This window comes from Streptomyces argenteolus, assembly GCF_042902585.1.
GTDB lineage: Bacteria > Actinomycetota > Actinomycetes > Streptomycetales > Streptomycetaceae > Streptomyces > Streptomyces argenteolus.
Map to the genome: position 1 here is coordinate 908,960 of NZ_JBIBEG010000002.1, position 56,735 is coordinate 965,694.

The window sequence follows — 56,735 nt, forward strand, 5'->3', positions numbered from 1 at the left end:
GACGGCGCACCGCGAGATCGAAGACCCGGCCACGCACACGACTCGACGAACGACGAAAGAGGACGCAACGATGACGACGGTTCCCCAGCCGACGGACGGGACCCGCTGGCGCTGCACGCTCTGCGGCAACCTCACCCGTTTCGACGTGACGCGTTCCTCGAAGGTCGTGGAGTACGTCCATCTCGACCTGGCCGGGGAGTCGAGTGTCGAGGAGCGCGAGGTGGTCAGTGAGACCATCGAGTCGGTGCGCTGCCGTTGGTGCAACGCGGTGGACCAGATCGAGCTGGTCGCCAGGCCAGGCGCCGACTCCTGACGGAGTCGCGCGGACAGACATGTTGGGGTGATGGATGGTGGAGCAGCCGACAGGCGGCACCGGTCCGGCCGACGCGGCCGACGGCGCCGCGGAGTCGCTCGACCGTCCCCTGCCGGAGGGTGTGCGCCGCAAGGTGGTGGCGCTGGTCTCGGACGCCTTCGGCGGTCTGACCGTCGGCGAACTCCCCTCCCAGCTCCGTCAGTACGCCCGTTTCACCCCGAGCCGGCGGGCCAAGTTCGCGGGTAACGCGATGGCGGCGGCGCTGGAGAGCGACCCGGCGTTCCGCCGGCGCATCGCCGAACGGGTCACCCAGACCCAGCCGGAGCTGGCCGGCGCGCTGGGGGCGGGAGCGCCGCCCGCAGCCGCCGACCCCGTCGACGTGGCCGCCGCTGCCTACGTGCTGCGTCCGGCGGGCTGGGTCAAGCTGGTCGCCGCGGCCGGCGAGGAGGTCCAGCGGGCGCACGCCGAGCGCGCGGACGAGGAGACCCGGCGCGAGCTGGAGCGGCTGCGTGAGGAGCTCGACCACGCCCGCGGCCAGACCAGGGCCGACACCGAGCGGCTGCGGTCGGAGCTGGAGGCGTCCCGCAAGGAGACGGACTCCCTGCACCGCAAGCTGCGCAGCGCCCTCAGTGAGGTCAAGCGCGGCGAGGCCGCCCTGCGCAAGGCGGCCGCGGAGGCCGACGGCGTGCGGGCCGAGGCCGCGGCCCAGGTCTCCGCGGCCGAGAGCGAGACCCGCCGGCTCAAGGCGCGGCTCGCCGAGGCGGAGGCCTCCGTCGAGGCCGGGCGCCGCGCGGCCAGGGAGGGGCGCTCCGTCGAGGACATGCGGCTGAGACTGCTCCTGGACACCGTGCTCGACGCGGCTCAGGGGCTCCGTCGTGAACTCGCCCTGCCTCCCTCCTCGACCCGCCCCGCGGACAGCGTCGACGCGGTCGAGCCGGGCCGGATGTCGCCCAAGGACATTGCCGCCAGGGCGCTTTCGGAGACCGATCCGGCGCTGCTCGACCAGCTGCTCGCCCTGCCGCAGGCGCATCTCATCGTGGACGGCTACAACGTCACCAAGACCGGCTATCCGCAGATGCCCCTGGAGAAGCAGCGGTTGCGCCTGCTGGGCGGGCTCTCGGTCCTCGCGGCGCAGACCGGCGCCGAGATGACCTGCGTCTTCGACGGGGCCGAGCTGGCCGCGCCGGTCCTGCTCGCGCCGCCGCGCGGGGTGCGCGTGCTCTTCAGCAAGGCCGGCGTCACCGCCGACGAGCTGATCCGGCAGCTGGCCCGCGCCGAACCGCCTGGCAGGCCCGTCGTCGTGGTCTCCACGGACCGCGAAGTCGCCGACGGAGTCGCGAAGGCGGGCGCGAGACCCGTCGCGTCCGTCTTGCTCCTGAAGCGCCTTTCACGCGTCTGAGGCGTCTTGTGTGGCATGAGTGACTTGTCGGAATTCATGGAACGTACCGTCAACTTGCCGCTACACCCAGTGTGATGAAAGTAAAGAAGTGCCTGGTGTGGCGAGATTTTGCCCGTGAGGATTTGAACTGATCACAAGATGGTCACTAGGGTCAGGCCTCGAACCTTCGCACGGTTGATCGCCCACCCGGGGTGACGGCGAAGGAACCGCCGAGTCCGTGACGTGCACGGAGCCGGGGATCCCTCCGTGTCCCCCCACAACCCGGTAGGCGGCTCGAGGAAGAAGGAGCTCGCCTTCGTGGCGTCCCACCGTCGTCCCAAGCAGCCGAGCCGCACCCGCGTGACCGTGCTCACCGCGACCGCCGCCGCGGCAGTGGCCCTGACGTCCCAGGCCGCGCACGCCGACCCCAAGCCGACCAAGAGCGAGGTCAAGGCGAAGGTCGACAAGCTCTACCACGAGGCCGAGGCCGCCACCGAGAAGGCGAACGGGGCGAAGGAACAGCAGGACAAGCTCAAGAAGCAGGCCGACGCCCTCCAGGACAAGGTCGCCCGCGGTCAGGACGAGCTCAACACCCTGCGCGGCGAACTCGGTTCGCTCGCCACCGCGCAGTACCGCTCCGGTGGCCTCGACCCGTCCGTCCAGCTGCTGCTCTCCTCGGACCCGGACAGCTTCCTCGACCAGGCCTCCGCGCTCGACCAGCTGACGGCCAAGCAGGCCGAGTCGCTCCAGAAGATCCAGGCGAAGCAGCGGACCCTCGCGCAGCAGCGCAAGGAGGCGCAGGCCAAGCTCGCCGACCTCGCCGACGTCCGCAAGACTCTGAACGAGAACAAGAAGAAGTACCAGGGCAAGCTGGCCGACGCCCAGAAGCTGCTGAACACCCTCACCGCCGCCGAGCGGGCCAAGATGGCCGAGGAGGAGCAGCGCGCCAGCCGCGCCGCCGGTGAGCGGGTGCAGCTCGGCAACGAGGTCCCCGCTTCCGCCCGTGGCGCCGCGGCCCTCCAGGCCGCCTCCACGCAGCAGGGCAAGCCGTACGTCTCCGGCGGTACCGGCCCCAACTCCTTCGACTGCTCGGGCCTGACCCAGTGGGCCTACGCCCAGGCCGGTGTCCAGATCACCCGCACCACCTACACCCAGATCAACGACGGTGTCCGGATCGGCCGCAGCGCCCTCAAGCCGGGCGACCTGGTCTTCTTCAACAACACCTCGCACGTGGGCCTGTACGCGGGCAACAACCAGATCCTGCACGCCCCGAAGCCCGGCACCGTGGTCCGCTACGAGTCGATGGACTACATGGGCACCTTCCAGTTCGGCGTACGCGTCTGACGCCCGAACGGGCGAATCGCAGCACCCCGCGCTGACGCCCCGCCCCGCCGGAGACCCAGGTCACCGGCGGGGCGCCGCCGTATCGTGCCCCGTTCCCCTCCCGGCGTGGCCTTTGGCCGCTCCGTGTCCGCCCGGTTACTGTCTGCGCTGCCGTGCAGCTCCCGGTCGTCGGTCCGCCCTCCCGGGCGGCAGGGGCTGCGCACGTCTGCGTACAGCGGAAGGGAGTGCGGCTCCTGTGGTCTCTCATCGCCGCCCCACCCGGCCCGGCCTCAACCGTGGTGTCCGGGTGACCGTCCTGTCGGCCGCCGCGGCCACCGCGGCCGCCACCCTCAATGCCGCGCCGGCGAGTGCCGGTCCCGGGGACACCCCCGAGACGGCCAGGGCCGCGGTCGACCGGCTGTACGGGGAGGCCGAGCGGGCCACCGAGCGGTACAACGCGGCCCGGGAGAACATGGACCGGATGCGCGGCAAGGTCGCCAGGGCCCAGGACTCGGCGGCCCGCACCCAGCAGGACATCAACGAGACGCGCGCCCTGCTCGGTTCGATGGCCGGGGCGCAGTACCGCTCGGGTGGCATCGACCCCTCGGTGGCGCTGCTGCTCTCCTCGGACCCGGACACCTATCTGGACCGGGCGGCGGCCCTGGACCGGGCCGGTGAGCGACGGGCGCTGACGCTGCACAAGCTCCGCACGGCCCAGCGCAAGATCGCCCAGAGCCGTGCGGAGGCCGCGGGCGCCCTCGCCGCCCTGGAGCGCGACCGGGCGGCCGTGGCACGCCACAAGCGCACCGTCGAGGGCAAGCTCGCCGCCGCGCGGCACCTGCTGAGCTCCCTGCCCGCAGCGGACCGCGCCTCCTTCGGCCGTGCCTCGCGCTCCGGCCGCGAGGAGACGCCCCCCGAGGCCGGACCCGGTTCGGCACGCGGCCTGGCGGCCCTCAGGGCGGCCCGGCAGGCGCTGGGCAGGCCGTACGTGTGGGGAGCCGGCGGGCCCGCCGGATTCGACTGTTCGGGACTGATGCAGTGGGCGTACGCCCAGGCCGGGGTCGCCCTGCCCCGGACCTCGCAGGCCCAGCGGTACGCGGGCCGCATGGTGCCGCTCTCGCAGGCACAGCCGGGCGACCTGGTCGCCTACCGCGCGGACGCGAGCCACATCGGGATGTACGCGGGCGGCGGGCAGGTCATCCACGCTCCGTACCCCGGCGCGTCGGTGCGCTACGACCCCGTCGGCATGATGCCCGTCTCCTCGGTCACCCGCGTCTGACCGTACGATCGGCAGGATGGCTGTTCCGGCGCAGGACGCGCGGCGGGGGCGTACCCGCGGACGGCGCACGGCGGGTGCCGTGCTCGCCGCCCTGCTGCTCGCGCCCGCGTGCTCGGCCCCCGGGAACACCGCCACCGGCATCACCGCCCAGGAGGTGGACGCGGCCCTGGACCGCCGGGCCGCCGCGCTCCTGGAGCACGACACCGACGCGTACCTGGCCGCGCTCGACCCGCGCGCCACGGCGTTCCGCGCGGCCCAGCGCACCGAGCTCGGCAACCTCGCGGACGTACCGCTGGAGTCGTGGGCGTACAGGGTCGAGAGAGTCCGCGGCAAGGGGGCGGACCGGGTCACCGCCGAGGTCGAGCTGCGCTACCGGATCAAGGGCTACGACAAGGCCCCCATGTCCTCCGCCCGCACAGTGGAGCTGGTCCGCCGCGGGGACGCCAGGACCTGGTACATCGCCGCCGACCGGGCCGCCGACGACGGACCGGGCCAGCTCTGGCAGCAGGGCGACGTCGACGTCGTACGCGGCACGCACAGCCTGGTCCTGGGCGTCGGCCGCCCCGCAAACGAGCTCCGACGCATCGCCGCCACGGCCGACCGGGCGGTCCCGGCCGTCACCGGTGCCTGGCCGGAGCCCTGGGCGGAGCGCGTGGTGGTGCTCGTACCCGAGACCGTGGACGACATGGCGGGGCTCCTCGGCTCTCCGGCGGCCAGCTACCGGGGCATAGCCGCCGTCACCACCGGCGCGGTCGGCGGCGACGGCCGCGCCCCGGCGGACCGGGTGATCGTGAACCCGCAGGCGTACGGCACGCTCGGCGACTTCGGGCAGCGGGTCGTCCTCACCCACGAGACCACCCATGTGGCGACGCGCGCCCACACCTCGGCCGCCACCCCCGTCTGGCTCTCCGAGGGCTTCGCCGACCGGGCCGCCTACCTCGGGGAGAGCCGCACGGCCCAGGAGATCGCTCCCGAGCTCGCCGAGGCCGTGCGCGGCGGTGACCTGCCGGCGGACCTTCCCACGGACGAGGACTTCGGCTTCGGCGAGGACGCGGAGAAGCTCTCCCGCGCGTACGAGAGCGGCTGGCTCGCCTGCGAGCTGATCGCGCGGGACTGGGGCGAGGAGGCCCTGATCGCCTTCTACAAGGCCGTCGGGAGCCGTTCCGGGCGGGACGGGGCGGTGGAGCACGCCATGCAGTCGGTCCTCGGCACCACACCGCAGGACTTCACGGCGCGCTGGCGGGAGTATCTTCGCGACCGGCTCGGCTGATCCGCCCGGCCGCCGCGCGCCCCTGCCGCGCCCCCGGGACGGTGTCCCGCCACAGCCGTCGCGCGGCGATCAGCGTCGCGGCGACCAGCAGACCGTTGCGTACGGCCATGAGTGCCACGCCCTCCCCGTCACTGGCCACCACGTGCGCGAAGCCCAGCGGGAACTCCAGCAGGGTGACGCCGGTGGCCACCAGGACCAGGCAGGCGGGCAACGCCGTCCGGCTGCCCCGGAACACCAGGCACACCGCGGCGACCCCGAGCGGCCACACCATGTACTGGGGACTGATGACGCGGCTGGTCACCGTGAACAGCAGCACCGCCGTGAACGCGGCGTCCGCCGGCGTGTGCACCGCGAACGTCCTGGCCCGCAGCCGCCACAGCAGCAGCCAGCCGAAGGCGAGCACGCTCAGGGCCAGGGCCAGCGTGCTCACCAGTGCCACGTACGGACCGGCGAACTCCATCGAGCCGTACCGCAGCTCCACCCGGCCCTCCCAGCCGAACTGGCGCGCCCCGTGGAAGACCAGCGCGCCCAGCGACTCGATCTCCAGCCCGCGATCGCGCTGGAAGGTCAGGAACGCGAACGCCCCCGGCAGCGCCGCAGCGGACAACAGGACCAGCACGGCCCCCGTCACCCCCGCCGCCGACCACGACCGCCGTGTCTCCCGCCCCGGGGCCGTCCCCACCAGCAGGAGCACCGGCCACACCTTCATCAGCGTCCCGAAGGCGGCCAGCGCCCCCAGCAGCCTGGGGTGCCGCACGCCCGCCAGCAGCGCCGCCACCGCGACCGCCGTCACCATCAGGTCGTACCGGGCGTAGACCGTCGGCCCCAGCAGCGGCACACCCACCACCCACAGCCACGCGCCCGCGTTCCGCATGCCCGGCCGGCTTCCCGCGTACAGCAGCAGCCCGAGGACCAGCGCGTCACACAGCAGGGCGAGGACGAAGAAGGCGGAGGCGTACTCCAGGAACGGCAGCAGATCGGGCGACAGCACCGCCAGCGCGGCGGCCGGCGGGTACTGCCAGGTGACGTCGTCCAGGGGATACGTCCCGGCGCGGAGCACCTCGTACCAGCCGCGGTAGATCACCGAGACGTCGCTCGTGACGTCGGGACCCGGCACCGTGAACACCTTGAAGACGCAGAGCAGCAGCACCGCCCGCGTCAGGCCCCATACGGCGAGGGGCAGCCCTCGGCCCGCCCGGCCGCCCACACCCGTCCTGACCGTCATGCAGGCCATGATGCAGGCCGACGCTGTGCGGGAGCCGTCAGGCGGGGCCGTCGAGGGGCCCGGTACTGTCGGCGGCGATGGACAAGACCCTGATCGTGACGAACGACTTCCCGCCCCGCCCCGGAGGCATCCAGGCCTTCCTGCACAACATGGCGCTGCGTCTGGACCCCGAGCAGCTCGTCGTGTATGCGTCCACCTGGAAGCGTGGCGCGGAGGGCGCCGAGGCCACCGCCGCCTTCGACGCGGAGCAGCCCTTCACCGTCGTGCGCGACCGTACGACGATGCTCCTGCCCACCCCGAGGGTGACCCGGCAGGCGGTCCGGCTGCTGCGGGAGCACGGCTGCTCCTCCGTGTGGTTCGGCGCCGCCGCCCCGCTCGGGCTGATGGCACCCGCGCTGCGCAGGGCCGGGGCCCGCCGGATCGTGGCCACCACGCACGGCCACGAGGCGGGCTGGGCCCAGCTGCCGGCGTCCCGGCAGCTGCTGCGCCGCATCGGCGAGGGCACCGACACCCTCACCTACCTCGGTGAGTACACCCGGTCCCGGATCGCCGGTGCGCTCACCCCACGGGCCGCGGACCGCATGGTCCAGCTGCCGCCCGGGGTCGACGAGAAGACCTTCCACCCGGCCTCCGGCGGGGACCGCGTCAGGGCCCGGCTCGGTCTCGCTGACCGGCCCGTCATCGTGTGCGTGTCACGGCTCGTGCCGCGCAAGGGCCAGGACACGCTGATCCTCGCCATGCCGGCGATCCTGGCGCGGGTTCCGGACGCGGTGCTGCTCGTCGTCGGCGGCGGACCGTACGCCGGGCAGCTGGAGAAGCTGGCCGTCGACACCGGTGTCGAGGACTCCGTCCACTTCACCGGGCCGGTGCCCTGGGAGGAACTGCCCGCGCACTACGGCGCCGGCGACGTCTTCGCCATGCCCTGCCGCACCCGCCGCGGCGGCCTCGACGTGGAGGGCCTGGGCATCGTCTACCTGGAGGCGTCCGCGACCGGGCTGCCGGTCGTCGCGGGCGACTCGGGCGGCGCCCCCGACGCCGTCCTGGACGGCGAGACCGGCTGGGTGGTCCGGGGCGGCTCCGCCGAGGAGTCGGCCGACCGGATCGTCACCCTGCTCCAGGACCCCGAACTGCGGCGGCGCATGGGGGAGCGGGGCAGGGAGTGGGTCGAGGAGAAGTGGCGCTGGGACCTGCTCGCCGAGAAGCTCAGAGCGCTGCTCTGAACGCGCGGGACGAACCGTCGACGCCGCTGCGGCCCCCGCGGGCTGCTCCGTGCGCGGGGGAGGAACCGGGAGCCGGCGCCCCGTGCGCGGGGGAGGCGCCTCGACATCCGTCCGTATGCGCGGGAGCGCCACCCCGCACACCCGGGTGAAGCCGTACGCCGCCCAGGAGCCCGGGACGACGAGGAGGGGCCCGTACCTGGTCAGGTACGGGCCCCTCCTCGTCGGACGTGTCCGGCTCAGCCGCGGTAGATCGACTCGACCTCGTCCGCGAAGTCCTTCGCCACGACGTTGCGCTTGAGCTTCAGCGAGGGGGTGATGTGGCCCGCCTCCTCGGTGAACTGCGAGGCCAGGATGCGGAACTTGCGCACCGACTCCGCCTTGGAGACCGCGGCGTTGCCGTCGTCCACAGCCCGCTGGACCTCCGCCAGCAGGTCGGGGTCCTCGCGGAGCGACACCGCGGTCGACCCGGCCGGCTTGCCGTTCTCCTCGGCCCAGCGGGAGAGGAACTCCTCGTCCAGGGTGAGCAGCGCGCCGACGAACGGCCTTCCGTCCCCGACCACCATGCACTCGGCGACCAGGGCGTGGGCCCGGATACGGTCCTCGATCACCGCGGGGGCGACGTTCTTGCCGCCCGCCGTGACGATGATCTCCTTCTTGCGGCCCGTGATCGCGAGGTAGCCGTCCTCGTCGAGCGTGCCGATGTCACCCGTGTGGAACCAGCCGTCGGCCAGCGCCTCGGCCGTCGCCGTCTCGTTCTGCCAGTAACCGGTGAACAGGTGCTCGCCGTGCAGCAGCACCTCGCCGTCGTCCGCGATCCGTACGACCGACCCGGGCAGCGGCTGGCCGACCGTGCCGATCTTCTGCCGGTCCCACGGGTTGAAGGCCGTGGCGGCGCAGCTCTCCGTCAGGCCGTAGCCCTCCAGCACGGTGAAGCCGATGCCGCGGAAGAAGTGGCCGAGCCGCTCGCCGAGCGGGGCTCCGCCGGAGATGGCGTACTCGCCGCGACCGCCGAGCACGGCACGCAGCTTGCTGAACACCAGCTTGTCGAACACCTTGTGCTTGATCTTCAGACCCACCGAGGGGCCCTGGGGCGTGCCCAGCGCGCGGCTGTACGCGATCGCCGTGTCGGCCGCGCGGTCGAAGATCTTGCCCTTGCCGTCGGCCTGGGCCTTGGCCCGCGCCGAGTTGTAGACCTTCTCGAACACCCGGGGGACGCCGAGGATCAGCGTCGGCCGGAAGGAGGCCAGCTCATCGGTGAGGTTCTTGATGTCCGGCACACAGCCGAGCTTGATCGGCGCCATCACCGAGGCGATCTCGACCAGCCGGCCGAAGACGTGAGCGGTGGGGAGGAAGAGGAGGACGGAACACTCACCGGTACGGAAGAGGGGCTTCAGCCGCTCCACGATGTTGCCGCACTCCGCGAAGAAGCTGCGGTGCGTCAGCACACAGCCCTTGGGGCGGCCGGTCGTGCCCGAGGTGTAGACGATGGTCGCCGGGTCGTCCGCCTTGGCGCTGACCATGCGCATGTCCAGCGTCTCGTCGGAGACGCCGGCGCCGGCCGCCACGAGCTCGCCGACCGCACCCCGGTCGATCTCCCAGACGTGCCGGAGGCCGGGGAGCCGGTCCCGCACGGCGGTGACGGACTGCGCGTGGGTGCCGCTCTCCACGACGACCGCGACCGCGCCCGAGTCACCGAGTATCCACTGGACCTGCTCGGCGGAGCTGGTCTCGTAGACCGGCACGGTGACCGCGCCCGCGCTCCAGATGGCGAAGTCCAGCAGGACCCACTCGTAGCGGGTGCGGGACATCAGTGCCACCCGGTCGCCGGGCTGGATGCCCGAGGCGATGAGCCCTCTGGCGGTGTCTCTGACCTCAGCGAGGAACTGGGTGGCCGTGACGTCGGTCCAGACGCCGGCCACCTTCCGGCTCATCACCGCGACGTCGGGATGCTGAGCGGCGTTGCGGCGGATGAGATCCGTCAGGTTGCCGTCCGTAGGGACCTCGTACAGGGCCGGAAGGCTGAACTCGCGCAAGACTGCTGCTCCTCATCGGGCTCCGGTTCCACGGCTCTGTGCGACGTACCGGATCGGTCCAAGACTGGCAGATGCTCAGCGGGGTGAGCACGACTGGACTGGCCGGACGTTACCCACCGGTACCGGTTCCGGAAAGGGGGTTCCGGCCAGATGTCTTATGCATCACACATATCGGGGGTTCTTCGGCGCACATTAGTCCACCCGTGTCCCGATCAGGAAGTAATCGCAGGTCCGGCGGCCTCTACCCAGAGCCCCGCACGGAGACCTAGGGTGATCCGCATGCGAGCCGGCGCACCGCGCAATCCACACACAATCACCACTCGACGGACACGCGTGCACGTGGTCAGCGACGTGCACGGCAACACCGAGGCGCTGGCGCGCGCCGGGGACGGCGCCGACGCGCTGATCTGTCTCGGCGACCTGGTCCTCTTCCTCGACTACGCCGACCATTCGCGCGGGATCTTCCCCGACCTCTTCGGCAAGGAGAACGCCGACCGCATCGTCGAGCTGCGCACCGCGCGGCGCTTCGAGGAGGCGCGCGCGTTCGGCCGCGAGCTCTGGGCGGGCCGGGACCGTAATGCCGCGATCCTGTCAGCCGTACGCAAGCAGTACGCCGAGATGTTCGCCGTGATGCCCACCCCCACCTACGCCACCTACGGCAACGTCGACGTGCCCACGCTCTGGCCCGAGTACGCCCATGCCGGTACCACCGTGCTGGACGGCGAGCGGGCCGAGATCGGCGGCAGGGTCTTCGGCTTCGTCGGCGGAGGCCTCAGGACCCCGATGAACACCCCGTACGAGATCAGTGACGAGGAGTACGCGGCCAAGGTCGAGGCGCTCGGCCCGGTCGACGTCCTGTGCTCGCACATCCCGCCGGAGATCCCGGAGCTGACGTACGACACCGTGGCCCGGCGCTTCGAGAGAGGCAGCCGCGCCCTTCTGGAAGCCATCCGCCGCACCCGTCCCCGCTACGCGCTTTTCGGCCATGTCCATCAGCCCCTGGTGCGCAGGATGCGCGTCGGTGTCACGGAGTGCGTGAACGTCGGCCACTTCGCCTCGACCGGACGCCCCTGGGCCCTGGAGTGGTGAGCGACACGGCCGCCCGGCCCGGGCCGGGGCGCGGACGGAGGCGCCGCGCACACGCGATAGCCTGCACACGGCAGGCCTCTGCCGAACGCGACCGGTACACCGCACTGGAGGGCCACGGCGATGGCTGAACACACCAGCTCGAGCATCACGATCGAGGCGGCACCGGCCGACGTCATGGGAGTGATCGCCGACTTCGCCCGCTACCCGGAGTGGACCGGCGAGGTGAAGGAGGCCGAGATCCTGGCCACCGACGACCAGGGCCGCGCCGAGCAGGTGCGGCTCGTCCTGGACGCCGGAGCGATCAAGGACGACCACGTCCTCGCCTACACCTGGAACAGCCCGTACGAAGTCGGCTGGACCCTCGTCAAGTCGCAGATGCTGCGCGCCCTCGACGGCAGTTACGCGCTGGCGCCGCTGGGCGAGGGTGACCGCACCGAGGTCACCTACCGCCTCGCCGTGGACGTCAAGATCCCGCTGCTCGGCATGATCAAGCGCAAGGCGGAGAAGGTCATCATCGACCGGGCCCTCGCCGGGCTGAAGAAGCGCGTCGAGTCCGTCCCGAAGGCCTGACCACGTGCGTACGGTCCTCGTCACCGGCCCCGGCGGCGCGGGCCGTACCACCGTGGCGGCGGCCACCGCGCTCGCCTCGGCCCGCAGCGGCCGGCGCACGCTCCTCGTCTCCTCCGACGCGGTACCCGCCTTCGCGGACGGACCCGGGCCCGTCGAGGTGGCGGAGCGGCTCTTCCACGTCCGCGTCGACTCCGGCGCGCACTTCCGTGGCGAACTCCTCGAGCTGCAGGAACGCGCATCCGGCGTGCTCGACCTGCTCGGAGCCAACCGGCTCGACGGGGAGGAGCTCACTGAACTGCCCGGCGCGCCGCAGCTCGCGCTCCTGCACACCCTGCGCCGGGTGGCCGAGGGCGACTGGGCGCAGGAGGGCTACGAGACCCTCGTCGTCGACCTGCCCCCGCTGACCGAGGCGCTCGCCCTGCTCGCGCTGCCCGGCCAGCTGCGGCGCTATCTGCGGCGCCTCCTGCCCAGGGAACGCCAGGCCGCCAGGGCCCTGCGCCCGGTGCTCGCCCAGCTCGCCGGCGTCCCCATGCCGGCCCAGTGGCTGTACGAGGCCGCCGCCCGCAAGGACGCGGAACTGGCCGCCGTCGAGGCCCTGATCGGCGACGGCGCGACCACCGTGCGGCTGGCCGCCGAACCCGGGCGGGCCGCCGGCGACGCGCTGAGCGCCGCCCGTACCGGACTCGCCCTGCACGGACTGAGCGTCGACGCCGTCGTGGCCACCCGGGTCCTGCCCCGGCACTCCGCCGACCCGTGGTTCGCCGACCTCTCCGCCCGCCAGGACAAGTGCCTGGACCACTGGCGCCAGGAGTGGGCGCCCGCGACGCCCGTACACGAGAGCGCCCACCTCGGCCGGGAGCCGCGCACCGTCGAGGACCTGGCCGTACTGGCGGAGCACTGCGCACCCGGCGACCGTGCGGCGGGACACGCCGGCAGCCCCTGGTGGACCGAGGACGACGGGGACGGCGTCATCGCCTGGTGCCTGCCGCTCCCCGGGGCGGTCAAGGAAGACCTCAAGCTGGTCCGCCGAGGTGACGAACTGCTGCTCACGGCGGGTCCGTTCCACCGGATCGTGCGCCTGGAGTCCGCCCTGCGCCGCTGCACCGTGGCCGGCGCGGCGCTCACCGACGGCGTCCTGCGTGTCCGGTTCAGGCCTGACCCCGCGCTCTGGCCCCGGACACAATGAACGCGGTACCACCGTTCGGGTAACGTCGGTGGTACGTGGCCCGTACGGTCACGCAGGCAACCGCGTCGCAGGAGTCCGCCATGAGTGAAGCCACCGATCGTCCCGTCGACGACGACGCGTGGGCGGAGGCCTGCGCCGAGGACCTCGCAGCGGAGAAGGCCCGCCGTCGGGCCCACCACGGACAGCAGCCCGGTTCCGCCGCCGAAGAGCTGCGCAAGCTGATCGACGCGGTCGCCGACAAGGTCTCCTCGCTCCAGTCGCCGCTGCTCGGCATGGCCGCCCAGGGCACGGTCCAGCAGATGATCCGGCAGGCCAAGTCGGCGGTCGAACCCGTCATCGAGCGCAATCCGGATCTCTTCGACCATCTCGCCGCCGCGGGGAACGAACTGCTGGCCGCCTACCGCTCCGCGGTCGAGGGCCAGGAGGGCCGCTGGACCAAGGGCACCGAAGGCGCCGGAGGCACCTCCGGCGGCACCGGAAGCACCCCCGGTCCTGCGAAGAAGGCCGCCGAGGACCCCTCGGACCCGCGTGACGAGGGCACCGGCGGCAGCGAACACATCGACCTGGACTGACCCTGGACAGGAAATACCCGTCCCCGGCTCGGGTACGGTTGGCCGTAGCGGGGCTCGACCGAAACTGAGGGATTCATGGGACTCACCATCGGCGTCGATATCGGCGGCACGAAGATCGCGGCTGGAGTGGTCGACGAAGAGGGCCGGATCCTCTCGACGTTCAAGGTATCGACCCCGCCGACCGCCGAAGGCATCGTGGACGCGATCAGCTCCGCCGTGTCCGGAGCGAGCGAGGGTCACGACGTCGAGGCCGTAGGCATCGGCGCGGCCGGATACGTCGACGACAAGCGCGCCACCGTGCTCTTCGCCCCGAACATCAACTGGCGCCACGAGCCGCTCAAGGACAAGGTCGAACAGCGCGTCGGCCTCCCCGTCGTCGTCGAGAACGACGCCAACGCGGCGGCCTGGGGCGAATACCGCTTCGGAGCCGGCCAGGGGCACGACGACGTCATCTGCATCACGCTCGGCACCGGCCTCGGCGGCGGCATCATCATCGGCAACAAGCTGCGCCGGGGACGCTTCGGAGTGGCGGCGGAATTCGGACACATCCGCGTCGTCCCCGACGGGCTGCTGTGCGGCTGCGGCAGCCAGGGCTGCTGGGAGCAGTACGCCTCCGGGCGTGCGCTCGTGCGGTACGCCAAGCAGCGCGCCAACGCCACCCCGGAGAACGCCACGATCCTGCTGGGTCTCGGCGACGGCTCCGTGGAGGGCATCGAGGGCAAGCACATCAGCGAGGCGGCCCGCCAGGGCTGTCCCGTGGCCGTCGACTCCTTCCGTGAGCTGGCCCGCTGGGCCGGTGCGGGTCTGGCCGACCTCGCCTCGCTCTTCGACCCGTCGGCCTTCATCGTCGGCGGCGGCGTCTCGGACGAGGGTGAACTGGTCCTCGACCCGATCCGCAAGTCCTTCCGGCGCTGGCTGATCGGCGGCGAATGGCGCCCGCACGCGCAGGTCCTCGCGGCCCAACTGGGCGGCAAGGCCGGACTGGTGGGCGCGGCGGACCTGGCTCGCCAGGGCTGACCGCCACCACGGCATGCCCGACGCCCGTCGCGCCCTCCGGGGAGCGGCGGGCGTCCGTCGTATCGTGCGTTCCATGGTCACCACGCCGATGCCGCTGCCCGACTCCCGTACCGAGCCGGACGGTTCGGCCGTCATCCGGGTGCTCAGCTACAACGTCCGCTCGCTGCGGGACGACACCGAGGCCCTGGCCCGTGTCATCCGCGCCTGCGCCCCCGACCTCGTGTGCGTCCAGGAGGCCCCGCGCTTCTTCCGCTGGCGCAAGGCCGCGGCACGGCTGGCTGCCATGACCGACCTGGTGATGCTCAGCGGCGGCGCGACCGCGGCCGGGCCGATGCTGCTCTGCTCCCTGCGCGCCACGGTGGAACGCACCGAGGACGTCCTGCTGCCCCGCACCCCGGGGCTCCACCGCAGGGGTCTGGCCACGGCGGTCGTACGGTTCGCCGGAGCCAGGCTGGGTGTCGTCAGCTGCCATCTGAGCCTGCAACGCGAGGAACGGGACGCTCAGGCGGGGATGCTGCTGGACCGGGTCGGCGCGATGGGTGTCCGGCACGCGGTGGTGGCCGGTGATCTCAACGACGTACCCGACGGAGGCGCCTTCCGGCGGCTGTCCGGGCGGCTCCAGGACTGCCGGACCGTGCGGCCGTGGGGCGGCGAGAACACCTTCCCGCCGGGGGCGCCCCGCAAGCGGATCGACGCGGTGTTCGCGACGGACGGCATCGAGGTGCTCGGCTGCGGCGTCCCCGAGGAGCTGCCCGGCGTCACCGGCGAGGATCTGCGGGCCGCCACGGACCACCTGCCCGTCCTGGCCGCCCTCCGGGTGCCGGCCGGGGACTGACCGCCAGGGCCCGCGGCCCCTCGGGGCACCGGAGGCGGGCGGCCGGTCCTTCGTGCCCCGCCGCCGGCCGTCCGGTCTCTCGGATCCCGCTCAGACGACCGCGCCGCGTCCCGGGTCGTCGTCCTCCTCGTCGTCATGGGGCATGCGGGCCACCAGGGTGGCGAAACCACCCAGGAAGCCGCCGATGGAGAGGGTGGTGAGCCACCACGTCATCTCCCACTGCATCAGCACCGCGACCAGCATCAGCACCGGTCCGCCCACGACCGCGAGCCAGGCGAACTTCGCCGTCACGTCGGCCTCGGGGAGCGGCGGCGGCTCCGGCGGGACGAAGTGTCCCTCCTCGCTGTCGTCCGGGTCGTCGGTGTCCGGGTCCTGGGGCTCCGCCAGGCCGTAGTCGCGCGGACCGGCGACCCCGGGGGCGAAGACGACCGAACCGCCGAGCGGCTTCTTCTCCGGCGGAACCGCGGGGGCCTTCCCGCCCGTGCCCTTGTCCGTGTCCTCGCCGGCGCCGGGCTCCCGCGCCGGATCCAGGACGTTCAGCTGGTCGTCCTCGAGCAGGGCCAGGTCCTCGACGGACTTGAACGGCTTGGCTCCCGGCGGGTCCGGCGGTTCCTCGCCGTAACCCGCCACGATCGCCTCCCAGGCCGCGGCCTCGTCGAGCGGCCGTGCCGCCTCCGTGCCCTCGGGGACGGCCGTCCCCTCCGTGGGGCGCGGCTCGCGCTCCTCGTCACTGCCCGCGCGCTCCGCGTCGTGCTCAGCCACCGGACGTGCTCCCCTTCTTGCCGGCATCGGGTGCGAGGCGGCCGATGAACCGGAAGCTCTCGTCGAAGATCCGCTCCGCATCGTGGTCCAACGTCGCGACGTGGTAGCTCTGTTCCAGCAGGATCTCCTCGACGTCCCGGGAGGAGACCCGGCTGAGGATCCGCGCCGAGTCGGCCGGCGGGACGACGTGGTCCTGCGGACTGTGCAGCAGCACGAGCGGCTGGGTCACCTGGGGCAGGTCGGCGTCGACCAGCCGGAAGAAGGCCCGCACGGAGTGGGCGGCGTGCAGCGGCACCCGGTCGTAACCGACCTCCTCGGAGCCCTCCAGCGCGATGTCGCTCGTCAGCCCCTTCGTCGTCCGCACGAGGTGACGGGCGACCGGAAGGGCGTACGCCGAGAGGCCGTGGACCTTGTTCGCCGGGTTCACCAGGACCGGGCCCGCGATCTCGTCACCGTGCTTCGCGGCGAGGCGCAGCGCCAGGGCCCCGCCCATGGAGAGGCCGAAGACGAAGACCTGCGCGCACCGCTCCCGCAGCGCGCGCAGCTCGCGGTCGACCTCGGCGTACCAGTCCTGCCAGCCCGTGACGGCCATGTCCTCCCAGCGTGTGCCGTGCCCGGGCAGCAGGGGGAGGGACACGGTGAGCCCCCGCTCCGCCAGATAGTCGGCCCAGGGGCGCAACGACTGCGGCGAACCCGTGAATCCGTGACAGAGGAGGACGCCGACCTCTCCGCCCTCGTGGCGGAACGGCTCGGCTCCAGGGAGGACCGGCACCGGGGACTCCTGTTCATGAAGCGGGCGGGGGTGCGGGGGGTGTGCGAAAGGATGACTTCACCGTACGCGACCGGACCGACACCGACCAGGGCCGTCACCGCTCCAGCGGGCGCCGCCCGGCGGGGGCGCGTACCGGGCGCCTCCCCGCGGATCCGTGCGGTGGCCCCCGGGGCGGGCGCGGGGCGGCCTCCCTGCCGGGCGGGAGAGGGTGCGGCCCCACAGGTTAAGGTCTGTCGACAGCACACAGGAGGCACCCGAGTTGATCTACGGCGCAATGAAGTTCTCCATCGGCGGGCCTCTGAAGCTCGCCTTCAGGCCGTGGGTGGAGGGCCTGGAGAACATCCCCGCACACGGGCCGGCGATCCTTGCGAGCAACCACCTGTCGTTCTCCGACTCCTTCTTCCTGCCGGCCGTGCTCGACCGGCAGGTGACCTTCATCGCCAAGTCGGAGTACTTCACCTCACCCGGGGTGAAGGGGAAGCTCACAGCCGCCTTCTTCAAGGGCGTGGGGCAGCTCCCGGTGGACCGCTCGGGCGCCCGGGGCGCCGGGGACGCGGCCATCAGGGCCGGGATCCAGGTCATCGAGAGCGGCGGGCTCTTCGGCATCTATCCCGAAGGCACCCGTTCACCGGACGGACGGCTCTACCGGGGCAAGCCCGGCGGCCTCGCCCGGGTGGCCCTCGCCACCGGTGCGCCCGTCATCCCGGTGGCGATGATCGACACGGAGAAGATCCAGCCCCCCGGCCGGCTGGTGCCGAAACTGATGCGGCCGGGCATCAGGATCGGCGAACCGCTCGACTTCAGCCGCTACCACGGCATGGACGGCGACCGGTTCATCCTGCGCTCGGTGACCGACGAGGTCATGTACGAGATCATGAAGCTGTCCGGCCAGGAGTACGTGGACATCTACGCGACCGCCGCCAAGCGGCAGATCGCCGAGGACGCGAAGAACAAGGGAACGGAACGGCCGGGCGCGTGAGCGCCGCCGCCCTCCGGGGCGGGCAGCACGGCAGGGGCGGGAACGGGGGAGGGGACATGGCCGGGCGGGTACGGGTCGTACGGATGTCGGTGGAGCAGCCGCTGTGGCGGGCGCTGACCGCGTACCGGGTGCTGACCCTCGTGTACGCGGTGCTGCTCGCGGGCTTCGGCCGCGAGGACTTCGAGCGGCCCTGGGTGGTGGTCGCCTACCTGGCGTTCCTCGCCCTCTGGACGCTCGTCACGCTGCCCAGGGTGGCCAACGCGGCGAGCTGCACCAAGCGGTTCCTGGGCCTGGACCTCGTCGTCGCCCTCACCGGGATTCTGCTGACCCCCCTGGCGGACGTGGACGCCCAGCACTTCGACGGGCCGACGCTCCCCTCGATCTGGACCGCGGGCTCCGTGCTCGCCTTCGCGCTCAAGGGAGGCTGGCGCTGGGCCGCCTTCGCCTCCACGCTCGTGGCCGTCGCCAACATCATCGAGCGCGGTGAGCCCAGCGAGGACACCTTCCACAACGTCCTGCTCGTCTGGGTCGCCTCCATCGCCATCGGATACGTCGTCGAGGTCGCCCGCGCCAGTGAACGCACCCTGGCGCGCGCCCTCGAGATCGAGGCCACCACCCGTGAACGGGAGCGGCTGGCCCGCGACATCCACGACAGCGTCCTCCAGGTCCTGGCCATGGTCCAGCGACGGGGCACGGCCCTGGGCGGCGAGGCGGCGGAGCTCGGCCGGATGGCGGGGGAGCAGGAGGTCGCCCTGCGCACCCTGGTCTCCAGCGGGCTCGTGCCCGCGACCCGGCTCTCCGAGGACAGCGCCGACGGCGCGGTGGTCCGCGCGGTGGACACCGGGGAGCTGGAACGCGCCGAGGAGGAGGAGCACGCTCCGTGCGATCTGCGCGCCCTGCTGGCCGTGCACGCGGGCTCCCGGGTCGTCTTCGCCGAGCCCGGCGCCCCGGTGCTGCTCCCGGGAGCAGCGGCGCGTGAACTCGCCGCGGCGGTGAGCGCCGCGCTGGACAACGTCCGGGTCCACGCGGGCCCGGACGCGCAGGCCTGGATCCTGGTCGAGGACGAGCCGGACGCGGTGATCGTCACGGTCCGGGACGACGGCCCGGGTATCCCGGAAGGCAGGCTCGACCAGGCGGAGGAGGAGGGCAGACTCGGTGTCGCCCTCTCGATCCGCGGGAGACTGCGCGACCTGGGCGGCACGGCAGAGCTGATCTCGGTCCCCGGCCAGGGCACCGAGGTCGAGTTGAAGGTTCCGAAGGTTTCACGGGGGAAGGCAGGATCGGCCCGATGAGTACACCCGACACGCAGGCATCCGAGGAACGGACCATCAGGGTAATGGTGGTCGACGACCACCCGATGTGGCGCGACGCCGTCGCCCGCGACCTGACCGAGTCCGGTTTCGACGTGGTCGCCACGGCCGGGGACGGCCCCGGCGCGGTCCGCCGCGCCAGGGCGGTGTCCCCGGACGTCCTGGTGCTCGACCTGAATCTGCCGGGGATGCCCGGCGTCCAGGTGTGCAAGGAGCTCGTCGGCTCCAACCCCGGGCTGCGCGTGCTGGTGCTCAGCGCCAGTGGCGAGCACGCGGATGTCCTGGAGGCGGTGAAGTCGGGCGCCACCGGCTATCTGCTCAAGTCCGCCAGTACCCAGGAGCTGACCGACGCGGTGCGCGCCACCGCGGCAGGCGACCCGGTGTTCACACCGGGCCTCGCCGGACTGGTCCTCGGCGAATACCGCCGGCTCGCCTCCGACCCGGCCCCGGCAGCCCCCGACCAGCCGAAGGTCCCGCAGCTCACGGACCGTGAGACGGAGGTCCTGAGACTGGTCGCGAAGGGGCTCTCGTACAAGCAGATCGCCGAGCGCCTGGTCATCTCCCACCGCACGGTGCAGAACCACGTCCAGAACACCCTGGGCAAGCTCCAGCTGCACAACCGGGTGGAGCTGGTGCGCTATGCGATCGAGGCCGGCCTCGACGACGTGTGACGGGCAACGGCCGCACAGCGCGACGGAATCGACCGTCCCGCTCATCCCGGAGCGGCCTGGCCCGCCACGAGCCTGGCCCGCCATAAGCCTGCTCATCCCGGAGCGCTGAGCGGACGTCTTCTCCGGCCGGCGGACCCCTGGGCCCCTGAGCGCCCGCCCAGGGGCCCAGGGCCGGGTCCGGCAGGGCCCGGGCCCTGGGGCGGCCGGGGCTTCGGACCGGGCGGGCCTCCTCGGCCGGGGCTTCGGACCGGGCGGGCCTCCTCGGCCGGGTCTTCTCGGCCGGGCGGCGCGATCGGAACGTGGGCCGTATATTCGCGAGGACCGAGAACCGAGGACCGCCCTCACCCTCCACCCGGGAGACGCCGTGGAAATCCTGGCATTCGGCGTGCAGGCCGACGAGAAGCCACTGATCGAGGAGGCCTTCGCAGGCCTGCACGACGTCCGGTGCCTGGACGTGTTCCTGACCGCCGACACCGCCCCGATCGCGGCCGGCTACGAGATCATCTCCACCAGCGTCAACGCGGACCTCGGCGGTCCCGTCCTGCAGGCCCTCGCGGCAGGCGGTACGCAGATGATCGCCCAGCGTTCCACGGGGTTCAACAACATCGATCTCGACGTCGCCGAACGGCTCGCCCTGCGCGTCGCCCGCGTCTCGTACTACTCCCCCCACTCGGTCGCCGAATTCGCCTGGACCCTGGCCATGGCGGTCAACCGCCGCATCGTCCGCGCGGTGAGCAGGACCCGGGACTTCGACTTCCGGCTCGACGGGCTCCTCGGGCGGGACATGCACGGCCGCACGGCGGGTGTCGTCGGCACCGGGAAGATCGGCGAGGCGTTCACCCGGATCGCCCACGGCTTCGGCATGAATCTCCTCGGCTGGGACGTCGCCGAGAACCCCGCCTGCACCGCCCTCGGCATGACCTACGTGGACAAGGAGCAGCTCTTCGCCGAGGCCGACCTGATCAGCCTCCATGTGCCGTTGCTGCCCGCCACCCAGCACATCATCGGTGAGGAGGCCCTGGCCCTGATGAAGGACGACGCGATCCTGGTCAACTCCAGCCGTGGCGGCCTCATCGACACCCGCGCGCTCGTCACCGAGCTGCGGTCCGGCCGCTTCTCGGGTGTGGGGCTCGACGTGTACGAGGCGGAGGCCGGACTCTTCTACGTCGACAAGTCGCTGGAGGGCATCGACGACGACACCCTGGCCCGGCTCGTCACCTTCCCCAACGTCATCGTGACCTCGCACCAGGCCTACTACACGCGGGACGCCGTGGGGCAGATCATCGAGGCCACCGTGCAGAACGTGACCGACTACCTGGCGGGACGCCGCAGCGACAACTTCCTCGTCCCGGCGTCCCCCACGCGCTGAGGGCTGGACAGCTCTCAGCCGGCCGGGTCGCCCCTGTGGTCCTTCAGGAACGCGCCGGCATAGGCGGCCGCCTCCTCCTTGGTGCCGCAGTGCAGCGCCTCGTCGGCCGTGCCGCTCGTGCCGTCCGCCGCCCGCCCGGTCCACAGCCAGCGGCCCGAGGGCTGCTCCTGGAAGAGCTCGGCCGTTCCCCCGAACAGCTCGACCCTGGCCGGCTCCTCCACCGCAGCCGGTCTGCTGACCGCGTCGGGCCACTTCTTGCGTGCGCCCTGACGCGTTATGCCCCAGGCCGCCCCCAGCTGTTCGTAACTCGCGCCGTAGGAGCCGGCGGTCCGCGCGGCCTGTGCCGTCAGCCGCGCGACCGCCGAGTCCACCACCTTCCAGCTCTCCAGGACGGACAGCGACACCTCGACGGGGTCCGCCGCCCACATACGGTCCTCGGGGAGCCCGCTGCTCCGGGCGCGCAGGGCCGTCGCGAGCGGGTCCAGGGCCTCGCAGAGGGCCTTCTCCAGTGCGGTCAGTTCCGTGTGGGTGACTTCGGTCGATGCCATGCCGACAACTTTAGTTACCGTCATCCGGAATGGCAACCAAAGTTGTCAAGTGGCATGCGGCATTCCGCTAACGGGTCTCTCCGCTGTGCACCGGCAGCGCCGCCAGCAGCTCGGTCACGATCGTGGAGCCGCGCAGCGTCAGCACCGACTCGGGGTGGAACTGCACCGAGGCGAAGCCCGCGCCCCGCAGCGCGTGCAGTTCCCCGGACGCCCGATCCCGGCTCACCTCGATGCCGTGCGCGCCGAGCTCCGAGGCCGCCGCGTCGTCGCAGTGCGCCGTGAAGCTGTTGTAGAAGCCGACGGTCTCAGGCCTGCCGAACAGGTCGATCCGGGTCTGCGCCCCTTGGTGCGGCACGGCCTTCCGTGCGATCTCCAGTCCCAGTTCCGCCGCGATCAGCTCGTGGCCCAGGCAGACTCCCAGCAGTCCGTGCCGGTGCTCCCGCACCAGCTCCGCCGCCATCTCCCTCAGCAGCCGCATCTTCGGGTCGCCGGCGTCGCCCGGATCCCCGGGGCCGGGACCCAGAACGACGGGCCCTTCGTGCGCCCGCACCCGCTCCCGCAGTCCGGGCTCGTCGAAGCGGTGCACCGCGACGTCGAGGCCCGAGGAGCGCAGCAGATGCGCGAGCATCGCCGTGAAGGTGTCCTCGCCGTCCACCACCAGCGCCCGGCCGGACAGGTCGCCGGTGCGCTCCTGCATGCGCAGCCAGAACGGCGCGAGCCCACCGCGACGGTCGTCCAGGGCCGCCCGCACCCGCGGATCGGACGCCAGCCGCGGTCCGCCCGCCTCGGCCTCCGGCCTGCCGGGCCGGACGCCCAGCGCCGCGAGGACGCCCGCCGCCTTCGCGTGGGTCTCGGCGACCTCGCCCGCCGGGTCGGAGTGGCGAACGAGCGTGGCCCCCACCGGCACGCGCAGCCGGCCGCCGGCCGAGATGTCGGCGGTGCGGATCAGGATCGGCGAGTCCAGGGTCTGCGCCCCGCCGGGCTCCTGGCGCAGGAGGGCCAGCGCGCCGGCGTAGTAGCCGCGACCGCCCGGCTCGTACCGTTCGATCACCCGGCAGGCGTTCTGCACCGGGGAGCCGGTGACCGTCGCCGCGAACATGGTCTCCTTCAGCACCTCGCGCACATCCAGCGAGGAACGCCCGCGCAGCTCGTACTCGGTGTGCGCCAGGTGCGCCATCTCCTTCAGCCGGGGCCCGATCACCACGCCGCCCATGTCCCCGACCGTGCACATCATCTTGAGCTCCTCGTCGACCACCATGGAGAGCTCCTCCGTCTCCTTGCGGTCCCCGAGGAACGCCAGCAGGCTCTCGGCGTCCGGCCCCTCGTCCGGGTAGCGGTAGGTCCCGCTGATCGGGTTCATCACGACCGTGCTGCCGCTCATCCGCACATGCGCCTCGGGGCTGGCCCCGACCAGGGTCCGGCCGCCCTCCGTGTCTCCCGTGTGCACCACGAACGTCCAGTACGCGCCGCGCTCTCCGGCCAGCAGTCCGCGGAACAGGGCCAGCGCGTCGGCGCGGCCGAAGCCGGGGATCTCGCCGCCGAAGGTCCGCCGGATCACGAAGTTCGCGCCCTCGCCCCGGCCGATCTCGTCCTCGACGACCCGGCGGACGATCTCCTCGTACTCCTCGTCGGGAACGTCGAAGCCGCCGCCCTCGACCCGCACGGCGTGGCGGGGGAGCTGGGCGAGCACCTCGGTGAGCGGCAGCTCGTACGCCTCGGTGGCGACGAGCACGGACAGGGGGGTGCCGTCGTCGCGCACGTCGAAACCGCGCTCCCTGATCTGCCGGAACGGCACCAGGGCCAGCGAGGGCAGGGGGCCGACCGGCAGCTCGTCGAGCCGGTCCACCTCCCGCACCTCTCCGATCAGGACCTCGACGGTGTCGTGGTTCCTGCCGGGAGTGCGTCTGCGCAGCAGGGCGAAGGGCGGGGCGTCCTCCCCGAGCAGGGCGGACAGGAGATCTGCGGGGCGGTCGGGCATGGGTGTTCCTTCCTGATGGAGGAACGGCTCCCGGCTCCGAAACGCAGAGAAGGCCGCCCCTCGGGCGGCCTTCGCGAAGTCTGTACGCGCGATGAATCAGCGGGCCGCCGGATGAGCGGTCCACCACCAGTTCTGAGTCGTCTGCGCGAACATGGCACGAACCCTAGCGGATGCCGTGGACAAACGAGCGGGCGTCTCATTTGCTGAGCGCCCGGCTGGACGCGTCCCCGGACCCCGTAATGTTGGGAGCGTGACCGTGAACGCCAATACCTCCGTCGCCGGTGGCCACACCTGGCGAGACCTTCCCGCGGCGCAGCAGCCCGAGTACCCCGATGCCGAGGCCCTGCGCGAAGCACTCGCGGACCTCGAGTCGTATCCGCCGCTCGTCTTCGCGGGCGAGTGCGACCAGCTGCGCGCCCGCCTGGGAGCCGTCGCCAAGGGCGAGGCGTTCCTGCTCCAGGGTGGCGACTGCGCCGAGGCCTTCGACGCCGTGTCCGCCGAGCACATCCGGGCCAAGCTGAAGACGCTGCTCCAGATGAGCGCCGTCCTCACGTACGCCGCCTCCGTGCCGGTCGTGAAGATCGGCCGGATCGCGGGGCAGTACTCCAAGCCGCGCTCCAAGCCGACCGAGACGCGTGACGGCGTGACGCTGCCGACCTACCGCGGCGACTCCGTCAACGGCTTCGCATTCACCGAGGCCGCCCGTATCCCGGACCCCCAGCGGCTGAAGCAGATGTACCACGCATCCGCCTCCACGCTGAACCTGGTCCGCGCCTTCACCACCGGTGGCTACGCCGACCTGCGCCAGGTCCACGCCTGGAACCAGGACTTCGTGAAGTCCTCCCCGTCCGGTCAGCGTTACGAGGCGCTCGCCCGCGAGATCGACAACGCGCTGAACTTCATGAAGGCGTGCGGCACGGACCCGGCCGAGTTCAAGGCGGTCGAGTTCTACGCCTCGCACGAGGCGCTGCTGCTCGACTACGAGTCGTCGCTGACCCGCACCGACTCGCGCACCGGTCAGCTCTACGACACCTCGGGCCACATGGTCTGGATCGGTGAGCGCACCCGGCAGATGGACGGCGCGCACATCGAGTTCGCCTCGAAGATCCGCAACCCCATCGGGGTCAAGCTCGGCCCGACGACCACGGTCGACGAGGCGCTCGGCTACATCGACCGCCTCGACCCCGACCGCGAGCCCGGCCGGCTGACCTTCATCGTCCGCATGGGCGCCGACAAGGTCCGCGACAAGCTCCCCGAGCTCGTCGAGAAGGTCACCGCCTCCGGTGCCACGGTGGTGTGGGTGACCGACCCCATGCACGGGAACACCTTCGAGGCCGCCTCCGGCCACAAGACGCGTCGCTTCGACGACGTCCTGGACGAGGTCAAGGGCTTCTTCGAGGTGCACAAGCAGCTCGGGACGCACCCGGGCGGCATCCACGTGGAGCTCACCGGTGACGACGTCACCGAGTGCGTCGGCGGCGGCCACGAGATCTTCGTGGACGATCTCCACCAGCGCTACGAGACGGCCTGCGACCCGCGCCTCAACCGCAGCCAGTCCCTCGACCTGGCCTTCCTCGTCGCCGAGATGTACCGCGACCAGTAGGAATCACCCTGGGTGACACCCGTGGGGCACGGATCCATGTGATCCGTGCCCCACGGCCGTATCCGGGCTTTTGCCGGAGAGGGGTCCCGGGTAAGGTTAGGTTAGCCTCACCGAGGATTCGGGACGGCGCAGCGATCGACCCGTCGGGAGGTGAACCGCATGTACGTCTGCTCCTGCTTCGGCATCACGGAGGACCAGGTCAAGAAGCATGCGGACAGCGGAGCGTGCACGCCCCGCCAGATCGCTTCCGCCTGCAAGGCCGGTACCGACTGCGGTGGCTGCGTCCGCAGGATCCAGGCTCTGCTCGGCCGTGGGGACTGCCCGCGCCGCGAGCTCGTCGAGGGGCGTACGCCGCCGACAGGCGCCCCGGCCGGTGCGCCCGTCACCACCTTCGCCGCCGCGCCGGACGGCAGGCTCTCCGACGCCGCCTGAGGCCCTACGCGGCAGGCGCACGGGGTCCGGGCCGGCTCAGCTCTCGGGCTGCTCGATCAGCTGGGCGATGTAGAGCGGCTCACCGAGCTTCTCGACCAGCTCCAGCTGGGTGTCGAGGTAGTCGATGTGGTGTTCCTCGTCCTCGAGGATGGACTCGAAGATGTTGGCCGAGGTGATGTCCCCCTTGCCGCGCATGACCTCGATCCCCCGCTTCAGACGGTCGATCGCCTCGACCTCGACCTGGCGGTCGGCCTGGAACATCTCGGTGACCGTCTGGCCGACCCGCACGTGGAAGAGCCGCTGATAGTTGGGCAGCCCGTCGAGGAACAGGATCCGGTCGGTCAGGATCTCCGCGTGCTTCATCTCGTCGAACGATTCGGCCCGGGTGTACTTCGCGAGCTTCGTCCAGCCGAAGTTGTCCTGCATCTTCGCGTGCAGGAAGTACTGATTGATGGCAGTCAATTCGGCGGTCAGCTGTTCGTTCAGGAACTCGAGGACCTCGGGGTCGCCCTGCATCGCAGAGGCTCCTTCCACCGTGAACGGGGTACGTGTGCGCGCATCCTCGCATCGCGCCACGCGGCCGTCCAGTAAGTGCATGCTTAGTATGAGTTGCCCGAATCCGGTCTCCCCTGGTCATGACCACCCCTGCCTGTCTGTCACCATGGAGGCATGGGTCAGCCGGAAAGCCGGGAACGCGGCACAGCAGAGCAGTCCGGGCTTCCGCCGGGGCAGCGGCTGCAGCGTGGATGGCCGGTCACCCATTACGGGCCGGTTCCTAAATTCAAGCCCGACCGCTGGGAGTTCCGGGTCTTCGGAGCCACGGCCGACGGCGACAAGCACTGCTGGAATCATCAGGAATTCTCCGCGCTGCCGTTCTCGTCCGTCGAGGCGGATCTCCACTGCGTGACGAAATTCAGCATGCTCGGAGCCGAATGGGGCGGAATCCTGGCCAGGAAAATCGTGGAACTGGCCCCGCCCGCACCCCAGGTCACGCACGTCATGGTCTGGGCGGAATACGGATTCAGCTCGAATCTGCGGCTCGCCGACTTCACCTCGGACCGGACGCTGTTCGCCACCCACAAGGACGGTGAGCTGCTCACCGCGGAACACGGATTCCCGCTGCGCCTCGTCGTGCCGCACCTGTACGCCTGGAAGGGCCCCAAGTGGGTCAGGGGCATCGAGTACATGACCGCCGACCGCCGCGGTTTCTGGGAGGAGCGCGGCTACCACAACATCGGCGACCCGTGGAGCGAGCAGCGCTACTCCTACCAGGAGGAGCCCGGCGACGGCCCCGAGCTCTGACGCCCGCGCGACGGGTCTTCTGCGGCCCGGCCCGGCATTCCCGCCGGTCAGCGGGCGCCCCGGAGCTCCTTCAGCCGCGCCACGTCCGCCGCATGGCCTTCCTTGCCGCCGGGCGTCTCGATGATCAGGGGTACGCCCTCGGTCGCGGGGTGGGAGAACAGCTCACGGAACGGTTCGGCACCTATGTGGCCCGAGCCGATGTTCTCGTGCCGGTCCTTGTGCGCCCCCACCACGTCCTTGGAGTCGTTGGCGTGGATCAGCTTCAGCCGGCCCTCGCCGACCGTCTCCACCAGCAGATCCAGCGTCCGGCGCATACCGGCCGGACCGGCCAGGTCGTGGCCCGCCGCGTAGATGTGGCAGGTGTCCAGGCAGATCCCCAGCTTGGGATGGGAGTCCAGCGCCTCGAAGTACGGGCCGAAGTCCCACGTCCGCGAACAGAGCGACGAGCCCTGTCCTGCGGTCGACTCCAGCAGCAGGAAGGGATCGTCGTCGTGGGTCAGCTCGTCCAGCAGCGGGAGCATGCGCGCCCGCACCTGGGCGAGGGCGTCCGCACGCGGGCGCCCGCCCGTCGCCGACCCGGTGTGGACCACCACACCCAGGGCGCCGATCTCCCGGGCCCGCCGCAGCGAGTGGCGCAGCGACAGGACGGACCGCTCGACGGTGGCCTCGGTGTGCGAGCCGAAATTGATCAGGTACGGGGCGTGGACGTACGAGGGGATCGACTCGGCCGCGCACTCCGCGCGGAACAGCTCGTCCTGCGCCGGGTTCCCGGCAGGAGTGGCCCAGCCCCGTGGGTTGGCGACGAAGACCTGAACGGTCTCGGCCGCCAGGTCGCGTGCGTAGCCGAGGCCGACCTTGGCGAGTCCGCCGGCCACGGGTACATGACCGCCTACGGGGTTGCGCATGTGCTGTCCGTCCTCGGTCCGTGTCAGAGGGTCTTGGTCCTGATGGTGATCGTGGAGCCTTCGGCGGCCTTCTCCCCGCCCTCCACCGACTGGCTCCCGACCGTGTCGCTGAACGAGAGGAGCGGGCGGTCCACCGTGACCTCGAACCCCGCCTCCTCCAGTGTGCTCCTCGCCTCGTCGACGTCCTTGCCCGTGACGTCGGGGACCGCGAGCATGCGCGGGCCCTTGGAGACCGTCAGCTCCACGGTGTCGCCCTCGGCGGCCTCGGCGCCGCTGCCGGGCGTCTGCCGCGCGATCTCTCCCTCGGCCTCGGGGGAGTTGATCCGCTCGGACACCACCTTGGCCTCGAGTCCCGCCTCGTCCAGCGCGGCCGTGGCCTCCTCGACGTCGAGACCCCTGACGTCGGGCACGTCGACCGGGCTTCCCTTGCTGACCACCATCGCGACCGCGGAGTCGGGCCGCCGCTCCGTGCCGATCTTCGGGTCCGTGCGGATCACCTCGCCCCGGCCGATCTCCTCGCTGAACTCCCGGGTCACCATTCCGGGCGCGAGCCCCGCCTTCTTCAGCTCACGCCGGGCGTCACCGAGCGAGAGACCCTCCACGTCGGGCACCTTCACGATCTCCGGACCGCGCGAGATCACCAGCTTCACCGCGTCGTTGTTCCGGATCCGCTCGCCCGAGGCGGGGTCGCTGCTGATCACGGCGCCGCGCTCGACCGTGTCGCTGTAGGCGCGCTGCACCCCCTTGAGGTCCAGCCCCGCTTCCGAGAGCCGCTTCTCCGCCGCACCCTGGGTCTGGCCCAGGAGGGAGGGGACCCGGGTGAACTGCCCCGAGTTGATGTACCAGATGCCCGCCCCGGCCCCCAGCACCAGCAGCAGGGCGACGAGCGCGGCGAACACCCCGCGACGGCCACCACCGGCGAAGGGCCCGCGACGCAGGCCGCGCCCCTGGTCCGGCGGCAGGACGGGGGGCATCTCCAGCCGGCTGGTGTGGTGGGCGGTGCCCTGACCGGCAGGTATCACCCGGGGGATCACGCTCGTACGGTCCTCTGCCCCGTCGTGCGTCTGAGCGAGGGCCTGCGGGGGTACCGCGTCCAGTTGCTCCTCGGTGAGCGCGCCACGCATCTCGATGGACGTCGCGAGCAGGGCCACCGCGTCGTGCGGACGCACCTCCGGGTTGCGGGCGGTGGCGGTCGCCACCAGGTCGTCCAGTCCGGCGGCCAGGCCGGGGACGGCGGCCGACGGGGGCGGGACGTCCTCGTTGAGGTGCTGGTAGATGACCTGGGCGGCGGTGTCACCGGAGTGCGGCTTGCCGCCGGTCAGCATCTCGTACAGCACGACACCGCAGGCGTACACGTCGGAGCGGGTGTCGGCCGTGCCCTGCTCGATCTGCTCCGGCGCGAGGTAGGAGACCGTCCCCAGGAGCGAGCCCGTGGTGTCGGTCGCGGTGCCCACCGCGCGCACGAGGCCGAAGTCGGCGACCTTCACCCGGCCGTCGTCCCCTATCAGGACGTTCTCCGGCTTCATGTCGCGGTGCACGAAGCCCGCCCGGTGCGCGGCGCCGAGCGCCGCGAGCATCGGCTCCAGGATGTCCAGAGCCGCCCGGGGCTGCAGGGCTCCCCGCTCGCGCAGCACGTCGCGCAGGGTGCACCCGGCGACGTACTCCATCGCCAGGTAGACGTACGCGCCCTGGGCGCCCTGGTCGAAGACGCCCACCACGTTGGGATGGGCGAGCCGGGCGACGGACTTGGCCTCACGGATGAAGCGCTCCACGAACGCGGCGTCGGTCGCCAGCGCCGGGTGCATCACCTTGAGGGCGAGCACACGGTCGAGCCGGGTGTCCATGGCCCGGTAGACCGTGGCCATACCGCCGACGGCGATGCGTGCGTCGATGCGATAGCGGCCGTCGAGCAGCTGCCCGACGAGGGGGTCCTGGAGGGTCGTGTCCACGGAGCGAGTCTACGAGCTGCCACGGACACCACGGAGTGGTGCGGGTCTCCCGCCGGCCGTTCTGGAGCCGAGCCGTGACAGGGGCATGCACGTGCTGTGACCAGCGGGCCCCCGCAGCCGGACCTCAGAAGGCGGGGCGCTCCGGATCCAGCACGGCCCGGCCGTCGACGGGGGAGGACGCCTCGGCGAAGTGGCGGCGCGGGATGCGCCCAGCCCGGTACGCCAGGCGCCCGCCCTCCACCGCGTGCCGCATCGCGGCGGCCATCAGCTCCGGCTCCTGCGCCCGGGTCACCGCCGAGGCGAGCATCACGGCCGCGCACCCCAGCTCCATCGCCAGGGCCGCGTCCGAGGCCGTGCCCGCCCCGGCGTCCAGGATCACCGGGACCTGCGCCTGTTCGACGATCAGCTGGAAGTTGTGCGGGTTGCGGATGCCGAGACCGGAGCCGATGGGGGAGCCGAGCGGCATGATCGCCGCGCACCCCACGTCCTGGAGCCTGCGGGCCGTGACGGGGTCGTCGTTGGTGTACGGCAGGACCGTGAAGCCGTCGTCGACCAGCGTTTCGGCGGCGTCCAGCAGCTCGATCGGATCGGGCAGAAGCGTCCGCTCGTCGGCCACGACCTCCAGCTTGATCCAGTCGGTGCCCAGCGCCTCCCTGGCCAGCCGGGCGGTCAGCACCGCCTCCCCGGCGGTGAAGCACCCCGCCGTGTTGGGCAGGACCTGGACGGAGAGACGCTCCAGCACCGAGAGGACCGACCCCTGCACGGTGGGATCGAGGCGCCGCATCGCCACCGTGGTCAGCTCGGTGCCGGAGGCGATCAGGGAGCGTTCCAGCACGTCGAGGCTGGGCGCCCCGCCCGTTCCCATGATCAGCCGCGAGGTGAACGTGGTGGAGCCGAGGGTGAGGAGATCGCCGGACACGGTCAGCCTCCCTGGACCGCGGTGAGCACCTCGACGCGGTGGCCCTCGGCCAGCACCGTGGCGGACCACGTGCCGCGCGGGACGACGGCTTCGTCGACCGCGGCGGCGACACCGGAGGGGGCCGCGGTCAGCGTCGCGACCAGGGCGTCCAGCGTGGTGCCGGCGGGGACGGTCCGTGGTTCCCCGTTGACCGAGATCGCGACCGGGACGGGAGCAGGTGCGGCGGTGTGGGCGTCGGGCGCGGGCTGTGTCATGCGGGCTGCTCCTGCGGCGCGAGGGCTTCTGGGGATGCGATCAGGGGGGAACGGCCGAAACGGTGCGGGGCGAAGGGACGGCCCACCTCGGGCAGCTCACCCGTGGTCAGCACGTGGGCCATCACGTCGCCGGTCACGGGGGTCAGCAGCACCCCGTTGCGGTGGTGGCCGGTGGCGAGATGCAGCCCGGGCATCGCCGTCGGGCCCAGCAGCGGCGCGTTGTCCGGCGAGGAGGGCCGCAGTCCGGCCCGGGTCTCGGTCAGCGGGAGCTCGGTGATGCCGGGCACCAGTTCGTGGGCGTCCCGCAGCAGCTCGTAGACCCCTCCCGCCGTCACCGTGGTGTCCCAGCCCATCTCCTCGGTGGTGGCACCGACCACCAGCTCACCGTCGGCACGCGGGACGAGGTAGACCTGGCAGCCGCGTACGACGGCCCGGACCGTCCTGCTGAGGAAGGGGGCGTACGCCGGCGGCACGGTCAGCCGGAGCACCTGCCCCTTGACCGGACGCACGGGCGGTACCACCGAATCGGGCAGCCCATCGAGCCGGCCGCTGAGGCTCCCTCCGGCGAGTACGACCTGGCCGGCGGCCAGCTCCGTACCGTCGGCGAGGAGGGCGCCGGTCGCCCGGCCGCCCGTGACACCGAGGCGCCGCACCCAGGCCCGGTGGAAGACCACTCCGGCCCTCTCGCACGCCGTGACCAGTGCCGAGGCGAGCCTCCTCGGGTCCACCTGGTGGTCGCCGTCGACCCGCAGCCCGCCGCGCACACCGGGAGCGAGCATCGGCTCCAGACGGCGGCACTCCCGGCCGCTGAGCCACTCCGACTCCAGCCCGGAACGTTCCTGCAGTGCGTGCAGCTCCCGGAGATGGGCCCGGTCGTCGGAGTCCAGGGCCACCACCAGCGTGCCGCAGGCGCGGAAGCCGGTCCCCTGCCCGCTCGCCTCCTCCAGCTCGGCCACGAACTCCGGGTAGCGCGCCGCGGACGCCAGATTGAGGCCGAGCAGCATCTGCTCGCCGTAGTGGAGTTCGGTGACGGCGGCGAGCATCCCCGCGGCGACCTGAGCGGCACCGCCGCCCGGCTCCGGATCGGCGAGAGCGGTGCGCAGACCGCGCTGGGCCGACCGCCACGCGGTCACCAGACCGATGATGCCGCCCCCGACCACCAGGACGTCGGAACTTCGTGCGCGCATGTGCATGGGCGTCCAGCCCCTCCCTTCGCCGGCATGACCCGGATCAGGTTCGTACGGTCGGAGGCCGGCCAGCCTCCCTCTCAGCCCGGTGCGTCCGGACTCCCGCGAGTGTCTTACGGTGGCCAGCCTAACCCCACCGCCCACAGCCAGTAAGGGAGCAGTACCCGTGGCCCGTTCACTCGACGGACTCGTCCTCTCGCCGGTCGCCGACCAGGCCCCCGGCCAGGTCGGGACCCTGACCCGCTTCACGTACCACGAGCAGGAGGGCCGGATCTGGGCCGAGTACACCGGCGGCGACGTCGTCCGCGGCCATCTCGTCGGCACCCGGGAGGCGGACGTACTGGACTTCCGCTACGTCCAGTTGAAGCAGGACGGGACGACGTCCTCCGGGCACTGCGTCTCGGCCGTCTCGGAGCTCCCCGACGGCCGGGTGCGCCTCGACGAGTCGTGGGAGTGGGAGTCCCAGGAGGGCAGCGGGACGAGCGTGGTCGAGGAGCTCGCGAGCTGACGGCGCGTCAGGTGGCTAGGGTGGACGGGTGAGCGAGCAGACACAGGACCCGGCGGCGGGAGCCCTGCCCCGCGACGTGGTGATCGTCGGAGCGGGCATGGCCGGCGTGCAGACGGCGGTGGCCCTGCGCGAACAGGGCTTCACCGGCACCGTCACCCTCATCGGCGCCGAACCGCACCAGCCCTACGACCGGCCGCCCCTGTCCAAGGCGGTGCTGCTCGGCAAGGCCGAGGACTCCGCCTTCGACGTCGACTTCGAGGCACTGGACATCACCCTGCGCCTCGGGCTCGACGTGACCGGCCTGCGCGCGGCCGACCACGAGCTGGACACTCCCGAGGGGCCCGTCGCCTACGACGCCCTCGTCCTCGCCACCGGGGCGGAACCCGTGGTGCTGCCGGGCTCCGAGGGTGTGCCCGGCGTCCACCTGCTGCGCACCCTCGACGACGCCGCGCGGCTGCGGCCCGTCCTGGACCGGCAGCACGACGTCGTGGTCGTCGGTGCGGGCTGGATCGGCGCGGAGTTCGCCACCGCCGCCCGCGCGGCCGGCTGTGCGGTGACCGTCGTCGAGGCCGCCGACCGCCCGCTCGCCGGCACGATGCCCGCGGAGGTCGCCGCCCCGATGGCGGCCTGGTACGCCGAGAGCGGAGCCGAACTCCTCACCGGCGCCCGGGTCGCACGCGTGGAGCCGGGCGCCGTCCACCTCGCGGACGGCCGGGTCGTCCCCGCGGGGGCGGTCGTCGTCGGCATCGGCGCGCGGCCCGCCACGGGCTGGCTTGCGGGCTCGGGCATCGCACTCGGCCCGGACGGCTCGGTCACCGCGGACAGTTCGCTGCGCACCTCGCTGCCCGACGTCCACGCGGTGGGCGACTGCGCGTCGTTCCCCTCGGCCCGGTACGGCACCCGGCTGCTCGTGCACCACTGGGACAACGCGCTCCAGGGCCCCCGGACGGTCGCCGCCGCCCTCGCCGACGGTGTGGCCAGGACGTACGACCCGGTGCCCTACTTCTGGTCCGAGCAGTTCGGCCGCTTCGTGCAGTACGCCGGCCACCACGCCGGCGCCGACACCCTGCTCTGGCGGGGCGACCCCGCGGACGCGTCCTGGACGGTCTGCTGGCTGCGGCGCGGGGTCCTGGTCGCGGTCCTGGCCGTCAGCAGGCCGCGCGATCTGGCGCAGGGGCGCAGGCTCGTCGAGGCCGGCGCCCGGATCGATCCCGTGAAGGCGGCCGACTCCTCCGTACCGCTGAAATCGGCGGCGCTCCCGGAGTAGGCGCGGCCTCGTACGCCCGGCCCGGCTACCGGCTGTCGGTCCGGGATGGCACGCTTGTCCTTGTGACCGAGATTGACGCAAAGATCGATGCTCTCGTCCCCGCCTGGCTCCACCTTCCCGACATCGCGGAAATGCTCGATGTCGAGGTGACGCGCGTACGGCAGCTGGTCAAGGAAGGCCAGCTCATCGCCGTACGACGTGGTGAGAACCGGACGCTCCAGGTGCCCGCCGCCTTCATCGACGGCACCAAGGTGGTGAAGGGTCTCGCAGGGACCCTGACGCTCCTGAGGGACGACGGCTACAACGACGAAGAGATGCTGGAATGGCTCTTCACCCCCGACCCGACCCTGCCCGGAACCCCGGCGCAGGCCCTGAGCGAGAATCGCGGTACGGAGGTGAAGCGCCGGGCCCAGGCGCTCGCCGTCTGACCGGACGACCGTGAGTGGGGTGCGGGCCGTGGCACACGCGGCCCGCACTCCGCCGTTACCGGCACGGCCGTCCCATGACGTACCACTGATCCGACGACGCACCGACGGGGGAATTCATCATGTCCACGCCTCGCTCCACGCTCTCCGGCGCCCGGCTCTACCTGTGCACGGACGCCCGGAAGCGGCAGGGCGATCTCCCCGAGTTCCTCGACGCGGTGCTGGCCGGCGGGGTCGACATCATCCAGCTGCGCGACAAGGGCATGGAGGCGGGCGAGGAGCTCGACCACCTCGCCGTGTTCGCCGACGCCTGCAAGCGTCACGGCGCGCTCCTCGCGGTGAACGACAGGGCGGACGTCGCCCACGCCATCGGCTCCGACGTGCTGCACCTCGGACAGGGCGACCTGCCGGTGCCCGCCGCCCGCGCCGTCCTCGGCGACGGGCCCGTGATCGGGCGCTCCACCCACGCCGAGTCCGAGGTCGACGCCGCCGTCGCCGAGGCGGGCGTCGACTACTTCTGCACGGGTCCCTGCTGGCCCACGCCGACCAAGCCGGGCCGTCACGCCCCGGGCCTCGGCCTCGTGCGGTACGCCGCCTCACTCGGCACCACACGGCCGTGGTTCGCCATCGGCGGAATCGATGCCGGCAATCTGGACGAGGTGCTGGACGCCGGGGCGCGCCGCGTCGTCGTCGTGCGGGCCCTCACCGAGGCCGCCGATCCGGGGGCTGCCGCCGCCGACCTCGCCCGGCGCATCAGGGAGTACTCCCGCTGACCCGGAAACCCGCCCTCCGGCACTCCGGACGCGGGTGACGGAGAGATGTCCGAGGGGTGGACAAAATCCACCTCATTCCGGACAAATTTCTTCCTCTGGTTGGGGTACCGCCAGGCCCTGGTTAACCTCCGGGTATGGCCCTTGGTACACCTTCCACCAGGACGGATCACGCGCGCACCGTGCGTGAGCTCCTCGCGACCGGCGAGATGTCCTACTCGTTCGAGTTCTGGGCGCCCAAGACCGAGAAGGGCGAGCGGAATCTCTGGAACGCCCTGCGCCGGGTCGAAGCGGTGGGACCGAGCTTCGTCTCCGTGACGTACGGTGCCGGGGGCTCGACCCGCGCCGGGACCGTGCGGGCGACCCAGCAGATCGCCGCCGACTCCACCCTCACCCCGGTGGCCCACCTCACCGCGGTGGACCACTCGATCGCCGAACTGCGCAACATGGTGGGGCAGTACGCCGACGCCGGTATCCGCAACATCCTGGCGGTGCGCGGAGACCCGCCCGGCGACCCGATGGCCGAGTGGGTCGAGCACCCGCAGGGCGTGCGGTACGCCGCCGATCTCGTCCGGCTCATCAAGGAGGCCGGCGACTTCTGCGTCGGCGTCGCCGCGTTTCCCGAGATGCATCCCCGGTCGTCCGACTGGGACTCCGACGTCAGGCATTTCGTCGACAAGTGCCGGGCCGGCGCGGACTACGCGATCACCCAGATGTTCTTCCACCCGGAGAGCTACCTCCAGATGCGTGACCGTGTGGTCGCTGCCGGTTGCGAGACCCCGGTCATCCCCGAGGTGATGCCGCTCACCAGCGTGAAACAACTGGAACGATTCGCCCAGCTCAGCAACGCGTCCCTGCCGTCCTCGCTGAAAGAACGCATCCTCGCCGCGAAGGACGACCCGGCGGCTGTACGCTCCATTGGCATCGAGTTCGCCACGGAGTTCTGCGCGAAGCTGCTCGCCGAGGGTGTCCCGGGGCTGCACTTCATCACGCTCAACAACTCGACGGCGACACTCGAGATCTACGAGAATCTCGGACTGCACAAGCAGTCCTGACCGGCCGTACCCGCCACCAACCGGGGCGGTGGCCGCAGGAGGGGGCGGGCGTGGGCTGGACGGTCCTCTACATCGCATTCGGCATAGTGGCGCTGTGGCTGCTGGGCGAGGTGCTGCTGCAGTACAAGGCGCGGCTGCGCTGGCGGCTGCTCGCCTTCGCCGGCTTCCTCGGGGTGGTCCTGGGGGTGCTCATCCCCTCTGTCGTGGTGATCGCCCTCGGGGCCATCGCCTTCGCGACCGGGCAGACCTATGTGACGCTCTCCTTCCGGCGCGGTTTCTCGACCGGATGGGCGATAGGCGGCAGCCCCGGCGAGAGCCGCCGCCGTCGCGGCTCCGCCGACCAGGGCGCCAAGAAGCCCACCCTGGAGGTCTCCGGCCTGGAGTACGAGGGCGCGCCGGAACCGCAGGCCGCACCCTCGGCGGTCTACGAGCCGCAGCCCATGCCGGACGACACCGGGCAGTACGGCATCTACACCGACGAGTCCAGGAGCGGCGGCGACCGGCAGGACCAGCAGGGGCACGACGAGCACGGCGAGCCGCAGCCGCAGTACGCCGCCTACGACCCGTACAACGGCTACGGCCAGCCGGCTCAGGACCCGTACGCCCAGGGCGGCTACGAGAGCCAGGACACCTACCAGGGCCAGGGCACGTACACGGGCCAGTACGACTACGGCACGGACCCGGCGGGCTACGCCGCCTACTCCGACCCGTACATCGGAACGGGCGGCGCCCCGGGAACGGGAACGGGGCAGTACCCCTCGTACGACTCCTACGCCGGGGACGGCCACGACGCGTACGGCGGCCCGCAGCAGCCCGCCGATCCCTATGCCGGGCAGTACGCCTCCGACACCCCGCCGGGCGGGGTGTGGGTCCCGCAGCAGCGCGAGAGCGACCGGTACCCCCCGCTGCCTCCCGAGGCACCCGTGCAGCCCGCCCCGTACGGGAACGGGTACGACACCGGCCAGAACGAGCAGTACCGCTACTGATCCGGCGGCGGCCGGCGACGGGCCGGCCGCGGCTCACCGGGAGCCGCGGAAGCCGTCACCCTCCACCACGAGGCCCGCTACCAGGGCCCCCGACATCCCGGCGTGCGCCAGCCCGCCGCCGGGATGGGACCAGCCGCCCGCCAGATACAGGCCCGGCAGCGGAGTGCGGTTCCCCGCGTGCAGATAGGCGCCCTCTGCCCCGGCCAGGGCCGGGGCAGGGACCGAACCGCCCTCGGCGCCGGTGTCGGCCCAGGTCTCGGCGGGCGAGCGGACCTCGCGGTGGAGCATCCGCTCACGCAGGCCCGGGACGGCCCGCGCCGCCTGGTCGATCACCGAGTCCGCGAACCGTTCGCGCAGCGCCGCGTCCGTCCAGTCGACCGGGCCGTGCGGGGCCACCGTCACCATCAGCGTCACCGCCTCGTGCTCCTCGTCGGGCCGGGTGGCCGGGTCGTCGGGCCGCAGGACCGTCACGGTGGGCCGCTCAGCCGTCCGCCCGCCGAACACCGCCTCCTGCTCCGCGGCGGGGTCCTGGGCGTGGACCACGGTCCGGTGCGCGGTGCCGGGCTCGCGGGCACCGCGCAGCGACAGCAGCACGAGGAAGCGGCCGGGCACCGGCGACTCCCGGGCCCCGCCGAGCGCCTCGCCCCGGACCGGCACCAGGCCCGGCGCCGGCCGCGCGCCCAGGACCACGTGATCGGCCTCCACGCCCCGGCCGTCCGCCAGCTCGATCCCTGCCACCCTGCCGCCCTTCTCGGTCACCCGGACGGCCTCGGCGCCGAAGACGAACTCCACCTTGCGCGCCAGGCACCGCTCGTACACCGCGTCGGCCAGGGCCCGCATGCCCCCCGCGACGTACCAACTGCCGAACGTCTCCTCCATGTACGGAAGGAGAGCGGCGGCGGCCGGGGCGCGGCGGGGGTCGAGCCCGTAGGACAGGGCGTAGCCGTCGAGCAGCGCGGCCAGCCGGGGGTCCGTCAGCTCCCAGGCGCCGATCTCCGCCACCGTCCCCGCCACCAGCGGGGAACGCAGCAGCCTGCGACGGCGCACCGCGGGGTAGGGGTCACGTCCCAGCGCCCGCCGGTCCTCGTGCAACGGCTCCTCCAGCAGAGGTCTGCGCGACCGGTCCCACGCGGTTCCCGCCCGGTCCAGGAATTCCCCCCAGCGGGCCCCGGCCCCGTCCCCGAGCACCCGGTCCAGCGCGCCGACGACTCCCGCCCTGGAGGCGTTGGGCAGCGACACCGTGGTGCCGTCGGCGAAGAGATGACGGCTCGCCGGGTCGACCTGGGTCAGTGTGAGGCACCGCTCCAGCGGCTCCTTGCCCGTCTTCACGAACAGGTCGCGGTAGACCGCGGGCAGGTGCAGCAGCCCCGGGCCCGTGTCGAAGACGAACCCGTCACGGGCATACCGGCCGAGCGAGCCGCCATGGGTCTTCGACCGCTCGTACACCGTCACCCGGTGGCCGGCCACGGAGAGCCGGGCCGCCGCCGCCATCGCGCCCGCCCCGGCGCCGATCACCGCAATTCGTGCCATGTCAGTGACCCTAAGGGGTGCCACCGACACGTCATCCGGGAGGCCGGGGTGCGCCCTCCACGGCCGGACGCCTCTCCTCGCGGCGCTGCGCCCTGCGACGGAGGAACCGGCGGACGCGGGAGGAGAGGAAGACCACGGTCACCAGGCCGAGCAGGAGCAGGACCGCGGCGACGACGGCCGCGGCCACCGGGTGGAAGACCGCGAAGGTGATGATCCCGGCGACGCCGAGATCCTCCGCGAGGCTTACCCCGATGTTGCTGAAGGGCTCGGGCGAGGTGTTGACCGCCATCCTGGTGCCCGCCTTCACCAGATGGCTCATCAGCGCGGTCGAGCCGCCGACGGCTCCTGCCACCAGTTCCGGCAGCGACCCGCTCTCGCCGGCCAGCAGCGCCGCGACGACCGCACCGGCCACGGGCCGCACCACCGTGTGCACGGTGTCCCAGGCCGAGTCCACGTACGGGATCTTGTCGGCGACCGCCTCGCACAGGAACAGCACCCCGGCCACGACGAGCACATCCGTGCGCTGGAGCGCCTCGGGCACCTCGTCGGTGAGACCGGTCGCGCCGAAGACGCCGAGGAGCAGGATCACCGCGTAGGCGTTGATCCCGCTGGCCCAGCCACTCGTGAACACCAGGGGGAGTACGGACACGGAGGCGATCGTAGCCAGCCGGGCTGGCGCCCGGGTGGGCACGGCCACACAGGCCTGAGTACCCCTACCTAGTGAGCGAGATGAGTAGCGACGCGGATGGGCCTCCACCTGCGCAGACGGAAGAGTGGAGACCACGGAAGGGGCGCGGCGCCCGGACCGCCGGCACGGGGCGGCGGAACGGCACCGCACCCCGGACGTAACGGGGGCACACCGGGTGGAGCTCCGGGACCACGGGGGAACGGGGGACGGGGTCACGGGGGAGAGCTCCACGGCGGTACGGGACGCCGGTCCGGCGGAATTCGGGGGGATCGAATTCCACCGGACCGGCGTTCTCGCGTTTCCGGACTCCCGGCCCAGGGGCGTCAGCGCCCGCTGACGCGGCCGTGCAGCAGCAGGGACAGGGCGGAGTGCACGTCGTCGATCGTCCGCTCCGGCTGGAACGCCTGCCAGTCGAGTGCCGCCACGAGGACCATGCCCACCAGGGCCGCGGCTGTCAGCTGGATGTCGATCTCCTCGCTGAGCTCCCCGCCGGCCACGCCTTCCCGGAGCACCCCCTCGACGACGGCGACCGCCTCCTGGCGCAGCACGAGGAGGGTCGACTGCCAGGCGCGGTTGGTGCGCCAGAGCTCCGCGACGTACAGCTGCGTGAACGCCGGGTAGCGGTCGATGAAGACCAGGCCCGCCCGGATCATGGCGTCCAGGGCCTCCACCCGGCTGCCGCCCCGGGCGGCCGTTCCGTCGGCGGCGGACCGCAGCGACTGGGTGAGCAGCCCTACGCCGTGGCGCAGCAGCTCCTCGAAGAGCTCCGTCTTGCTCTTGAAGTTGTAGTAGACCGTGCCCTTGGCGACCCCGGCCCGCTCGGCGATCTCGTCCACCGTGGTCGCCGAGAAACCTTTTTCCGCGATGAGGGTGACGGCCGCCTCGTAGAGCTTCTGCCGGGTGGCCTGGCGGCGCGTGGTGCTACTGCTGTCCATGCCGACGATTCTCACAGGTGCCGGCGCCGTCACAGACTCAGCTCCGGGTGGAGCCGGTCCAGTGTCCACACCTGCTTGCGCCGTGCGGAGAGCGCGGTCAGCGCCAGCGCGCCCGCGGTGAAGGCCAGCAGCACGGCGCAGCCTTGCCAGACCGGGCCGAGCCCGCCGCCCGTGATCAGCCGGCGCAGCCCTTCCACGACGTAGGTCATCGGCAGGAAGGGGTGGATCGCCCCGAAGAACCCGGGGCTGGTCTGGACGGGATACGTGCCCCCGGCCGAGGTCAGCTGGAGCATCAGCACCGCCAGCACGAGAATCCGCCCCGCCGCGCCGAAGCGGGCGTTGAGCCACTGCACGATCGCGGCGAAGCAGCACGTGACCAGGGCCAGGAAGCCGAGCGTCCCTGCGGCGTGCGTCATCTGCAGACCCAGCCGCCAGTGGAGCACGGACATCAGGGCGGCCACCTGGAGCAGGCCGATCGCGGCGACCGGCAGCCAGCCCGCGAAGGCGATGCGCCAGGCGGGAGCCCCCGCCGCGAGCGCCCGCCGGTTGAGCGGCTGGATGAGCATGTACGCCACCATCGCGCCCACCCACAGCGAGAGCGGGATGAAGTAAGGGGCGAATCCGGTGCCGTAGTTGGGGGCCGCGTGCAGTGAGGACGAGGCCAGCCGCACGGGATCGGCCATCACCCCGGTCCGGGCGTCACGGTCCTCCTCGTCGTAGTCGGGGATCTTTCCGACGCCGTCGTGCAGCCCCTGGGCGAGGGTCGCCGAGCCGTCACCCAGCCGGTACAGCCCGCTCTTCAGGCTCGTCGCGCCCGTCTTCAGCTTCTTGACCCCGGCGTCCAGGTCCCCTGCGCCGGTCTTGGCGGTGCCCAGTCCGGTGTGCAGTGTCCCGGCGCCCTTGGCGACCTTGTGCGCGCCGGTGTTGAGCTTGTCGATCCGCGCGACGGCGGACTCCAGATCCGTGTCCAGGTGCGGCGAGCGCTTCGCGAGGGCGTCCGCCTGCTTCTGCAAGGTGGCCAGCTGGGAGCGCAGCGCGGTGAGATCACCCTTCTGGTCCGTGACCAGGGCGTTCACGTCGTCGGCGACGGCGGCGACGTCCGCCGCCGCCGTCACGGCGCGCTTCAGCTGGGGGCAGACGCCGGGGTCGGGAACCGGCTGGTCCTCGCAGCGTGTGCGGTAGACCCCGGAGAGCTCGCCGGAGGCCGTGTGGGCGGCGGAGGCGGCGGTGGGCGCAGCCTCGACCAGCAGGTCGAGGTTGTCCCGTACGGCCTTCGAGGAGTCCGCCACCAGCCGCGCCGCGTCCCCGATGGCCTTGCCGTTGTCCTTGAGGAAGGGGCGTACGTCGGCGGCGGCCTTGCCGACCTTGTCGGCGAGGAGCTGGGTGCCGTCGGCGACCTGCCGGGATCCCGTGGCCAGTTCGCCCGCCCCCTTGTCCAGGCGGGTGATGCCGGTGGAGAGCTTGCCGCTGCCCGCCTTGGCGTCCTTGAGCCCCTCCGCGAGCTCCTTGGAGCCCTTCTTGGCCTTCTCGACGCCGCTCTCGAGATCGTCGGCCCCCTTCGCCGCCTTCGCGGTGGCGTCGTGCAGGCCGGAGAAGTTGATGAAGATCCGGTCCAGGAATCCACGCGAGGCCTTGGCCGACGCCGCGCTGCGGACCTCGGCGAAGACCGTCCTGGAGATCTGGCCGACGATGTAGTTGTTGGCGTCGTTCGTGCGGACCTGGAGCGCGCCGGTCTCCGGGGCGTCCCCGGCGCTCGACGCGATCCGCCGGCTGAAGTCCTCGGGCATGGTCAGGGAGAGGTAGTACGTCCCGTCCTCGACGCCCCGTTCGGCCTCGGCGGAGCCGACCTCGTGCCAGTCGAAGACCCTGGAGTCCAGCAGCCGGCCGGAGATCTCGTCCCCGGCCGCGAGGTGTTCACCTCCGGTGTCCGTGCCCTTGTCCTCGTTGACCAGCGCGACGGGGATGCGGTCGAGCCGCCCGTACGGGTCCCAGAAGGACCAGAGGTACAAGGCTCCGTACAGCAGGGGCAGCAGGAGCAGCGCGACGAGCGCGGCGCGCGGCATCCGGCCCCTGCCGAACCTGCGCAGTTCAAGCGCGGCCAGCTTCGGCGATCGCATCGGCCGTCTCCTTCTCCGTCGTGGTGCCGTCGGCGTCGGTCCGGGCTCCCGCCGACGGGCGGGTGCGGACCGTCAGTGCGTCCTCGGGTGCTTCGCTGCACACCGCCAGCACGGTGGTCCCGCCGTCCGCGAGGGCGCGCAGCAGCTCCCAGGCCTGTGCGCGGTCCGCGGGTGAGAGCTTGAGGTCGGTGTCGTCCACCGCGAGGAGCCGGGGGCGGCTCGTCAGCGCGAGGGCGACGGAGAGACGCAGTGCCTCCAGGCGCTCCAGGTCCCGCACGGAGGTCCGTTCGGCCTTGGGGAGCGCCGCCAGGTCCAGCCCCGCTGCCTCCAGCGCCGTGTCCACCCTCGCCTTGGCCGCGGCGGCGCGAGTGGCGCGGGAGCGCAGCAGGGCACGTGGCGAGGTGCCGAAAAGCCGTTGCAGCAGAGCCCGTTCGCGCAGGTGTTCCGCGACGGTGAGGGAAGGGTCCAGTTCGCTGACCCCGGGGACCGGGCCGAGCGCACTGAAGCGGCGTACGGCGGCGAGCCGCCCCGGCAGGCGCTCGCCCCCCACCTCGGCGTGTCCGGACGTGGCGCGCATCCGGCCGGTGAGCGCGAGCAGCAGACAGGTGCGGCCCGAGCCCGACGGCCCCTCGACCGCGACGAGCGATCCGGGGGCGGCGCGGAACCCGACGCCCTGGAAGGCCCAGCCGCGCGGTCCTTCCAGCCCGAAGTCCTCGGCGCTCAGTGCCGCCCCGTGCGGGCTGTCCACGACCCCCACCTCACTTCTTTGAACTGACCAGTCAGTGCAAAAAGCTAGCCCGAACTCGTGCGCGAAGCAAAGTGGCAGGTCAGGGGCAGGTTCTGAGGGATTGTCAGTGGGGGCCGTCACGATGGATACAGATGGCCACGGAGCCGTCACACGACGACAGGAGGTTCGTCATGGCCAGCTCGTCCGCAGCCGCCGCCCCGCGGCGCCGCGCAGGCAGCCCTGCCCCCTCACTGACCGGTCCGGCAACCGACGTCCACCCCGTGCTGCGCCGCACCACGGCGCCACCCGCCGCCCTCGACCTGCTCGCCCAGGCTCACACCGGCCTGGAGGAGGCCGCCGCACTCGCCGTGCCCAACGAGCGCTATGCCACCGCGCACCTCGCCGCGTTGCGTACCGCCGCCGCCGTCCTCGCCGCCCGCGGAAGGCCCGAGACCGGCCGCCGCCGCAAGGAGCGGATCCGCAGCGCCTGGGAGGTGCTGCCCGACATCGCGCCCGAACTCACCGAATGGAGCGCGCTGTTCGCCTCCGGCGCGGGGCGCAGGGCCCGTGCGGAGGCCGGCATACCCGGCGCCGCCACCAGCCGGGACGCCGACGACCTGCTGCGTGACGTCGCCATGTTCCTGCGACTGGTCGAGCGGCTTCTGGTCCTCCAGCCCGTCCTTCCGCAGCCCCGGAAGGAGGGGACGGGCCGACGGCGGGACGGGGAGTGACCGACGGGGCGGTGCGAGGCAATAGGGTGGAGAGGACCCGTACCACCTGCACCGTTCACGCTCCGCCGTCCGTGGCGGCACCGCGCCGAGGAGTCAATCGCCGTGTCGGACCAGCTGCGCCCCCGCGCCTCCCTCCGTACCGCCGTGGTCTGGGAGGTTCTCAAGGAGGCTCTCGAGCGCCGGGTCAAGGCGACCGGCAGGGAAACCCTGGACGTGCTGGACACCGGCGGTGGCACCGGCAATTTCGCGGTGCCCGTCGCCCGGCTCGGCCACCGGGTCACCGTCGTCGACCCCAGCCCCAACGCGCTCTTCGCGCTGGAGCGCCGCGCGGACGAGGCCGGGGTCGCGGAGCGGGTGCGCGGTGTCCAGGGCGACATCCTCGGCCTCTTCGACGTGGTGGAGCGCGACGGCTACGACGCGGTCCTCTGCCACGGCGTCCTGGAGTACGTGGACGACCCCGCCGAAGGCGTACGGAACGCGGTGGACGCGCTCCGCCCGTCCGGCGCGCTCAGCCTGCTCGGCGCCGGTCTCGGCGGCGCCGTCCTGGCGCGGGCGCTCGCCGGTCACTTCGCGGAAGCCCGGCAGGCCCTGACGGACCCGGCCGGGCGATGGGGCGGCGGCGACCCCGTGCCCCGCAGGTTCACCGCCGGCCAGCTGACGGAACTGGTCGCCGACGCGGGGGTCGAGGTCGGCGCCGTGCACGGTGTGCGGGTCTTCGCCGACCTCGTGCCCGGGGTTCTCGTGGACACCGAGCCGGGCGCGATGGAAGAGCTGCTCCGGCTGGAGGCGGCCGTCGCGGAACTCCCGGCCTTCCACGCGGTGGCGACCCAGCTGCACGTTCTGGGGGAAAAGCGCGCCTAGGGCGTGACGGGGAGCCCGCACGGGCGTGGACGCGGAGTGACCGGAGCACGGCTGATCAGCAACGCAGCTGCAGACGGAGTACGGCCCAGAACACCCGATCGGGCCGCGAGCCCCGTATGATCGGGTGACACCATCCGGCATGACGGATCGGAGGTCGGGGAATCTACGCCTCAGCAGCCGAGCCGACATGGCGGTCCGGACTGGCTATGGCTAGAGGGCGGGTTTCACGGGGGCGAATCCCTGCCTATCCTGGAAGGGCCGCATACCGGTCGCCCCCGCGGCCGACGACGAGGAGGACTCCGTGCCGCTCTCGGAGCACGAGCAGCGAATGCTCGAGCAGATGGAGCGAGCGCTGTACGCCGAAGATCCCAAGTTCGCTACAGCGCTTGAGGGAAGCGGGCTGCGCAGGTACACCCGGCGACGGGTCTACCAGGCGGTGGCCGGCTTTCTGGTGGGTATCGCGCTCCTCATGGCCGGAATGGTTTTCCAGCAGACCTGGGTCAGCGTGGCGGGATTCCTCGTCATGCTGGGCTGCGCCGTGCTGGCGGTCACCGGGTGGCGCAAAGCGCCCAAGCCCGGTGAGCAACAGCCGGCCGGGAGTGCGAGCGGGGGTGGAGGCGAACGCCGACACCCCAGGCAGCGCCGGTCGATGATGAACCGGATCGAAGAGCGGTGGCAGCGCCGCCGCGACGAACAGGGCCAGTGAGCGCTGAGCGTCCTGGCCGGTGGACGTCCCCCGGCCGGTGATGTGGCGTGCACACAACGAGAACTTGACGCTGGACCCACGTGAGGGGCGGTCGCACCATGCGACCGCCCCTCACGCGTTGCCGGTACGCGCCTGGGAGGGCTGACCTGGGCCGGCGGGCCTTCCCGGGCGGGCCGAGCGGCCTTCCCGGGTCCAAGCCGCCGAGCGGTCACCCATGGCCCCAGCGGGCGACAGCGGCCTCACGAGGGCGGCCGGCCCCATCGGCTTCTCGGCCCCGGAGGCCTGAGAAAGGGCCCACCGCGGGTCGGCAAGGGCCCGCGTGGGCGGGTTCCACAAGGGCCACCGGGCTCCCATTCAGGGGGTCGGCCAGGTTCTACCGGGGTGGGCCGTGGCGGGGAGCAGAATTCGGGCGCCGGCAGGGGGACTGCGGAGACTGCCCTGGTGCCCGTACCGGCCGTGCCGTGGGCCTGGGGCGTGAGCCGGTGGATCCCTGGGTCGCGGCGGGCCACGTGAGCTGGGAGAGCCCCGGCCCTGGCCGCTCGGAGAGCCTGAGCCCTCGGGAGTCCGGAGCGCGGACAGCGGCAGCGAGTTCTCAGGCCCTTCGGGGCAGCGAGGGCGAGCGCCCAGGCGCCCCCGGCGGCCGGAGGCGAGCGCGGAGGCCCTGCCGCAGAGGCGGCGACCACCCACAGGCAGCGGCTGCGACCTCCTGGGCTCCTGGCGACGGCTGCGCCCCCCAGGGTCCCTGGACAGCCGCAGCGAGTTCCACAGGCCGTCGGTCCCGCCCCCGGCAGTCCGTCCGTTCCTCAGCCTCTCCGCCCCTCGACCCGGCAGCCCGTCACCCCACGCTCGGGAGCAGCCCGTCCGTTCCTCAGCCTCTCCGCCCCTCGACCCGGCAGCCCGTCACCCCACGCTCGGGAGCAGCCCGGGCCAGGAGCAGCAGCCAGACCGGCGCAGCGGAAACCGGGAGTAGCCGAGGTACCCAGGCGCCGAGGCGCGAGGGCGCGAGGGGGCGAAGCGGGCTTCCACGTGCGGCAGCCCACGGGCGGGAGTCCGGGCCCCGGTGTGGGCCCGGGCCCCGTGCGGGACCAGCCCCGACTCGGGACCAGCCCCGACTCGTGCCCGGCCCCCGTGCGCGACCAGCCCCGACTAGGCCCGGGCCCGGAGTCAGCCCTCCTGTCGTGACACCCTGCGCAGTCGTGCTGCCCAGCGGTCACGGCCCAGCCGTTCCGACCACCTCCGGCCGAGCTCCGCCCGGGCCTCCGACATCGCCCAGATCACCCGAACGGCGGAGCGGGGTGCCAGCGTCGCCCGCACCCTGCCCCAACGGCCGGCTGCGGCCCACAGCCCCTCCCGCACCTCCCGCACGTCCTGGGCCGAGCCGCCGGCCACGCGGGGCGTCGGCGCGTAGAGGACCTGTTCCACCGCACCCGCCAGCCGGTGGGCCGCCGAGGCCGCCGCTCCGTCGAGGCCCCCGAGCCGTACGACACGGGCCGCGGCCTTGCGCGGGGTCTGCGACTCGTCCGGGACGATGCCGTGGTCCCAGGCCGTGTCGGTCAGCTCCCGCCAAGCCGTCATCACCCGAACAGTGGCATCGGCGGCCGTGCGTCCGGAGGAGCCCCGACGCGCGCCGCGGCCCGTCGAGGGCGCCGCTCCGTCCGGGCCACCCCCGGTCCCGGCGGCACCGCCGATGGCGTCGTCCGTGGGACTCGTACCGCCGAAGGCGCCCAGTCGCCGCCTGCGGACGCGCAGCCGCCAGAGCATCGGCAGCAGCGGAAGCGCCAGCACCACCAGGGAACCCAGCACCCACAAAGCCACCACACCGGCCGGTGTCCCCGGATCGGACGAATCCACCGCGCCGGGAACCGCGGCCGCACCGCACTGACCCTGCCGGCGCTCCTGAACCGGGCAGGACTCCGTCGCGGAGGGCGCGGCCGTGGGTGCCACCGAAGCGTCGTCCGTGGGCAGAGCAGGATCGCTCGGGTCCTGGGAGGGCGCGTCCGGCCGGGTGTACGAGGGGGCGCTCCCGCGGGACGGGGTGGGCTCGAAGCGGGTCCACCCCACGCCCTCGAAGTACAGCTCGGGCCAGGCGTGCGCGTCCCGCAGCCCCACCGACACCGAACCGTCGGCCTGTGCCGTGCCGGGCGTGAAGCCCACCGCCACCCGGGCCGGAATCCCCAGGGCCCTGGCCATCGCGGCCATGGTGGAGGAGAAGTGGACGCAGAAGCCCTCCTTGTCCTTCAGGAACCGCTCGATCGCCGCCGTGCCGGTCCCCGAGGTCACCGTCGTGTCGTAACGGAAGCCGCCCTCCGAGGCGAACCAGTCCTGGAGCTTCACGGCCCGCTCGTAGTCGTTGGCCGCACCCTCCGTGACCTGCTCGGCGGTGTCCTCGACCACGTCGGGCAGCGACGCGGGAAGCCGGGTGTACTCCCGGACCAGCTCCGACCGCGCTGCCCTCGCCTCACCCAGCTGCGAGGCCGTGGGCTCCACCACCAGGCTGCTGACCTCGTAGCGGGCGCCGCCCGTGGTCTGGCCGTCGTCACCGACGAGGGTGCGCCCCTCGGGCTCGTACCGCCAGCGGCCCTGGACGTTCACCTCGCTCGCCGGGTAGGGGAGCGGCAGATACGTCTGCTGGTACGAGCGGGAGGCCGAGATGTTCGTCCGGATCTCGGTGACGGAGACATCCGTGCCCAGCCCGGTCGGCTGCGGCAGCCGGTCCGGTACGTCGCTCAGCCGGCGGGTCGAGGGACGCCACTCGCCGCCGCTGAACTGGTCCAGCGCCAGGATGCGCAGGTAGAAGTCCTGAGGGCTCGCGGAGTTGGTGCGATACGTCATCACCTCGCGGTTCTCCGCCTGGTTGAGGTTGTTCTGCAGGGAGACCAGCGGATTCACCGCCGAGATCGTCCCGCCGCCTCCTCCCCGGCCGTTCCCGCCGCCCGTACCACCGAGGAGCCCGCCGTCCAGCGCGGGCAGAGCGGCGGGCACGGCCAGCGCGACACCCAGGGCCACCGCTCCGATGCGCCGCCCCGTCCGGACCGGGGCGAGCGGGCGTCCGGACGACCCGTCCAGCCCGGCGGCCAGACTGTTCGACGTACGGGACACACCGCCGAACACCCGCCCCCACTGCGACAGCCGCTCCCGGCCCTCCGCCAGCAGGAGCAGCAGATATCCGCAGGCCGCGAGGGTGAACCAGATCCACCCCGCCCCGCCCTCGGAGAGCCCGGCCGCCACCGAGTAGAGGGCGAGCAACGGCAGACCGGCCGGTGCGGCGGTACGGAAGGTCACCGCGAGGAGGTCCACGGCGAGCCCGATGAGCAGCACCCCGCCGATCAGCATCAGCCGGATGCCGTCCGTCGCGGGTGCGGGGATGGCGTACCTGTTGACGTCGTCGGCGCCCGCGGCCAGCAGGTCGGCGAGCCGCTGGACCGCCTGAGGACCGGGCAGCACCCCGAAGAGGGCGTGCTCCCTGGCGAACGCCATGGTGAGCGTCAGGAGGGTGACGAGCACCTGGAGGGAGACCGTCAGGATCCGTGCGAGGCGCATCCTGCGGGCGAGCGCGCCCACACAGGTCTGGACGCCCAGCAGGAAGCCGGCCTGCAGCACCCACTTCGATGTCTCGACCAGGGGCAGCAAGGCCCCCGCCGCCAGCATCGTGGCGACGAAGGCGCACAGCGCCAGTCGCGTACGACCGCTCATGACCATCCCCCGGAGAGCCCTGTCGTCGAACCGGCGCCGGAGTGCTCCTGCCCCGCCTGCTGCCACAGCCTGGTCAGCTCCGCCCCGGGCGGTACCGGCACCGTTGTCCATCCCGCTTCCCGGAGCACCCGCAGGCGCTCGGCGGAAGGCGCCGCCGGAGCGGCGTCCTTGCCGCGCGCCCACGCGTCGCCGTCGAGCACGAAGGCGACGGCTCCGCGGGCGCGCTGACGCATCCTGGCCGCCACCGTCACCTGCTCCTCGTCGAGATCGCCGAAGAACGCGACCAGCAGCCCTTCGCCGCTTCCCCGGAGCACGTCGTAGGCGCGGGAGACACCCCCGCCGTCGGAGTGGTCGACGACCGCCAGGGTGTCCATCATCAGGCCCGCCGAATCCGCGGAGTCCTGGGTCGAGCCCGCGTAGCCCTCGGCGGTCTCGCCCGGCACGGTGGTCCCGTCGTCCGTGAGCAGCCGCACCGCGAAGCCGCGCTCCAGCATGTGGAGCAGCGCGGACGCCGCCCCGGACACGGCCCATTCGAAGGCGGACCCGGGCCCGGCGCCCTGGTAGGCGATCCGCCGGGTGTCCAGGAGCACCGTGCACCTGGCGCGTTGGGGCTGTTCCTCCCGGCGCACCATCAGCTCGCCGTAACGAGCGGTGGAGCGCCAGTGCACCCGCCGGAGGTCGTCGCCGTGGCGGTAGCCGCGCGGAATGGTGTCGTCCTCGCCTGCCAGCGCCAGCGAACGCTGCCGCCCGTCGCCGTACCCGGAGGCCTCCCCGGCCAGTCGCAGTGCCGGGAGCGGCTCGGTGCGCGGGACGACCACGAGGGTGTCGTAGGCGCTGAAGGAGCGCGTGAGTTCGACCATGCCGAAGGGGTCGCTGAGCCGCAGCTGGAGCGGTCCCAGCGGATAGCGCCCGCGCAGATCGGACCGGACCCGGTAGGACACCTCGCGGACGCCGCCCGCCTCCACCCGGTCCAGTACGAACCGGGGCCGTGGGCCCAGGACATACGGCACGCGGTCCTGGAGCATCAGCAGGCCCGTGGGCATCCGCGACACGTTCTCCATACGCAGATGGACCCGCGACTCCGAGCCGGCGGGCACCCGGGACGGCGACAGCCGCCGGCTGCCCGCCACCCGGTAGCGGGTGCGGTGCAGCACGACGACGCAGACCAGGGGGAGCACCGCCAGCAGCAGGCCGACCCGCAGCAGATCGCCCTGGCCGAGGACGTAGGCGCAGCCGGCCGCCGCCACCCCGGCGGCGAGGAACGACCGGCCCCGGGTCGTCAGCCCGCTCAGTGCGGCCCGCAGGCCGCCCTTGTCGTCGCCGTCGTCCACGGGGCCGGGCTCTCCGGCCGTCATCACAGCCGCCGGGCGCCGGGCTGCGGGCCGTAGACCGGGCTGCCGGGCCGGTGCTGCGGCTGTGCCGGGGCGGCCGTACCGCCCGCGGTCGGCACCGGGGTGCGCTGGAGGATGTCGAGCACGACCTGCTCGGAGGTACGGCGGTTGAGCTGCGCCTGTGCCGTGGGCAGCAGGCGGTGGGCGAGCACCGCGACGGCGAGGGCCTGGACGTCGTCGGGGAGGGCGTAGTCCCGCCCGGCGAGCGCTGCGGAGGCCTTGGCGGCGCGAAGGAGGTGGAGGGTCGCGCGCGGAGACGCCCCGAGTCTGAGATCCGGGTGGCGCCGGGTCGCGCCCACCAGCTCCACGGCGTACCGCCGGACGGACTCGGCCACGTGGACCGTGCGCACCGCTTCGATCAGCTTCACGATGTCGTGGGCGTGGGCCACCGGCTGCAGGTCGTCCAGCGGCGAGGCTCCGCCGTGCACGTCGAGCATCTGCAGCTCGGCCTCGGCGCTCGGGTACCCGATCGAGACACGGGCCATGAAGCGGTCGCGCTGAGCCTCCGGCAGCGGATACGTGCCCTCCATCTCCACCGGGTTCTGGGTGGCGACGACCATGAACGGATCGGGCAGCTCGTAGGTCTGGCCGTCGATCGTGACCTGCCGTTCCTCCATCGATTCCAGCAGCGCCGACTGGGTCTTGGGCGAGGCGCGGTTGATCTCGTCGCCGATCACGATCTGGGCGAAGATCGCGCCGGGCTTGAACTCGAAGTCCCGCCGCTGCTGATCGAAGATCGACACCCCGGTGATGTCGGAGGGCAGCAGGTCGGGGGTGAACTGGATGCGCCGGACCGAGCAGTCGATGGACCGTGCCAGCGCCTTGGCCAGCATCGTCTTGCCGACCCCGGGCACGTCCTCGATGAGGAGGTGCCCCTCGGCCAGCAGCACGGTCAGCGAAAGCCGAACGACCTCAGGCTTGCCCTCGATCACACCCTCGACCGACCTGCGCACCCGCTCCGCTGTCGTGGTCAGATCTGTGAGGCTCGCTCGATCGTCATAGGTCGTCACCCGGCCCTCCTCGGCCCCTTGTGCACGGGCCGACGCACAGAGCCGCCCGGCCCGCTCCGAAATACGGACACTCTCCGGAGGACCCGGAGAGATGTCACACCCGCATTCTTGTTGCCGTTACCGCTTCGTGTCACTCGCCTGTGGACAACTGGGGGCGATATGCCGGATGTGGTCCGTATGTCGGGGACTTCAGGAGGCCGGGAGGATCTCGCGCAGCTTGCCGGTGGTCACGTCGAAGACGAAACCGCGCACGTCGTCCGTGTGCAGGAGGAAGGGGGACGTGCGTACGCGCTGCATCGACTGCCGCACGTCCTGGTCGGCGTCGGTGTAGGCCTCCACGGCCCAGGCGGGGCGCTGCCCGACCTCGAGCTCCAGCTCCTGCCTGAAGCCCTCGGTGAGGGACTCCATGCCGCAGTTCGTGTGGTGGATGAGGATGACACTGCGGGTGCCGAGCGCACGCTGACTGATCGTCAGCGACCGCAGGACGTCGTCGGTGACCACGCCGCCGGCGTTGCGGATGGTGTGGCAGTCGCCCAGCTCCAGGCCCAGGGCCCGGTGGAGGTCGAGGCGGGCGTCCATGCAGGCGACGACGGCGACCTTCAGGACCGGCCGGGCGTCCATGCCCGGGTCGGTGAACGCCTCCGCGTAACGCGTGTTCAGGTCGACCAGCCGGTCGGTCACTGTTTCTCCGGCCCGGGTGCCGGAGGTGGCGGGGGAATCGGTCTCGGCGGAAGGCTGCGCAGAAGTCGACATAACCATGACGTTATCCCTCGCGATCGCCGCCGACGTGCTGTCGAAGGGGACAAAGAACGTCAACGCGGCTTGTTGTGAGGTAACCCACAAGCCTCACGCGAGGACACCCGACCGGGTGAGGTTCTCCGGACCGCGGCGACGGTACGACGCGCAGCGCCGTTCGTTGATCGGGAATGGATCGGATGGCAGGGTGGACTAAAGTGACGCGAAGTTACCGACACGCCTGCACATTCTGCATATTTTTACATTCTTCGAGCTCCTGTGATGTGCGGCGTACATGCGGCCCGGCCCTCTCCCGCTCGCCGGTCGGCCGACGCCCCTTCCCCGGCGCCGGCGGACCTCCCCTTCCGAGCGGGCGGGGACCAGACCGCACGTGCGGCCATCACGGGACAGAGCCTGAGAGGGCGCTTTGAGCCAGACCCGACACGTCCCGGTGATGCTCCAGCGATGCCTGGACCTGTTGGCCCCGGCTCTGGAGGCGACGGGACCCCGGCCCCCGGTCGTCGTGGACTGCACCCTCGGGCTCGGCGGGCACAGCGAGGCCCTGCTCGCCGCCTTCCCCGCCGTCCGGCTCGTCGCCCTGGACCGTGACAAGGAGGCGCTGCGCCTCTCCGGCGAGCGCCTGGCACCGTACGGCGACCGGGCCACCCTGGTGCACGCCGTCTACGACGAGCTGCCCGAGGTGCTCCAACGGCTGGGCATCCCCAAGGTCCAGGGCGTGCTCTTCGACCTCGGGGTCTCCTCCATGCAACTGGACGAGGCCGACCGCGGCTTCGCCTACGCCCAGGACGCGCCGCTCGACATGCGCATGGACCAGACGACCGGGATCGGCGCGGCCGAGGTCCTCAACACCTACCCGCCGGGTGAACTCGTGCGGATCCTGCGCGCCTACGGCGAGGAGAAGCAGGCCAAGCGCATCGTGTCGGCCATCGTGCGTGAGCGCGCGAAGGAACCCTTCACCAACAGCGCCCGCCTCGTCGAGCTCATCCGCGACTCGCTGCCGCAGGCCGCCAAGCGCACCGGAGGAAATCCGGCCAAGCGCACCTTCCAGGCCCTGCGCATCGAGGTCAACGGCGAACTCACCGTGCTGGAGCGGGCCATTCCGGCCGCAGTGGGCACGCTCGCCGTCGGTGGCCGGATCGCCGTCCTCTCCTACCACTCGCTGGAGGACCGGCTCGTCAAGCAGGTCTTCGCCGCCGGCGCCGCCAACACGGCACCGCCCGGACTGCCCGTCGTCCCCGAGCGCTACCAGCCCCGGCTGAAGCTGCTCACGCGCGGCGCAGAACTGCCCACGGAGGAGGAGGTCGCCGAGAACCGGCGTGCCGCCCCCGCCCGGCTGCGCGGGGCCCAGCGGATCCGCGAGGAGGAGCGATGAGCGCCCCCCACCCGGCCGGCCGGACGCCGGCGAGGGCGGTGGCGGCGCGGTGACCGGGACGGCCGAGCAGATGAAGGGGCGGGCCGGCCGCCTCGCGCGGCTGATGCCGTCGGGACCGAGCACCGCCGCCCGCACCCCCTTCGTCCTGCTGGTCGTGCTGCTGCTCGCCGGTGGCCTGATCTCGCTCCTCCTGCTGAACTCGGCGCTCAACGAAGGATCGTTCAGGCTCAGCAAGCTCGAGCGCGAGACCACCGAGCTCACCGACGAACAGCAGGCCCTCCAGCGCGACGTGGACAGCTACTCGGAGCCCGACGCGCTGGAACGCCGGGCCAGGGAGCTCGGCATGGTGCCCGGCGGCAGTCCCGCCTTCCTGAACCCGGACGGAACCGTCCGCGGTGTGCCGGAGCGCGCCACCGCGGAGCCTTCCCCCGCCCCCGCCGCCCCCGCACCCGGGACGGGCGCGGCCGGGCCCTCCGCCCAGGCCCCCCCGTCCGGGTCCCCCTCACCGGCCTCCTCCGCGTCCACCCCGGCGCCCTCCGCGACCTCCACCCCCTCGCCCTCGACATCGCCCCCGACCAGCCCCGGCAGGTGACGCAGTGCCGTCCAAGGAACCGCCGCGCCGTCGCGTACCCGGCCCGGCGCGCCCCCGTAACGCCACGGGCGGATCGGGACGTCCCCGGCCCGCCGGCCGTCCGGCTCAGCGGAGGCCGGCCGCGGCCCGGAAGCCGCGGGGCGGCTCCCCGCAGTCCATCCGGCTGGGCAGCCCACGCCCCAGGCTGCGCCTGATCAGCCTCTGCCTGACCCTCGTCATGCTGGCGTTCGTCGTACGGCTCCTCCAGGTCCAGGCCGTCGACGCCGCCACCTACGCCGCGAAGGCCGAGAAGAACCGCTACCTCGAGTACACGATCGCCGCCGAACGCGGCGAGATCACCGACCGCAGCGGTATCGCCCTGGCCACCAGCGTCGACGCGCACGACATCACCGCCGACCCGAAGCTGTTCACCCCCGAGGACAGCAAGGCGCCGGACGCCCCGCAGCAGGCCGCGGCGCTGCTCGCCCCGATCCTCGGCAAGGACGAGGCGGAGATCGCGAAGAAGCTCTCGACCCCCGAAAGCCGCTACACCGTCCTGGCACGCCGCCAGACCCCACAGGTCTGGAAGCAGATCAAGGACCTCAAGTCCGTCTTCGCGGAGAAGGCCGCCGAGGACAGGGCCGCCGGGGGCCCCGGGGCCAACGTGCTGGCCGGAGTCCTCCAGGAGCCCACCACCAAGCGGGTCTACCCGAACGGCGGCCTCGCCGCCGGGATACTGGGGTTCGTCAACGCCGAGGGCAAGGGCGGCGGGGGCCTGGAGGCACAGCTGAACGGGCAGCTCCAGGGCGAGGACGGCAAGATCCGCTACGCCCAGGCGGGCGGCCGGCCCGTGCCGACGGCCGGCTCCACCGAGATCCCGGCCGTCGCGGGCACCGACGTCGAGCTGACGATCGACCGCGACATCCAGTGGGCGGCCCAGCGCGCCATCGCCGACCAGGTCGAGAAGTCCAAGGCCGACCGCGGCTACGTGGTCGTGCAGAACACCAGGACCGGTGAGGTCCTGGCCATGGCCAACGCTCCCGGATACGACCCGAACGACCTCACGCGGAGCGACGCGACGGCCCTGGGCAACGCCGCGCTCCAGGACGTGTACGAACCGGGCTCCACCAGCAAGGTCATGTCGATGGCCGCCGTACTGGAGGAGGGGGCCGCGACGCCGGGGACACACGTCACCGTGCCCAACCGGCTGCACCGGGGCGACCGGCTCTTCCGGGACGACATCGACCACCCCACCTGGTACCTCACGCTCAACGGCGTACTCGCCAAGTCGAGCAACATCGGCACCATCCTGGCCACCGGGCAGCTCGGGAAGACACAGGCCGAGGCCAACAAGGTCCTCTACTCCTACCTGCGCAAGTTCGGCATCGGCAGTACCACCGGACTCGACTACCCGGGCGAGTCGCCCGGCATCCTCGCCAAGCCGCAGGACTGGTCGACCTCGCAGCAGTACACGATCCCCTTCGGCCAGGGACTCTCGCTCAACGCCATGCAGGCCGCATCGGTCTACCAGACGATCGCCAACGGCGGGGTCCGGATCGAGCCGACCCTGGTCCGCGGCACCAAGGACGCGGACGGAAACTACAGCGCGTCGGACGCCCCCGAACGCACCCGGGTGGTCAGCGAGAAGACGGCCAGGACCCTGGCGAAGATGCTGGAGTCAGTCGTGGACGACCGGGAAGGCACCGGCACCAAGGCCCACATCCAGGGCTACCGGGTCGCGGGCAAGACCGGCACGGCCAACCGTGTCGACCCCGTACGCGGCGTCTACAAGGGCTACACCGCCTCCTTCGCCGGCTTCGCACCCGCCGACGACCCGCAGATCGCCGTCTACTGCGCCATCCAGAACCCCACCAAGGGCAGCTATTTCGGCGGCCAGATCTGCGGCCCGATCTACAAGAAGGTCATGGAGTTCGCCCTCAAGACCCTCCAGACCCCTCCCTCCGGCAGCGACCCCGCCCGGCTGCCGGTGTCCTTCAAGCCCGGCGAGTGACTCGGGAGAACCCTCAGTGACGACCATCACGCCTGATCCCGGGAACCGGAACGAGAAGTGCCGCAACCCCGGCCCCTCACTTCGCGAGAGGCCGGGTCCGCCCGGTACGCTCACCGCCGTGCCCCACGCTGATCAGTGCCAAACCACTCAGAAGGACGCGCCTGTGAACTACCCGGGAGCGCCCCGACCGGACCGGCTCAGGCCGACCCCCCTCGGAGAGCTGGCAGCCCGGCTCGGCGCAGAACCGCAGGATGCCGGTGAGGTCACCGGCATCACCCACGACTCCCGCGCCGTGCGCCCCGGAGACGTGTACGCGGCCCTGCCCGGTGCCCGCTTCCACGGCGCGGACTTCGCCGCACAGGCCGCCGGCCTCGG

54 protein-coding genes and 1 riboswitch (1 of these 55 cut by a window edge) are annotated in these 56,735 nt (G+C 72.3%); of the genes, 32 read left to right on the top strand and 22 right to left on the bottom strand.

Annotated elements, in window-relative coordinates:
- Window positions 1-70: 70 nt before the first annotated feature.
- From ACFY8O_RS10665 to ACFY8O_RS10685, 5 genes are all read left to right on the top strand, one after another.
- Complete coding sequence (locus ACFY8O_RS10665) at window positions 71-313, top strand: hypothetical protein (RefSeq protein WP_145802061.1); 243 nt, start codon at window positions 71-73, stop codon at window positions 311-313.
- Window positions 314-350: 37 nt separating this feature from the next.
- Window positions 351-1,712, top strand: coding sequence for an NYN domain-containing protein (locus tag ACFY8O_RS10670; RefSeq protein ID WP_387900581.1), 1,362 nt, complete (start codon window positions 351-353; stop codon window positions 1,710-1,712).
- Between the two features lie 297 nt (window positions 1,713-2,009).
- Window positions 2,010-3,035 (top strand): C40 family peptidase, encoded by a 1,026-nt coding sequence (locus ACFY8O_RS10675; protein WP_145802065.1) that lies wholly within the window; start codon window positions 2,010-2,012, stop codon window positions 3,033-3,035.
- A gap of 235 nt (window positions 3,036-3,270) precedes the next feature.
- A complete protein-coding gene (locus ACFY8O_RS10680; protein WP_387900582.1) occupies window positions 3,271-4,293 on the top strand; it encodes a C40 family peptidase in 1,023 nt (340 codons plus the stop codon).
- Window positions 4,294-4,309: 16 nt separating this feature from the next.
- Complete coding sequence (locus tag ACFY8O_RS10685; RefSeq protein WP_387900584.1) at window positions 4,310-5,563, top strand: hypothetical protein; 1,254 nt, start codon at window positions 4,310-4,312, stop codon at window positions 5,561-5,563.
- Here the strand turns inward: ACFY8O_RS10685 and ACFY8O_RS10690 are convergent.
- A complete protein-coding gene (locus tag ACFY8O_RS10690) occupies window positions 5,520-6,788 on the bottom strand; it encodes a glycosyltransferase 87 family protein (protein ID WP_145802069.1) in 1,269 nt (422 codons plus the stop codon). The two genes, ACFY8O_RS10685 and ACFY8O_RS10690, sit on opposite strands and share 44 nt — an antisense overlap.
- Window positions 6,789-6,865: 77 nt before the next feature.
- Between ACFY8O_RS10690 and ACFY8O_RS10695 the strand changes: the two genes are divergently transcribed.
- Complete coding sequence (locus ACFY8O_RS10695; protein ID WP_387900586.1) at window positions 6,866-8,008, top strand: glycosyltransferase family 4 protein; 1,143 nt, start codon at window positions 6,866-6,868, stop codon at window positions 8,006-8,008.
- Window positions 8,009-8,244: 236 nt separating this feature from the next.
- Here the strand turns inward: ACFY8O_RS10695 and ACFY8O_RS10700 are convergent, their stop codons facing one another.
- Window positions 8,245-10,041, bottom strand: a complete 1,797-nt coding sequence (locus ACFY8O_RS10700; RefSeq protein WP_145802073.1) for an AMP-dependent synthetase/ligase — start codon at window positions 10,039-10,041, stop codon at window positions 8,245-8,247.
- Between the two features lie 279 nt (window positions 10,042-10,320).
- Here ACFY8O_RS10700 and ACFY8O_RS10705 point away from each other — a divergent pair, with 279 nt between their 5' ends.
- From ACFY8O_RS10705 to ACFY8O_RS10730, 6 genes are all read left to right on the top strand, one after another.
- Window positions 10,321-11,130 carry a metallophosphoesterase family protein gene (locus tag ACFY8O_RS10705; RefSeq protein WP_145802075.1) on the top strand — a complete coding sequence of 270 codons (810 nt, stop codon included), beginning with the start codon at window positions 10,321-10,323 and terminating at the stop codon, window positions 11,128-11,130.
- A gap of 120 nt (window positions 11,131-11,250) precedes the next feature.
- Window positions 11,251-11,700 (top strand): SRPBCC family protein, encoded by a 450-nt coding sequence (locus ACFY8O_RS10710; protein ID WP_145802077.1) that lies wholly within the window; start codon window positions 11,251-11,253, stop codon window positions 11,698-11,700.
- 4 nt (window positions 11,701-11,704) lie between these two features.
- The gene (locus tag ACFY8O_RS10715; protein ID WP_387900589.1) at window positions 11,705-12,886 is read left to right on the top strand and encodes an ArsA family ATPase; all 1,182 of its coding nucleotides are present in this window, start codon (window positions 11,705-11,707) and stop codon (window positions 12,884-12,886) included.
- Between the two features lie 80 nt (window positions 12,887-12,966).
- Complete coding sequence (locus ACFY8O_RS10720; protein ID WP_387900591.1) at window positions 12,967-13,458, top strand: DUF5304 domain-containing protein; 492 nt, start codon at window positions 12,967-12,969, stop codon at window positions 13,456-13,458.
- Between the two features lie 75 nt (window positions 13,459-13,533).
- Window positions 13,534-14,475 carry an ROK family glucokinase gene (locus ACFY8O_RS10725; protein ID WP_145802082.1) on the top strand — a complete coding sequence of 314 codons (942 nt, stop codon included), beginning with the start codon at window positions 13,534-13,536 and terminating at the stop codon, window positions 14,473-14,475.
- Between the two features lie 73 nt (window positions 14,476-14,548).
- Entirely contained in the window at window positions 14,549-15,310 is a 762-nt protein-coding gene (locus tag ACFY8O_RS10730) for an endonuclease/exonuclease/phosphatase family protein (RefSeq protein WP_145802084.1), read from the top strand.
- Between the two features lie 90 nt (window positions 15,311-15,400).
- Here ACFY8O_RS10730 and ACFY8O_RS10735 read toward each other — a convergent pair whose 3' ends face one another.
- Complete coding sequence (locus ACFY8O_RS10735; RefSeq protein WP_145802086.1) at window positions 15,401-16,072, bottom strand: hypothetical protein; 672 nt, start codon at window positions 16,070-16,072, stop codon at window positions 15,401-15,403.
- Entirely contained in the window at window positions 16,065-16,844 is a 780-nt protein-coding gene (locus ACFY8O_RS10740) for an alpha/beta hydrolase (protein WP_387900595.1), read from the bottom strand. Before ACFY8O_RS10740 ends, ACFY8O_RS10735 begins: the two co-directional genes overlap by 8 nt.
- A 259-nt stretch (window positions 16,845-17,103) precedes the next feature.
- Here ACFY8O_RS10740 and ACFY8O_RS10745 point away from each other — a divergent pair, with 259 nt between their 5' ends.
- The 4 genes from ACFY8O_RS10745 (at window position 17,104) to ACFY8O_RS10760 (ending at window position 21,173) form a co-directional block, all read left to right on the top strand.
- Window positions 17,104-17,823, top strand: coding sequence for a lysophospholipid acyltransferase family protein (locus tag ACFY8O_RS10745; RefSeq protein WP_387900597.1), 720 nt, complete (start codon window positions 17,104-17,106; stop codon window positions 17,821-17,823).
- A 56-nt stretch (window positions 17,824-17,879) separates the two neighbouring features.
- Window positions 17,880-19,115 (top strand): MacS family sensor histidine kinase, encoded by a 1,236-nt coding sequence (macS, locus tag ACFY8O_RS10750; RefSeq protein ID WP_387900599.1) that lies wholly within the window; start codon window positions 17,880-17,882, stop codon window positions 19,113-19,115.
- Complete coding sequence (locus tag ACFY8O_RS10755; protein WP_387900601.1) at window positions 19,112-19,804, top strand: response regulator; 693 nt, start codon at window positions 19,112-19,114, stop codon at window positions 19,802-19,804. The genes macS and ACFY8O_RS10755 overlap by 4 nt, the downstream gene beginning before the upstream one ends.
- Window positions 19,805-20,168: 364 nt before the next feature.
- Window positions 20,169-21,173, top strand: a complete 1,005-nt coding sequence (locus ACFY8O_RS10760) for a 2-hydroxyacid dehydrogenase (protein ID WP_145802096.1) — start codon at window positions 20,169-20,171, stop codon at window positions 21,171-21,173.
- A 14-nt stretch (window positions 21,174-21,187) separates the two neighbouring features.
- On the opposite strand, the gene ACFY8O_RS10765 is transcribed toward ACFY8O_RS10760, so the two are convergent.
- The 3 genes from ACFY8O_RS10765 to ACFY8O_RS10775 form a co-directional block, all read right to left on the bottom strand.
- On the bottom strand, window positions 21,188-21,721 hold the full coding sequence (locus ACFY8O_RS10765) for a hypothetical protein (protein WP_387900603.1): 534 nt from the start codon (window positions 21,719-21,721) through the stop codon (window positions 21,188-21,190).
- A gap of 67 nt (window positions 21,722-21,788) precedes the next feature.
- Entirely contained in the window at window positions 21,789-23,699 is a 1,911-nt protein-coding gene (locus tag ACFY8O_RS10770) for an anthranilate synthase family protein (protein ID WP_387900604.1), read from the bottom strand.
- 96 nt (window positions 23,700-23,795) lie between these two features.
- Complete coding sequence (locus tag ACFY8O_RS10775) at window positions 23,796-23,852, bottom strand: trp operon leader peptide (protein WP_124277238.1); 57 nt, start codon at window positions 23,850-23,852, stop codon at window positions 23,796-23,798.
- Between the two features lie 103 nt (window positions 23,853-23,955).
- Here ACFY8O_RS10775 and ACFY8O_RS10780 point away from each other — a divergent pair, with 103 nt between their 5' ends.
- The gene (locus ACFY8O_RS10780; RefSeq protein ID WP_167526123.1) at window positions 23,956-25,302 is read left to right on the top strand and encodes a class II 3-deoxy-7-phosphoheptulonate synthase; all 1,347 of its coding nucleotides are present in this window, start codon (window positions 23,956-23,958) and stop codon (window positions 25,300-25,302) included.
- A gap of 159 nt (window positions 25,303-25,461) precedes the next feature.
- On the top strand, window positions 25,462-25,734 hold the full coding sequence (locus ACFY8O_RS10785) for a (2Fe-2S)-binding protein (protein ID WP_387900606.1): 273 nt from the start codon (window positions 25,462-25,464) through the stop codon (window positions 25,732-25,734).
- Window positions 25,735-25,770: 36 nt separating this feature from the next.
- On the opposite strand, the gene bfr is transcribed toward ACFY8O_RS10785, so the two are convergent.
- Window positions 25,771-26,250: a bacterioferritin gene (gene bfr / locus ACFY8O_RS10790; RefSeq protein ID WP_007451289.1), complete on the bottom strand. Its 480-nt coding sequence runs from the start codon at window positions 26,248-26,250 to the stop codon at window positions 25,771-25,773.
- A 153-nt stretch (window positions 26,251-26,403) separates the two neighbouring features.
- Here bfr and ACFY8O_RS10795 point away from each other — a divergent pair, with 153 nt between their 5' ends.
- Entirely contained in the window at window positions 26,404-27,036 is a 633-nt protein-coding gene (locus ACFY8O_RS10795; RefSeq protein ID WP_145802109.1) for a sulfite oxidase-like oxidoreductase, read from the top strand.
- A gap of 47 nt (window positions 27,037-27,083) precedes the next feature.
- On the opposite strand, the gene ACFY8O_RS10800 is transcribed toward ACFY8O_RS10795, so the two are convergent.
- From ACFY8O_RS10800 to thiO, 5 genes are all read right to left on the bottom strand, one after another.
- Complete coding sequence (locus ACFY8O_RS10800; RefSeq protein WP_387900608.1) at window positions 27,084-27,941, bottom strand: deoxyribonuclease IV; 858 nt, start codon at window positions 27,939-27,941, stop codon at window positions 27,084-27,086.
- A gap of 23 nt (window positions 27,942-27,964) precedes the next feature.
- On the bottom strand, window positions 27,965-29,890 hold the full coding sequence (pknB, locus tag ACFY8O_RS10805) for a Stk1 family PASTA domain-containing Ser/Thr kinase (RefSeq protein ID WP_387900610.1): 1,926 nt from the start codon (window positions 29,888-29,890) through the stop codon (window positions 27,965-27,967).
- A gap of 124 nt (window positions 29,891-30,014) precedes the next feature.
- Entirely contained in the window at window positions 30,015-30,809 is a 795-nt protein-coding gene (locus ACFY8O_RS10810; RefSeq protein WP_145802115.1) for a thiazole synthase, read from the bottom strand.
- 2 nt (window positions 30,810-30,811) lie between these two features.
- Window positions 30,812-31,063 (bottom strand): sulfur carrier protein ThiS, encoded by a 252-nt coding sequence (thiS, locus tag ACFY8O_RS10815; protein WP_387900612.1) that lies wholly within the window; start codon window positions 31,061-31,063, stop codon window positions 30,812-30,814.
- Window positions 31,060-32,256, bottom strand: coding sequence for a glycine oxidase ThiO (thiO, locus tag ACFY8O_RS10820; protein WP_387900614.1), 1,197 nt, complete (start codon window positions 32,254-32,256; stop codon window positions 31,060-31,062). Before thiO ends, thiS begins: the two co-directional genes overlap by 4 nt.
- Window positions 32,254-32,366: riboswitch (TPP riboswitch) on the bottom strand. (Overlaps the previous gene by 3 nt.)
- A 50-nt stretch (window positions 32,367-32,416) precedes the next feature.
- Here thiO and ACFY8O_RS10825 point away from each other — a divergent pair.
- The 6 genes from ACFY8O_RS10825 (at window position 32,417) to ACFY8O_RS10850 (ending at window position 37,261) form a co-directional block, all read left to right on the top strand.
- Window positions 32,417-32,758 (top strand): hypothetical protein, encoded by a 342-nt coding sequence (locus ACFY8O_RS10825; RefSeq protein ID WP_145802121.1) that lies wholly within the window; start codon window positions 32,417-32,419, stop codon window positions 32,756-32,758.
- 28 nt (window positions 32,759-32,786) lie between these two features.
- On the top strand, window positions 32,787-34,025 hold the full coding sequence (locus ACFY8O_RS10830) for an NAD(P)/FAD-dependent oxidoreductase (RefSeq protein WP_387900616.1): 1,239 nt from the start codon (window positions 32,787-32,789) through the stop codon (window positions 34,023-34,025).
- A gap of 62 nt (window positions 34,026-34,087) precedes the next feature.
- Window positions 34,088-34,453, top strand: a complete 366-nt coding sequence (locus ACFY8O_RS10835; RefSeq protein WP_145802125.1) for an Rv2175c family DNA-binding protein — start codon at window positions 34,088-34,090, stop codon at window positions 34,451-34,453.
- A 119-nt stretch (window positions 34,454-34,572) separates the two neighbouring features.
- The gene (gene thiE / locus ACFY8O_RS10840) at window positions 34,573-35,223 is read left to right on the top strand and encodes a thiamine phosphate synthase (RefSeq protein WP_387900618.1); all 651 of its coding nucleotides are present in this window, start codon (window positions 34,573-34,575) and stop codon (window positions 35,221-35,223) included.
- A gap of 134 nt (window positions 35,224-35,357) precedes the next feature.
- A complete protein-coding gene (gene metF, locus ACFY8O_RS10845) occupies window positions 35,358-36,275 on the top strand; it encodes a methylenetetrahydrofolate reductase [NAD(P)H] (RefSeq protein ID WP_145802129.1) in 918 nt (305 codons plus the stop codon).
- Window positions 36,276-36,325: 50 nt separating this feature from the next.
- The gene (locus ACFY8O_RS10850) at window positions 36,326-37,261 is read left to right on the top strand and encodes a hypothetical protein (protein ID WP_387900620.1); all 936 of its coding nucleotides are present in this window, start codon (window positions 36,326-36,328) and stop codon (window positions 37,259-37,261) included.
- 33 nt (window positions 37,262-37,294) lie between these two features.
- Here the strand turns inward: ACFY8O_RS10850 and ACFY8O_RS10855 are convergent, their stop codons facing one another.
- From ACFY8O_RS10855 to ACFY8O_RS10875, 5 genes are all read right to left on the bottom strand, one after another.
- Entirely contained in the window at window positions 37,295-38,791 is a 1,497-nt protein-coding gene (locus ACFY8O_RS10855) for a phytoene desaturase family protein (RefSeq protein WP_387900622.1), read from the bottom strand.
- Between the two features lie 31 nt (window positions 38,792-38,822).
- Window positions 38,823-39,440, bottom strand: a complete 618-nt coding sequence (locus ACFY8O_RS10860; protein WP_145802136.1) for a DUF4126 domain-containing protein — start codon at window positions 39,438-39,440, stop codon at window positions 38,823-38,825.
- A 362-nt stretch (window positions 39,441-39,802) separates the two neighbouring features.
- Window positions 39,803-40,414, bottom strand: a complete 612-nt coding sequence (locus tag ACFY8O_RS10865) for a TetR/AcrR family transcriptional regulator (protein WP_145802138.1) — start codon at window positions 40,412-40,414, stop codon at window positions 39,803-39,805.
- 29 nt (window positions 40,415-40,443) lie between these two features.
- Complete coding sequence (locus ACFY8O_RS10870) at window positions 40,444-42,531, bottom strand: YhgE/Pip family protein (RefSeq protein WP_387900624.1); 2,088 nt, start codon at window positions 42,529-42,531, stop codon at window positions 40,444-40,446.
- A complete protein-coding gene (locus ACFY8O_RS10875; protein WP_387900626.1) occupies window positions 42,503-43,279 on the bottom strand; it encodes an ATP-binding cassette domain-containing protein in 777 nt (258 codons plus the stop codon). The genes ACFY8O_RS10870 and ACFY8O_RS10875 overlap by 29 nt, the downstream gene beginning before the upstream one ends.
- A 170-nt stretch (window positions 43,280-43,449) precedes the next feature.
- Between ACFY8O_RS10875 and ACFY8O_RS10880 the strand changes: the two genes are divergently transcribed.
- From ACFY8O_RS10880 to ACFY8O_RS10890, 3 genes are all read left to right on the top strand, one after another.
- On the top strand, window positions 43,450-43,989 hold the full coding sequence (locus ACFY8O_RS10880; protein ID WP_145802144.1) for an SAV_6107 family HEPN domain-containing protein: 540 nt from the start codon (window positions 43,450-43,452) through the stop codon (window positions 43,987-43,989).
- A gap of 102 nt (window positions 43,990-44,091) precedes the next feature.
- Complete coding sequence (locus ACFY8O_RS10885) at window positions 44,092-44,850, top strand: class I SAM-dependent methyltransferase (protein ID WP_145802146.1); 759 nt, start codon at window positions 44,092-44,094, stop codon at window positions 44,848-44,850.
- A 301-nt stretch (window positions 44,851-45,151) separates the two neighbouring features.
- On the top strand, window positions 45,152-45,556 hold the full coding sequence (locus tag ACFY8O_RS10890; RefSeq protein WP_145802148.1) for a DUF3040 domain-containing protein: 405 nt from the start codon (window positions 45,152-45,154) through the stop codon (window positions 45,554-45,556).
- Between the two features lie 1,164 nt (window positions 45,557-46,720).
- Here the strand turns inward: ACFY8O_RS10890 and ACFY8O_RS10895 are convergent.
- From ACFY8O_RS10895 to ACFY8O_RS10910, 4 genes are all read right to left on the bottom strand, one after another.
- Complete coding sequence (locus tag ACFY8O_RS10895) at window positions 46,721-49,249, bottom strand: transglutaminase TgpA family protein (RefSeq protein ID WP_387900627.1); 2,529 nt, start codon at window positions 49,247-49,249, stop codon at window positions 46,721-46,723.
- Window positions 49,246-50,604 carry a DUF58 domain-containing protein gene (locus tag ACFY8O_RS10900; RefSeq protein WP_387900629.1) on the bottom strand — a complete coding sequence of 453 codons (1,359 nt, stop codon included), beginning with the start codon at window positions 50,602-50,604 and terminating at the stop codon, window positions 49,246-49,248. The genes ACFY8O_RS10895 and ACFY8O_RS10900 overlap by 4 nt, the downstream gene beginning before the upstream one ends.
- Window positions 50,604-51,650: an AAA family ATPase gene (locus tag ACFY8O_RS10905; RefSeq protein ID WP_387900631.1), complete on the bottom strand. Its 1,047-nt coding sequence runs from the start codon at window positions 51,648-51,650 to the stop codon at window positions 50,604-50,606. Before ACFY8O_RS10905 ends, ACFY8O_RS10900 begins: the two co-directional genes overlap by 1 nt.
- A gap of 189 nt (window positions 51,651-51,839) precedes the next feature.
- The gene (locus tag ACFY8O_RS10910) at window positions 51,840-52,403 is read right to left on the bottom strand and encodes a beta-class carbonic anhydrase (RefSeq protein ID WP_145802154.1); all 564 of its coding nucleotides are present in this window, start codon (window positions 52,401-52,403) and stop codon (window positions 51,840-51,842) included.
- Between the two features lie 409 nt (window positions 52,404-52,812).
- On the opposite strand from ACFY8O_RS10910, the gene rsmH reads away from it, so the two are divergent.
- The 4 genes in view from rsmH to ACFY8O_RS10930 are tightly spaced (at most 49 nt apart) and all read left to right on the top strand, a layout consistent with a single transcriptional unit that may run on beyond the window.
- Complete coding sequence (rsmH, locus tag ACFY8O_RS10915) at window positions 52,813-53,778, top strand: 16S rRNA (cytosine(1402)-N(4))-methyltransferase RsmH (RefSeq protein WP_387900633.1); 966 nt, start codon at window positions 52,813-52,815, stop codon at window positions 53,776-53,778.
- Window positions 53,779-53,827: 49 nt separating this feature from the next.
- Window positions 53,828-54,370 carry an FtsB family cell division protein gene (locus tag ACFY8O_RS10920; protein WP_387900635.1) on the top strand — a complete coding sequence of 181 codons (543 nt, stop codon included), beginning with the start codon at window positions 53,828-53,830 and terminating at the stop codon, window positions 54,368-54,370.
- A 4-nt stretch (window positions 54,371-54,374) separates the two neighbouring features.
- On the top strand, window positions 54,375-56,360 hold the full coding sequence (locus ACFY8O_RS10925; RefSeq protein ID WP_387900637.1) for a peptidoglycan D,D-transpeptidase FtsI family protein: 1,986 nt from the start codon (window positions 54,375-54,377) through the stop codon (window positions 56,358-56,360).
- 16 nt (window positions 56,361-56,376) lie between these two features.
- A protein-coding gene (locus ACFY8O_RS10930) for a UDP-N-acetylmuramoyl-L-alanyl-D-glutamate--2,6-diaminopimelate ligase (protein WP_387900639.1) crosses the window boundary here: on the top strand, window positions 56,377-56,735 show its beginning. Its footprint extends 1,372 nt past the window's final position; only the first 359 of its 1,731 coding nucleotides appear in the window; the start codon lies at window positions 56,377-56,379; its stop codon lies beyond the right edge, outside the window.

Excerpts from the sequence above, each read along its gene's own strand:
- ACFY8O_RS10685 (WP_387900584.1), top strand. The coding sequence starts at position 4,310 with ATGGCTGTTCCGGCGCAGGACGCGCGGCGGGGGCGTACCCGCGGACGG.
- ACFY8O_RS10910 (WP_145802154.1), bottom strand. The coding sequence starts at position 52,403 with ATGTCGACTTCTGCGCAGCCTTCCGCCGAGACCGATTCCCCCGCCACC.
- ACFY8O_RS10785 (WP_387900606.1), top strand. The coding sequence starts at position 25,462 with ATGTACGTCTGCTCCTGCTTCGGCATCACGGAGGACCAGGTCAAGAAG.
- ACFY8O_RS10705 (WP_145802075.1), top strand. The coding sequence starts at position 10,321 with ATGCGAGCCGGCGCACCGCGCAATCCACACACAATCACCACTCGACGG.
- ACFY8O_RS10770 (WP_387900604.1), bottom strand. The coding sequence starts at position 23,699 with ATGCCCGACCGCCCCGCAGATCTCCTGTCCGCCCTGCTCGGGGAGGAC.
- ACFY8O_RS10690 (WP_145802069.1), bottom strand. The coding sequence starts at position 6,788 with ATGACGGTCAGGACGGGTGTGGGCGGCCGGGCGGGCCGAGGGCTGCCC.
- ACFY8O_RS10710 (WP_145802077.1), top strand. The coding sequence starts at position 11,251 with ATGGCTGAACACACCAGCTCGAGCATCACGATCGAGGCGGCACCGGCC.
- metF (WP_145802129.1), top strand. The coding sequence starts at position 35,358 with ATGGCCCTTGGTACACCTTCCACCAGGACGGATCACGCGCGCACCGTG.
- ACFY8O_RS10720 (WP_387900591.1), top strand. The coding sequence starts at position 12,967 with ATGAGTGAAGCCACCGATCGTCCCGTCGACGACGACGCGTGGGCGGAG.
- ACFY8O_RS10900 (WP_387900629.1), bottom strand. The coding sequence starts at position 50,604 with ATGACGGCCGGAGAGCCCGGCCCCGTGGACGACGGCGACGACAAGGGC.
- ACFY8O_RS10665 (WP_145802061.1), top strand. The coding sequence starts at position 71 with ATGACGACGGTTCCCCAGCCGACGGACGGGACCCGCTGGCGCTGCACG.
- ACFY8O_RS10880 (WP_145802144.1), top strand. The coding sequence starts at position 43,450 with ATGGCCAGCTCGTCCGCAGCCGCCGCCCCGCGGCGCCGCGCAGGCAGC.
- ACFY8O_RS10765 (WP_387900603.1), bottom strand. The coding sequence starts at position 21,721 with ATGGCATCGACCGAAGTCACCCACACGGAACTGACCGCACTGGAGAAG.
- thiE (WP_387900618.1), top strand. The coding sequence starts at position 34,573 with ATGTCCACGCCTCGCTCCACGCTCTCCGGCGCCCGGCTCTACCTGTGC.
- ACFY8O_RS10855 (WP_387900622.1), bottom strand. The coding sequence starts at position 38,791 with ATGGCACGAATTGCGGTGATCGGCGCCGGGGCGGGCGCGATGGCGGCG.
- thiO (WP_387900614.1), bottom strand. The coding sequence starts at position 32,256 with ATGCACATGCGCGCACGAAGTTCCGACGTCCTGGTGGTCGGGGGCGGC.
- ACFY8O_RS10725 (WP_145802082.1), top strand. The coding sequence starts at position 13,534 with ATGGGACTCACCATCGGCGTCGATATCGGCGGCACGAAGATCGCGGCT.
- ACFY8O_RS10795 (WP_145802109.1), top strand. The coding sequence starts at position 26,404 with ATGGGTCAGCCGGAAAGCCGGGAACGCGGCACAGCAGAGCAGTCCGGG.
- ACFY8O_RS10695 (WP_387900586.1), top strand. The coding sequence starts at position 6,866 with ATGGACAAGACCCTGATCGTGACGAACGACTTCCCGCCCCGCCCCGGA.
- ACFY8O_RS10730 (WP_145802084.1), top strand. The coding sequence starts at position 14,549 with ATGGTCACCACGCCGATGCCGCTGCCCGACTCCCGTACCGAGCCGGAC.
- ACFY8O_RS10895 (WP_387900627.1), bottom strand. The coding sequence starts at position 49,249 with ATGAGCGGTCGTACGCGACTGGCGCTGTGCGCCTTCGTCGCCACGATG.
- macS (WP_387900599.1), top strand. The coding sequence starts at position 17,880 with ATGGCCGGGCGGGTACGGGTCGTACGGATGTCGGTGGAGCAGCCGCTG.
- ACFY8O_RS10755 (WP_387900601.1), top strand. The coding sequence starts at position 19,112 with ATGAGTACACCCGACACGCAGGCATCCGAGGAACGGACCATCAGGGTA.
- bfr (WP_007451289.1), bottom strand. The coding sequence starts at position 26,250 with ATGCAGGGCGACCCCGAGGTCCTCGAGTTCCTGAACGAACAGCTGACC.
- thiS (WP_387900612.1), bottom strand. The coding sequence starts at position 31,063 with ATGACACAGCCCGCGCCCGACGCCCACACCGCCGCACCTGCTCCCGTC.
- ACFY8O_RS10800 (WP_387900608.1), bottom strand. The coding sequence starts at position 27,941 with ATGCGCAACCCCGTAGGCGGTCATGTACCCGTGGCCGGCGGACTCGCC.
- ACFY8O_RS10870 (WP_387900624.1), bottom strand. The coding sequence starts at position 42,531 with ATGCGATCGCCGAAGCTGGCCGCGCTTGAACTGCGCAGGTTCGGCAGG.
- ACFY8O_RS10865 (WP_145802138.1), bottom strand. The coding sequence starts at position 40,414 with ATGGACAGCAGTAGCACCACGCGCCGCCAGGCCACCCGGCAGAAGCTC.